Annotated in this window: 51 protein-coding genes, 4 tRNA genes and 1 other annotated feature (2 of these 56 running past the window's edge); of the genes, 27 read left to right on the top strand and 28 right to left on the bottom strand. The window is 51.9% G+C overall.

All coding sequences use genetic code 11. The features are described from left to right. Positions 1–569 carry the 5' portion of a DUF808 domain-containing protein gene (locus tag N1249_RS13925; RefSeq protein WP_259838121.1) on the bottom strand. It extends 346 nt beyond the left edge of the window, so the window shows 569 of its 915 coding nt (coding positions 1–569); the start codon lies at positions 567–569; its stop codon lies off the left edge, out of view. A gap of 175 nt (positions 570–744) precedes the next feature. On the opposite strand from N1249_RS13925, the gene yedA reads away from it, so the two are divergent. After that, positions 745–1659, top strand: coding sequence for a drug/metabolite exporter YedA (gene yedA, locus N1249_RS13930; protein ID WP_259830132.1), 915 nt, complete (start codon positions 745–747; stop codon positions 1657–1659). Here the strand turns inward: yedA and N1249_RS13935 are convergent. The 4 genes from N1249_RS13935 to drpB all read right to left on the bottom strand — a co-directional run bounded on the left by N1249_RS13935 (position 1631) and on the right by drpB (position 4602). After that, positions 1631–2122, bottom strand: coding sequence for a very short patch repair endonuclease (locus N1249_RS13935; RefSeq protein WP_259830134.1), 492 nt, complete (start codon positions 2120–2122; stop codon positions 1631–1633). The genes yedA and N1249_RS13935 overlap by 29 nt on opposite strands. After that, positions 2103–3518: a DNA cytosine methyltransferase gene (locus N1249_RS13940; RefSeq protein ID WP_311202492.1), complete on the bottom strand. Its 1416-nt coding sequence runs from the start codon at positions 3516–3518 to the stop codon at positions 2103–2105. Before N1249_RS13940 ends, N1249_RS13935 begins: the two co-directional genes overlap by 20 nt. A 61-nt stretch (positions 3519–3579) precedes the next feature. Continuing rightward, positions 3580–4281, bottom strand: a complete 702-nt coding sequence (locus N1249_RS13945; protein WP_259830138.1) for a phosphohydrolase — start codon at positions 4279–4281, stop codon at positions 3580–3582. Positions 4282–4332: 51 nt separating this feature from the next. Next, on the bottom strand, positions 4333–4602 hold the full coding sequence (gene drpB, locus N1249_RS13950) for a cell division protein DrpB (protein ID WP_217188546.1): 270 nt from the start codon (positions 4600–4602) through the stop codon (positions 4333–4335). Positions 4603–5226: 624 nt separating this feature from the next. Here drpB and ompC point away from each other — a divergent pair. Then, positions 5227–6333, top strand: coding sequence for a porin OmpC (gene ompC / locus N1249_RS13955; protein WP_259830151.1), 1107 nt, complete (start codon positions 5227–5229; stop codon positions 6331–6333). A gap of 57 nt (positions 6334–6390) precedes the next feature. On the opposite strand, the gene N1249_RS13960 is transcribed toward ompC, so the two are convergent. Next, the gene (locus N1249_RS13960) at positions 6391–7254 is read right to left on the bottom strand and encodes an N-acetylmuramic acid 6-phosphate etherase (RefSeq protein ID WP_259830158.1); all 864 of its coding nucleotides are present in this window, start codon (positions 7252–7254) and stop codon (positions 6391–6393) included. A 163-nt stretch (positions 7255–7417) separates the two neighbouring features. Here N1249_RS13960 and N1249_RS13965 point away from each other — a divergent pair, with 163 nt between their 5' ends. After that, complete coding sequence (locus tag N1249_RS13965; RefSeq protein ID WP_259830160.1) at positions 7418–9046, top strand: sensor histidine kinase; 1629 nt, start codon at positions 7418–7420, stop codon at positions 9044–9046. Then, the gene (dcuR, locus tag N1249_RS13970) at positions 9043–9762 is read left to right on the top strand and encodes a two-component system response regulator DcuR (RefSeq protein ID WP_166716039.1); all 720 of its coding nucleotides are present in this window, start codon (positions 9043–9045) and stop codon (positions 9760–9762) included. The genes N1249_RS13965 and dcuR overlap by 4 nt, the downstream gene beginning before the upstream one ends. On the opposite strand, the gene N1249_RS13975 is transcribed toward dcuR, so the two are convergent. Then, positions 9743–10705, bottom strand: coding sequence for an FAD:protein FMN transferase (locus N1249_RS13975; protein ID WP_259830164.1), 963 nt, complete (start codon positions 10703–10705; stop codon positions 9743–9745). The genes dcuR and N1249_RS13975 overlap by 20 nt on opposite strands. A 114-nt stretch (positions 10706–10819) precedes the next feature. After that, positions 10820–13597: a flavocytochrome c gene (locus N1249_RS13980; RefSeq protein ID WP_259830166.1), complete on the bottom strand. Its 2778-nt coding sequence runs from the start codon at positions 13595–13597 to the stop codon at positions 10820–10822. A gap of 611 nt (positions 13598–14208) precedes the next feature. Between N1249_RS13980 and N1249_RS13985 the strand changes: the two genes are divergently transcribed. From N1249_RS13985 to N1249_RS14010, 6 genes are all read left to right on the top strand, one after another. Further along, positions 14209–15717, top strand: a complete 1509-nt coding sequence (locus tag N1249_RS13985) for an anion permease (protein ID WP_014070880.1) — start codon at positions 14209–14211, stop codon at positions 15715–15717. 53 nt (positions 15718–15770) lie between these two features. Then, complete coding sequence (fumA, locus tag N1249_RS13990; protein ID WP_259830168.1) at positions 15771–17420, top strand: class I fumarate hydratase FumA; 1650 nt, start codon at positions 15771–15773, stop codon at positions 17418–17420. Between the two features lie 397 nt (positions 17421–17817). Continuing rightward, positions 17818–18615, top strand: a complete 798-nt coding sequence (mtfA, locus tag N1249_RS13995; RefSeq protein WP_259830170.1) for a DgsA anti-repressor MtfA — start codon at positions 17818–17820, stop codon at positions 18613–18615. A gap of 100 nt (positions 18616–18715) precedes the next feature. After that, positions 18716–18791 (top strand) — tRNA-Asn (locus N1249_RS14000). Between the two features lie 206 nt (positions 18792–18997). Further along, positions 18998–20554 carry an ATP-binding protein gene (locus N1249_RS14005; protein ID WP_259830172.1) on the top strand — a complete coding sequence of 519 codons (1557 nt, stop codon included), beginning with the start codon at positions 18998–19000 and terminating at the stop codon, positions 20552–20554. Next, positions 20547–21536: a hypothetical protein gene (locus tag N1249_RS14010; protein ID WP_259830174.1), complete on the top strand. Its 990-nt coding sequence runs from the start codon at positions 20547–20549 to the stop codon at positions 21534–21536. Before N1249_RS14005 ends, N1249_RS14010 begins: the two co-directional genes overlap by 8 nt. A 103-nt stretch (positions 21537–21639) precedes the next feature. On the opposite strand, the gene cbl is transcribed toward N1249_RS14010, so the two are convergent. Together cbl and nac are read right to left on the bottom strand one after the other, a co-directional pair. Beyond that, entirely contained in the window at positions 21640–22590 is a 951-nt protein-coding gene (gene cbl, locus N1249_RS14015; RefSeq protein WP_014070885.1) for an HTH-type transcriptional regulator Cbl, read from the bottom strand. 96 nt (positions 22591–22686) lie between these two features. After that, complete coding sequence (gene nac, locus N1249_RS14020) at positions 22687–23604, bottom strand: nitrogen assimilation transcriptional regulator NAC (protein ID WP_014070886.1); 918 nt, start codon at positions 23602–23604, stop codon at positions 22687–22689. A gap of 322 nt (positions 23605–23926) precedes the next feature. On the opposite strand from nac, the gene N1249_RS14025 reads away from it, so the two are divergent. After that, positions 23927–24002: transfer RNA gene (locus tag N1249_RS14025), tRNA-Asn, on the top strand. A 94-nt stretch (positions 24003–24096) separates the two neighbouring features. On the opposite strand, the gene ldtA is transcribed toward N1249_RS14025, so the two are convergent. Further along, entirely contained in the window at positions 24097–24996 is a 900-nt protein-coding gene (gene ldtA, locus N1249_RS14030; RefSeq protein ID WP_259830196.1) for a L,D-transpeptidase, read from the bottom strand. A gap of 229 nt (positions 24997–25225) precedes the next feature. Here ldtA and shiA point away from each other — a divergent pair, with 229 nt between their 5' ends. The 3 genes from shiA to N1249_RS14045 all read left to right on the top strand — a co-directional run bounded on the left by shiA (position 25226) and on the right by N1249_RS14045 (position 29917). Beyond that, positions 25226–26542, top strand: a complete 1317-nt coding sequence (shiA, locus tag N1249_RS14035; protein WP_259830198.1) for a shikimate transporter — start codon at positions 25226–25228, stop codon at positions 26540–26542. A 129-nt stretch (positions 26543–26671) separates the two neighbouring features. After that, positions 26672–28126 (top strand): AMP nucleosidase, encoded by a 1455-nt coding sequence (locus N1249_RS14040; RefSeq protein WP_217188532.1) that lies wholly within the window; start codon positions 26672–26674, stop codon positions 28124–28126. Between the two features lie 18 nt (positions 28127–28144). Further along, positions 28145–29917: an aminopeptidase P family protein gene (locus tag N1249_RS14045; RefSeq protein ID WP_259830200.1), complete on the top strand. Its 1773-nt coding sequence runs from the start codon at positions 28145–28147 to the stop codon at positions 29915–29917. A gap of 142 nt (positions 29918–30059) precedes the next feature. On the opposite strand, the gene N1249_RS14050 is transcribed toward N1249_RS14045, so the two are convergent. Beyond that, positions 30060–30135: transfer RNA gene (locus N1249_RS14050), tRNA-Asn, on the bottom strand. 80 nt (positions 30136–30215) lie between these two features. Beyond that, positions 30216–31691, bottom strand: coding sequence for a multidrug efflux MATE transporter EmmdR (emmdR, locus tag N1249_RS14055; RefSeq protein ID WP_409193144.1), 1476 nt, complete (start codon positions 31689–31691; stop codon positions 30216–30218). A 193-nt stretch (positions 31692–31884) separates the two neighbouring features. On the opposite strand from emmdR, the gene N1249_RS14060 reads away from it, so the two are divergent. Together N1249_RS14060 and N1249_RS14065 are read left to right on the top strand one after the other, a co-directional pair. Next, positions 31885–31960, top strand: a tRNA-Asn gene (locus tag N1249_RS14060). Between the two features lie 120 nt (positions 31961–32080). Beyond that, positions 32081–32416, top strand: a complete 336-nt coding sequence (locus N1249_RS14065) for a gamma-glutamylcyclotransferase family protein (RefSeq protein ID WP_259830204.1) — start codon at positions 32081–32083, stop codon at positions 32414–32416. Between the two features lie 51 nt (positions 32417–32467). Here the strand turns inward: N1249_RS14065 and N1249_RS14070 are convergent, their stop codons facing one another. The 4 genes from N1249_RS14070 to dacD form a co-directional block, all read right to left on the bottom strand. Then, entirely contained in the window at positions 32468–32803 is a 336-nt protein-coding gene (locus N1249_RS14070; RefSeq protein ID WP_008499467.1) for a DUF496 family protein, read from the bottom strand. Positions 32804–32971: 168 nt separating this feature from the next. Continuing rightward, entirely contained in the window at positions 32972–34030 is a 1059-nt protein-coding gene (locus tag N1249_RS14075; protein WP_259830206.1) for an FUSC family protein, read from the bottom strand. A gap of 92 nt (positions 34031–34122) precedes the next feature. Beyond that, positions 34123–34596 carry a DNA gyrase inhibitor SbmC gene (gene sbmC, locus N1249_RS14080; RefSeq protein WP_259830208.1) on the bottom strand — a complete coding sequence of 158 codons (474 nt, stop codon included), beginning with the start codon at positions 34594–34596 and terminating at the stop codon, positions 34123–34125. A 131-nt stretch (positions 34597–34727) separates the two neighbouring features. After that, positions 34728–35894 (bottom strand): serine-type D-Ala-D-Ala carboxypeptidase DacD, encoded by a 1167-nt coding sequence (dacD, locus tag N1249_RS14085; RefSeq protein WP_259830212.1) that lies wholly within the window; start codon positions 35892–35894, stop codon positions 34728–34730. Between the two features lie 197 nt (positions 35895–36091). Between dacD and sbcB the strand changes: the two genes are divergently transcribed. Next, complete coding sequence (gene sbcB, locus N1249_RS14090; protein WP_409193179.1) at positions 36092–37528, top strand: exodeoxyribonuclease I; 1437 nt, start codon at positions 36092–36094, stop codon at positions 37526–37528. Positions 37529–37612: 84 nt separating this feature from the next. On the opposite strand, the gene N1249_RS14095 is transcribed toward sbcB, so the two are convergent. The 4 genes from N1249_RS14095 to N1249_RS14110 form a co-directional block, all read right to left on the bottom strand. Further along, positions 37613–38971, bottom strand: coding sequence for an APC family permease (locus tag N1249_RS14095; protein ID WP_182061650.1), 1359 nt, complete (start codon positions 38969–38971; stop codon positions 37613–37615). Continuing rightward, positions 38961–39023 (bottom strand): membrane protein YoeI, encoded by a 63-nt coding sequence (yoeI, locus tag N1249_RS14100; protein ID WP_128738933.1) that lies wholly within the window; start codon positions 39021–39023, stop codon positions 38961–38963. The genes N1249_RS14095 and yoeI overlap by 11 nt, the downstream gene beginning before the upstream one ends. 220 nt (positions 39024–39243) lie before the next feature. Next, positions 39244–40173, bottom strand: a complete 930-nt coding sequence (locus tag N1249_RS14105) for a LysR substrate-binding domain-containing protein (RefSeq protein ID WP_259838126.1) — start codon at positions 40171–40173, stop codon at positions 39244–39246. A gap of 41 nt (positions 40174–40214) precedes the next feature. Continuing rightward, positions 40215–41039, bottom strand: coding sequence for an SDR family oxidoreductase (locus N1249_RS14110; protein ID WP_259830214.1), 825 nt, complete (start codon positions 41037–41039; stop codon positions 40215–40217). A gap of 175 nt (positions 41040–41214) precedes the next feature. Between N1249_RS14110 and hisL the strand changes: the two genes are divergently transcribed. From hisL to hisIE, 9 genes are all read left to right on the top strand, one after another. Then, positions 41215–41265, top strand: a complete 51-nt coding sequence (gene hisL / locus N1249_RS14115; protein ID WP_001364200.1) for a his operon leader peptide — start codon at positions 41215–41217, stop codon at positions 41263–41265. Beyond that, positions 41241–41364 (top strand) — a sequence feature (His leader region). (Overlaps the previous gene by 25 nt.) 45 nt (positions 41365–41409) lie before the next feature. Then, a complete protein-coding gene (gene hisG / locus N1249_RS14120; RefSeq protein WP_259830216.1) occupies positions 41410–42309 on the top strand; it encodes an ATP phosphoribosyltransferase in 900 nt (299 codons plus the stop codon). A 5-nt stretch (positions 42310–42314) separates the two neighbouring features. Then, on the top strand, positions 42315–43619 hold the full coding sequence (gene hisD, locus N1249_RS14125) for a histidinol dehydrogenase (protein ID WP_259830218.1): 1305 nt from the start codon (positions 42315–42317) through the stop codon (positions 43617–43619). Further along, positions 43616–44677, top strand: a complete 1062-nt coding sequence (hisC, locus tag N1249_RS14130; RefSeq protein ID WP_259830220.1) for a histidinol-phosphate transaminase — start codon at positions 43616–43618, stop codon at positions 44675–44677. The genes hisD and hisC overlap by 4 nt, the downstream gene beginning before the upstream one ends. Then, the gene (gene hisB, locus N1249_RS14135; protein ID WP_259830222.1) at positions 44674–45741 is read left to right on the top strand and encodes a bifunctional histidinol-phosphatase/imidazoleglycerol-phosphate dehydratase HisB; all 1068 of its coding nucleotides are present in this window, start codon (positions 44674–44676) and stop codon (positions 45739–45741) included. The genes hisC and hisB overlap by 4 nt, the downstream gene beginning before the upstream one ends. Further along, positions 45741–46331 carry an imidazole glycerol phosphate synthase subunit HisH gene (gene hisH, locus N1249_RS14140; RefSeq protein WP_259830224.1) on the top strand — a complete coding sequence of 197 codons (591 nt, stop codon included), beginning with the start codon at positions 45741–45743 and terminating at the stop codon, positions 46329–46331. The genes hisB and hisH overlap by 1 nt, the downstream gene beginning before the upstream one ends. Then, a complete protein-coding gene (hisA, locus tag N1249_RS14145) occupies positions 46331–47068 on the top strand; it encodes a 1-(5-phosphoribosyl)-5-[(5-phosphoribosylamino)methylideneamino]imidazole-4-carboxamide isomerase (RefSeq protein ID WP_257273464.1) in 738 nt (245 codons plus the stop codon). The genes hisH and hisA overlap by 1 nt, the downstream gene beginning before the upstream one ends. Then, entirely contained in the window at positions 47050–47826 is a 777-nt protein-coding gene (gene hisF / locus N1249_RS14150; protein WP_259830228.1) for an imidazole glycerol phosphate synthase subunit HisF, read from the top strand. The genes hisA and hisF overlap by 19 nt, the downstream gene beginning before the upstream one ends. Then, positions 47820–48431: a bifunctional phosphoribosyl-AMP cyclohydrolase/phosphoribosyl-ATP diphosphatase HisIE gene (gene hisIE, locus N1249_RS14155; protein WP_259830230.1), complete on the top strand. Its 612-nt coding sequence runs from the start codon at positions 47820–47822 to the stop codon at positions 48429–48431. The genes hisF and hisIE overlap by 7 nt, the downstream gene beginning before the upstream one ends. A gap of 40 nt (positions 48432–48471) precedes the next feature. On the opposite strand, the gene wzzB is transcribed toward hisIE, so the two are convergent. Then, a complete protein-coding gene (gene wzzB / locus N1249_RS14160) occupies positions 48472–49452 on the bottom strand; it encodes an LPS O-antigen chain length determinant protein WzzB (protein ID WP_259830236.1) in 981 nt (326 codons plus the stop codon). A gap of 193 nt (positions 49453–49645) precedes the next feature. Here wzzB and N1249_RS14165 point away from each other — a divergent pair, with 193 nt between their 5' ends. Beyond that, positions 49646–50650: an NAD-dependent epimerase gene (locus N1249_RS14165; RefSeq protein WP_259830238.1), complete on the top strand. Its 1005-nt coding sequence runs from the start codon at positions 49646–49648 to the stop codon at positions 50648–50650. Between the two features lie 56 nt (positions 50651–50706). On the opposite strand, the gene ugd is transcribed toward N1249_RS14165, so the two are convergent. The 6 genes from ugd to N1249_RS14195 form a co-directional block, all read right to left on the bottom strand. Beyond that, positions 50707–51873, bottom strand: coding sequence for a UDP-glucose 6-dehydrogenase (gene ugd / locus N1249_RS14170; protein ID WP_217188513.1), 1167 nt, complete (start codon positions 51871–51873; stop codon positions 50707–50709). Between the two features lie 251 nt (positions 51874–52124). Continuing rightward, complete coding sequence (gndA, locus tag N1249_RS14175) at positions 52125–53531, bottom strand: NADP-dependent phosphogluconate dehydrogenase (protein WP_259830241.1); 1407 nt, start codon at positions 53529–53531, stop codon at positions 52125–52127. A 151-nt stretch (positions 53532–53682) separates the two neighbouring features. Then, positions 53683–54549 (bottom strand): glucose-1-phosphate thymidylyltransferase RfbA, encoded by an 867-nt coding sequence (rfbA, locus tag N1249_RS14180; protein WP_259830243.1) that lies wholly within the window; start codon positions 54547–54549, stop codon positions 53683–53685. Positions 54550–54564: 15 nt separating this feature from the next. Beyond that, a complete protein-coding gene (rfbB, locus tag N1249_RS14185; protein ID WP_259830245.1) occupies positions 54565–55629 on the bottom strand; it encodes a dTDP-glucose 4,6-dehydratase in 1065 nt (354 codons plus the stop codon). Positions 55630–55785: 156 nt separating this feature from the next. Next, a complete protein-coding gene (gene wbaP / locus N1249_RS14190; RefSeq protein WP_259830247.1) occupies positions 55786–57222 on the bottom strand; it encodes an undecaprenyl-phosphate galactose phosphotransferase WbaP in 1437 nt (478 codons plus the stop codon). A gap of 44 nt (positions 57223–57266) precedes the next feature. Continuing rightward, positions 57267–57671: the 3' portion of a glycosyltransferase family 4 protein gene (locus N1249_RS14195; RefSeq protein WP_014070915.1), read on the bottom strand. Its footprint extends 777 nt past the window's final position; only the last 405 of its 1182 coding nucleotides appear in the window; its start codon lies off the right edge, out of view; its stop codon occupies positions 57267–57269.

A 57671-nucleotide genomic window follows, 5' to 3' on the forward strand; every position in this document is an offset into this window, starting at 1 on the left:
CCGTAAACCCCCACGGTTACCAGAATCGCGATACCGGAGAGGATCAGCACCTGGTTCAGCAGCGGTGATTCAGAGACAATCCCGAGCGTAATCGCCACGATTTCCGCCGAAAGAATAAAGTCGGTACGAATAGCGCCTTTGATCTTATCGCGCTCGAAAGCCATCGGATCCTGAGCGGCAAGCGCCTCCAGACGTTGCTGGCGCGCCTGCGGCGTCTCATTTTCTTTGCGTGACGCAAATGAATGCAGGACTTTTTCCACGCCCTCAAAACAGAGAAACGCCCCCCCCACCATCAGCAGCGGCGTGATGGCCCACGGGATAAATGCGCTGATCAGCAGTGCCAGCGGCACCAGGATCACTTTGTTAATAAAAGAACCCTTTGCCACGCCCCAGACAACCGGCAATTCGCGGTTCGCCCGCACCCCGGTCACCTGCTGGGCATTCAGCGATAAATCATCCCCCAGAACGCCAGCGGTCTTTTTCGCCGCCAGTTTTCCCATGACCGAAATGTCATCCAGCAAGGTGGCAATATCGTCCAGCAATGTTAACAAGCTACTTCCTGCCAAAATCTCTATCCTTCTTTTTTTGGTAATTAAGTGAATAGTATGGAGCAAAAGCGAAAACCCTGAAACAGGCACCTCAAGTCAACAAAAAATTCACATCAACTACACAATTAAAGGGCTCGCCAGCGAGATAGTTTTCACGTTTACTATCAGCGACCTTTTTATTCCGTCGTGAGGGACTATGCGTTTCCGGCACCTGTTACCGCTCATTGGAGCGCTTTTTTCGCTGTATATCATCTGGGGTTCCACCTATTTTGTCATTCGTATCGGTGTAGAAAGTTGGCCACCGCTGATGATGGCGGGTACGCGTTTCCTCTCGGCGGGCGTGCTACTGACAGCCTTTTTATTGCTGCGTGGCCATAAACTTCCGCCTCTGCGCCCGATGTTAAATGCCGCCCTGATTGGCGTGCTGCTGTTGGCCGTCGGTAATGGTTTCGTGACCGTGGCAGAACACCAGAATGTGCCATCCGGCATCGCTGCCGTGGTCGTGGCGACAGTGCCGCTGTTTACGCTGTGCTTTAGCCGACTTTTCGGTATCAGGACCCGCAAACTGGAGTGGATGGGCATTGGCATCGGGCTTGCGGGAATTATTTTGCTTAACAGCGGCGGCAACCTGAGCGGGAATCCGTGGGGAGCCATTCTTATCCTGATTGGCTCGATGAGCTGGGCGTTTGGTTCCGTTTATGGCTCCCGTATCGAATTGCCGTCCGGCATGATGGCAGGCGCGATCGAGATGCTCGCGGCAGGTGTTGTGCTGTTTATCGCCTCCATAATCTCGGGTGAAAAACTGACAACCATGCCGGATTTATCAGGCTTCCTGGCTGTGGGGTATCTGGCGTTGTTTGGCTCCATCATCGCCATCAATGCGTATATGTTCCTGATCCGCAATGTTTCACCGGCCGTGGCAACCAGTTATGCCTACGTCAACCCGGTAGTCGCCGTGTTGCTGGGGACGGGATTCGCTGGCGAGACGCTGTCGCCAGTTGAATGGCTGGCGTTAGGGGTGATTATTCTGGCGGTTGTGCTGGTGACGTTAGGCAAGTATTTGCTGCCTGCTAAACCGGTGGTCACGCCTTGTGAGGCGGATAAACTGTAAAAGGGTGAATGCCCTGAGTGTCAATCTGCGCGGCCTGACCGCCGCCGCAGATCCACTCTTCCAGCCGCTCGCTAAGCCCTGCGTCATCCAGCTTCAATTTGCCGCGTAGCGCGCATTCCCACACCACCAGTACCCGCCATCCTTGCGAGATAAGCATCCCGATATCGCGTGTGTCGCGCGCCACATTTTTGCCGATTTTATTCAGCCAGAAATCGGTGCGAGTGGCTGGCACTTTAAACAGATAGCAGTTGTGGTGATGCCAGAAACAGCCGTGGGTAAAGATGATGCACTGGTACTGTTCGATAACGAAATCAGGACGCCCGGGAAGTACTGCATCCTGCACCCGAAAATCAAACCCTGCCTGAGTCAGCAGCCCCGCCAGCCGTTTTTCGATTGCGGTATCACGCGTGCCGATAGCACGCATGTTTTTGCTGCGGGTGGCCTTATTGTGCACATCCGTCATTGACGGTCTCACTCTCGCGAAGCGCAACGGCCTGTCTGATGCGTGATGCCAGTAATTTCGCTACCGCCGCAAACGCCGGAACCACCACCGAGTTACCAAACTGACGATACGCCTGGGTGTCGGAGACCGGAATGCGGAAGCTATACCCTTGCGGTGTTTCAAACCCCATTAACCGGGCGCACTCGCGCGGGGTTAAACGGCGCGGGCGGTGACGCTGGTTCTGCGGGTCGTCAAAATCCTTCTCGCCCAGCGCTTTATCCCAGCCACGGTCGATCAGGATCTCTGCGCCATCTTTGTAATAGCGAGCCGATAACGTCCGGGTTACGCAGCCCGGATCTTTCGGGTTAACCATACCAAAACCGAAGCCATTGCCTTTGGCCTGGTGCTTTTTGGCATAGCGATAGAGGTACTTCCACAGCACTGGCGTCAGGATGAATTTCGCATCCACGGCAGGCTCCAGTAGCTCAGCAACCGTCGGACGACGCGCCGGATAGAGCGATGGGATATCCCGCAGGGTGAAGTCACCCTTCAGATTGAGGTCGCGGCGGAACCCCACCAGCACAATGCGCTCGCGATGCTGGGGCAGGAAATGTTTGCCATCGATAATTTTCGGATCGTCGGCACCCATATCCTGTGAATCCGCCACATCGTAGCCAAGCTCATCGAGCGTTTGCATGATGATACGGAAAGTTTTCCCGCCATCGTGGCTCTTTAAGTTCTTCACGTTTTCCAGCACAAAAATGGCCGGACGGCGGGCATCAATAATACGGGCCACATCGAAAAAGAGTGTGCCCTGGGTGTCGCAGGCAAAACCGTGAGCGCGACCTAACGCATTTTTCTTTGACACTCCGGCTAAAGAGAATGGCTGACACGGGAAGCCCGCCAGCAGCACATCATGTTCCGGGATGGTCTGGCGAATATGCTCAGCAGCGTCTTTATCGCTGACACCGTCTTTATGGCTCAGGGTCGCTTCGCGGATATCGGCATTAAACTGGTGGCTGGCAGGATCGCAGTACCAGTTCGCTTTGTAGGTGCGCACGGCATGTTTGTTCCATTCGCTGGTAAACACGCACTGGCCACCAATGGCTTCAAACCCGTGCCGAATACCGCCGATACCGGCAAAGAGATCGATAAAGCGGAAAGCATAGTTCGGGTGTGCCGCCGGAGGGCGCGGAAGCAAATTTTGCAGATAGCGATATTCGCCGTCGCTCAGACGATGCCCTGCCCGCTCGCTGGTCAGCAGTCTTTTCAGTATTGCCGGGCTCCAGTGGCTTTCACCATAAGCCTCCAGCTGGTTTGCCAGCGTTTTTGCATCATAGATATCCAGCAACTGACGCAGTAATGCCTGCACAGCTACCGTAGATTTTGCCGCCTGTGCAGGCGCGGGTTCAGTCACTGATCGATTTTCCTGCATTCTTTTAACCGGACAATAAAGACTGGAAACAGATTACCACAGTTCAGGACTGCAAACTGCGACGGAAGCGGCTCTGCACCTGGCTGTCGACGCCCAGGCAGTCGCCCTGTAATTCGGCACTCAGTTTCGCCATAAACTGAATCAGGTAATCGGCGTTGTGACGCGCCATTTCGCGCCCGATTTCCGTTTGCATGGTGTCTGGCAGACGCAGCAGTTTGGTCTGGAAATGATCCAGTGCAAAGGCTTTGTCGTTCAACGTACGTGAATCGGCAAAGGGATCGTTGGCATCAAACAATGGCACACCTAATGCCCCTGATACGGCAAAAACGCGCGCCAGACCAATGGCTCCCAGCGCTTCAAGCCTGTCCGCATCCTGGACAATTTTCGCCTCTGGTGTGAGGGGTGTGATCCCGGCGCTAAAGCTGTGCGCCTCTATCGCATGTTCCACGGCGCTGTAGCGCTCTGGCGGGAAATCGGGGAAGTCGTCACTCAGGATCTGGCGAGTTTTGCGTGCCGCAAGCACTGAAGACTGGCTGCGTTCAGGGTGATTTTTGGGCAGGCTGACAATGTCATGGAAATAGCATGAGGTGAGCACCACCAGTGGATCGGCCGCCTCGTTCACCATCATCTTCTGCGCCGTCATCCACACGCGGCGAAAGTGAGAGATATCGTGTGCGGTATCATCGGTAGAATGGTGTTGTTCCAGCCAGCTTTCAAAGCGGTGTTGCCACTGCGTAAGTTCCATAATCACGTCCTGTCGCCAAAAAGGTTACAATAGCAACTTTCCCAACGGCTATCACTGCCTGTCAGTACGGGGACGCGTGTACCAGGCAATCCCACCCAGAATCAGGCCAACGGCACCCAGAACCAAAAACCCCAGTAATGCACCAAGCCATTTACCGCTGGTTGACCCTAAATCGCCCTCAACAACGGAACCGGACACGGCGGGAATTTTACTGACCACCCACACATAACGAACCATGGCCCACATGAAATATCCGCAAAATGCATAAAACAGCCACAGGGCCAGTTTGCCTCCCAGGCTCCGATCGATATTTTGTTCCATTCTCACCCCCCTGTTGCACGGTCGCGACGTTACCACTTTCACATCACACGTTTATTTTTGTGACTTTTATCACATTTTGTCACTGAATGCTGTCTCAGGCGACGCTTTCTGCGCCTCAGTTTGCGTTAAGTTGATCTCAGGCAAATTTCCCCCGTCGCGCCTGCCGCTTAACGTGGTAAAGGCATAAATCCCAATGCTCTGTGTTTAAATCGATTACGTAACATGAAAGAAAATCAGAAACCTATTTTCCTTCTTGAGTTATTTTACCCTCCCATGATCATTCAATGACTTATTTAATAAACACGTATTAACCACTCATAAAATATATAACCAATGCAAATGTTAACGCCCAGACTTGGCTATAATTCATTTACAAATCCAATGTAAAAAACTCAAAAACACCCATAACACAATGAAAATAAAAACATAAATAATGCAAATATGTTTTCATCACTCATAGATTTGAAAAATAAAGAGATCATTAGAAATATATTGAAATAAAAACAATCATTTAATTACATTTATTTTTGAACAAATATCGCGCCACATAGAATAGTATCGGCGATGTAATTACGGAGGGTGATTACGTATATTCATAGAATCTATATTTATAGGGAATATATAATGAAAAGAAAAGTTCTGGCAATTCTTGTCCCCGCAATGTTAGTCGCAGGCGCAGCAAATGCAGCTGAGATTTATAACAAGAACGGGAATAAAGTGGATTTCTACGGCAAGGTTGACGCTCGCCATACCTTCTCCGATCACGTCGGTGATGACGGCGACGGTACCTACGTACAGATTGGTTTCAAAGGCGAAACCCAGATCAACAATGAGCTTACGGGTTATGGTCAGTGGGAATACAAATCTTACGCTAACAATACTGAAAGCTCTGGTGCTAATGCCTTTACCCGCCTGGCGTTTGCTGGCCTGAAGTATGCAGAATATGGTTCATTCGATTACGGCCGTAACTACGGTGTGGTATACGATATTGAATCCTGGACCGATATGCTGCCGGTGTTCGGTGGTGATACTTATACCTGGACTGACAACTTTATGGTTGGCCGCGCTAACGGTATTGCTACCTACCGTAATACCGACTTCTTCGGTGCCGTTGAAGGACTGGATTTTGCCATTCAATACCAGGGCAATAACGAAAGCTCATCTAACAACCAGGAAGGCACCAACAACGGCCGCAGCGTTCGTTTCCAGAACGGCGATGGCTGGGGTATCTCCTCTACCTATAATTTCGCCGAAGGTTTCAGCGCCGGTGCTGCATATGCCTCTTCTGACCGTACCAACGACCAGGTGCGTAGCACCAACGCCGGTGGTGACAAAGCGGACGTCTGGACCGTGGGCCTGAAGTACGATGCTCGCGATATCTACCTGGCCGCCATGTACGCAGAAACCCGTAACATGACCCCTTACGGTGACTTCGGTGTTGCAAACAAAACCCAGAACGTCGAAATCACGGCTCAATACCAGTTCGACTTTGGTCTGCGTCCATCCGTTGCTTTCCTGATGTCTAAAGGTAAAGACCTGAATTCCGCGTTCGGGAATGACAAAGATCTGGTGAAATACACCGATATCGCAGCAACTTACTACTTCAACAAAAACATGTCAGCTTACGTTGATTACAAAATCAACCTGCTGGATGGAGACGATGACTTCTACAGCGCCAACGGCATCAGTACCGATGACGTTGTGGGTATCGGTATGGTTTACCAGTTCTAATACCCCAAAAACACCAAAGCCCGCTTCTGCGGGCTTTTTTGTCTCACGTTTTAGTAACTAAGGCGCTTCCTGCAAGGCCACCCGAATAAACCCATTATTCTGTGAAAGCAGTTCATGGGCATTCCACGCATCCAGACCGGTCAGCACCATCAGCACGGCGGTTTTACAATTGTGATTGCAGCTTTCCAGCGCGGCTTTCGCTACCGCCCGGGTACAGCCCCCCGCTTCCATCACTATTGCAATTTGCCGCTCTGCCCATTTGGTACTGCTGGCTTCAAGATCCACCCGCAGATTGCTGTAAACCCGCCCGCTACGTACCGCCAGCCCGGTGGTGACCATATTAAGGATCATTTTCTGGGCGATCCCGGCTTTGGTATTGCTAAAACCAGCCACCACATCGGCGCCCAGCTCCGGTGCGATCACCATGCTCGCCAGCTGTGCCGCCTCACTTTGCGCATCGCTGGTGACAACCGCCAGCGGCGACCCCAGCGACCAGGCATGTCGCATCGCTCCCCACACCCACGGCGTTTTACCGCTGACGGTCAGGGCCAGCATCATATCGTGCTCGCCAAATTTGATCGCCTGGAGCTCGGCCACACCCCGCTCATAATTTCCGGCGCCGTCACCTGCCGTAAGGGCAATAACGGGATGCTTGCCTGGCGCATACTCTTGCGCTGCCTGCTCGGCCATCCGCCCGGAAGGCCCTGCGCCCACAATCACCAGGCGGCCGCCATGGCTCAGGGTTGCCGCAGCGTTATCCACCACGCGAGCGATGGTGCTTAAAAATGGGGTAATGGCAGAGGAGATGCGTGCGTCTTCCTGGTGAATGACTTGCAGCATGTCCAGCGTGGACAATCTATCAATGTTGATCGTGCTGGAATGCCGTCTTTCCTTGACTGAACCGGTAAGCATAATGCTCATAAACAGCCTCCTTATTATGAGTTCACACACACTATAAAGGGTTTTATATGGATGACATGCGAGGAGGTTCACGAAAAGAGGAGCAAAGGCAAGTTTTACATAGCTTTAAGAAACGCGCGTCATCGGCGATAATTAGCCCTTTCTTATTCATCGCGGAGTGTTGATGAGCGATTTGCAGCCTTTTCCCCTGACGCGCAAGCGCCCCATGAAGCTGAACACGCTGGTCACCCTGATGGTCTGCGCCATTATAGGCTCGGTCCTGCTGGTGGTGTTCGCGCTCTATTCTGTGCAAATCACCCGGGCGACGCGCGATGATGTTAAAGATACCGCTCTGGGGATTGCCAGAACGCTGGCCGACAGCCCGGAAGTCAAACGCGGACTGATGCAACCGCCGCAGGCCGATATTATTCAACCCATCGCGCAGGCCGTCACGCAGCGTAACGATCTGCTGTTCACGGTGGTGACCGATATGCGGGGGATCCGCTACTCTCACCCAAACGAAGCGCTTTTAGGGCTGCATTTTATCGGGGATGACCTGACGCCGGCGCTGGAAGGAAAAGAGAATGTCTCCGTCAATCGGGGCGTACTCGCAGAAGCGCTGCGCGTGTTTACCCCGATTTATGATGCACAGCACGAGCAGATCGGCGTCGTCGTGGTGGGGATTTCACTCAATAAAGTTGAAGAGCAAATCACCCGCGGGCGGCAAAATGCCCTCTGGACCATCCTGTTCAGTATCCTGATGAGCTCTATTGGGATCTGGGGCCTGGTCCGCGTCCTGAAACGCATCCTGTTTGGTCTTGAGCCTTATGAAATCTCCGCGCTGTTTGAGCAGCGTCAGGCGATGTTGCAGTCCTTGCGTGAAGGTGTGGTTGCCGTCGACATTCATGGCCGGGTCACGATGATAAACCATGCAGCCCGGCAGATTTTGCTGCTGCCATCGGGCCAGTCCGCTGATAATACCGGTGAACCGCCCCACTCTCCTCTGCTGGCAAGCCTCAGAGAAGTGTCGAAAACCGGGGTTGCCCGTCAGGATCAGGAGATCAGCTGCAACGGCCGTTTGCTGCTCTGCAACATGGTGCCCGTTAAGAGCCAGAATCAGGTGATTGGGGCCATCAGCACCTTCCGTGATAAGACCGAAATCAGCCAGTTGATGCAGCGCATTGACGGCATGGTCAACTATGTCGATGCCCTGCGTTCCCATACCCACGAGTTTATGAATAAGCTGCATGTTATCCTGGGTTTGTTGCACATAAAGCGTTACGACAAACTGGAAGAGTACATTATCCAGACCGCGCAAAATTACCAGACCGACATCGGCGCGATTCAGGGCAAGATTAAGTCACCGGTGATCGCGGGCTTTTTGCTGGGCAAAATTAATCGCGCCAAAGAGGCCGGTTTTACCCTGACCCTGGCCGATGAGTGCCAGCTACCGGATTGTACCAACGAAGAACAGGTCGCGGTGCTCATTACCGTGCTCGGTAATTTGATTGAAAATGCACTGGACGCGATGGCGGGCCAGCGTGAAGGCGAAATTAGCCTGCTCCTGCACTACCAGAATGGCTGGCTCAGCTGTGAAGTTAGCGATGACGGCCCCGGGATTGATCCTGTGCGGCTGGAAGATATTTTTAACAAAGGCTACTCAACGAAAGGTGAAAACCGTGGCGTTGGGCTGTTCCTTGCTCGCCAGCAGATCCACAACCTCGGCGGAGACATCACCGTCGAGTCGGAACCTGGCGTTTTTACCCAATTTTTTGTTCAGATCCCCTGGGATAGCGAGAGGAATATCGCGTGATAAATGTATTAATTGTCGATGATGATGCCATGGTGGCCGACCTCAACCGTCTGTATGTTAACCGCGTTGAGGGATTTAGCTGCTGCGGCGTCGCCTCCACGCTCAACCAGGCCGAGGCGTATATTAACAATCCGGCTCAGCCTATCGATCTGGTGCTGCTGGACGTCTACATGCAGCAGGATAACGGGCTCGATCTCCTGCCGGTCATCCGTGCATCTGGTCGCCAGATTGACGTCATCATGATCTCTTCAGCGTCTGATGCGGTAACGATCCAGACCTCCATGCATTACGGCGTGGTGGATTACCTGATTAAACCGTTCCAGTTCCCGCGTTTTGAAGAGGCGCTTAACGGCTGGAAGGCGAAACACAGCCTGATGGGATCGCACCAGTATTATGAACAGGCGGATGTCGACAGGCTTCTGCATGGCGGTGCGCCAGAGCTGGCAGACAGCAAGCGTCTGCCGAAAGGCTTAACCCCACAGACGCTGCGCACCATTTGCCAGTGGATTGACGCACACCCGGATGTGGAGTTTTCAACCGACGACCTGGCAAATGCGGTGAATATTTCACGCGTATCGTGCCGCAAATATCTTATCTGGCTGGCGCAAATCACCATTCTGTTTACCAGCATTCACTACGGTGCAACGGGGCGTCCAGTGTATCGCTACCGGCTCCAGCCGGAACAGATTGGCCTGCTCAGACAGTACTGCCAGTAATGCGATAACCGTTATCCAGTAACGTAAAGCGGAAGAGGTGTTTTGATGAGAAAACCACCTCTTTCGCTTTCGTGACGAAGATGGCTTCAATGTCTGGCCGCGCACGCAGCGCCGCACAGCCCTTCTCAACCCCCATGCCAAACATCAGCGTGGTCCAGATATCACCGTCGATAGAGTTCTTTGAAACAATCGTCACGCTATCCAGCTCATTATCCAGCGGATAACCGGTGCGCGGGTCAAGGATATGGTGATAGCGTTTACCATCTTGCTCAAAGTAACGCTCATAGGTACCGGAAGTCACAACGGACATATTCTCGACGTCCATCGTGCCGATCAGTTCATCCGCAGCGAACGGTTTTTTCAGCCCCACGCTCCAGCCGCCTTCCGGCGATCCCAGCGTCTGGATGTTACCGCCCAGGTTAATCAGCCCCAGTTCTGCCCCCTCTTTACGCAGGTAATCGCGCACCCTGTCGGCGATATAGCCTTTGGCAATGGCGCCCAGATCAATCTCCATTCCCGCTTTGGCCAGTAATACGTTGCTTTTTGCTTCATCAAGCAGGACATCTTCGGGCCGGGTTATCAAAAGCAGTGAAGCAATGTCCTCGGCGGGCGGCACAGTGTCGCCTTTAAAACCGATTTTCCAGCGTTTCACTAGCGGGCCGATCGCCAGATTAAAAGCACTTCCCGGATACAGGCTGGCGGCTTTTGCACAACGAATAAGTTCGAATACAGGCTGGCTGACGGTAACCGGGTGACGCCCGGCCGCATGGTTGATATCCATCACCTGAGATTGGGCGCGGTTTACGGTGAGTAAATCTTCATACTGTTTGATTAAACGGAAAACGCGGGAGGCAAGCGCCTCGTCGTGGGAAAAGAGTTTCAGAAGGATGGGCGACCCCATCAGCACGGCGGAATAACTGTAGACACGGTTGGCAGAAGGCATGGACAGGGCTCCTTGGTTGACATGCCGGATATGCTTCGCTTATCCGGCCTACGGGTCAGGTGCCATTTGTACGTTTCATGCCCGGTAAGCACAGTGCTACCGGGCATGGGGCCATTACAGTTTCGAACGCATCGCTGCCTGATGTCCGGCAAGCGTACCAAAAATAATGATATCTGCCACTGCGTTACCGCCAATGCGGTTACCCCCGTGGATACCGCCAACCACCTCACCTGCGGCAAACGCCCCCGGAATGACCTGATGGTCGTTATCCAGAACACAGGTCTCGGTGTTGATGGTTACGCCACCCATTGTATGGTGCACCCCCGGTGCAATCTGAATGGCATGGAATGGCCCTTCGTTGATTGGCGCACGCAGTGCGGTGGTACGGCCGAAGTCATCATCGTGCTGTTTTTCAACAAAGCCGTTGTAGCGTTCAAGCGTTGCCAGGAAAGTGTGATAATCCATTCCCAGGGTTTCAGCCAGGGCTTTCGGTGAGCTGGCACTGGTGACGAAACCTTTGGCGATATACTCGTCTGCGGCTTTGTTTTTCGCACGGACATGCTCGTCAAAGACGATATAAGCGTATTTTTCAGGCAGGGCAATAATCTGGGCAGAGACTTTGTCGCGCGTCTCCATTTCATTGAAGAAGCGGCTCCCCTGCTGGTTCACCAGAATCGCACCACCACCGCGGATGGATTCGGAAATCAGGTACGAGGTTTTCTGCTCAACGGTTGGGTGGATCTGAATTTCGCCCATATCAACAGTGCCTGCGCCGATACGCTCCAGCAGCGCGATACCGCCGCCTGTTGCACCTTTATGGTTGGTGGTCACGAAACCTTCCAGGTCAGGGCGGTATTTCACTACCATCTGGCTGTTGGCGCTGAAGCCGCCGGTGGCGACAATCACGCTTTTGGTTGCCACGGTGACGGTTTCGTTCTCTTCGGTTGTCAGGCGTACACCGGTCACTTCGCCGTTTTCGAAAATGATCTCGCTGACAGAGGTATCCAGCATCACGTCGATGTTGCGTTTGGTGACGTTACGTACCAGACCGCTGATCAGATACCCGCCCACCGCAGAACCATCTTTCGGACGGTGAGTACGGTCAATGCTCATCCCACCGGTGGTGGTTATGTCGTTGAGCATGATGCCGCGGGTTGCCAGCCATTCAATCGCCTCTGGCGCGTTTTCCACAAAGCGACGCAGCAGTTCCGGGTTGTTCTTGTTGCCGCCGCCTTTGAGGCTTTCCTGGTAGAACAGCTCTTTGCTGTCCTGAATGCCTTTCACACGCTGGAAGCGGGTTTCCGCTGCGTTCATCCCGGCCGACGCTTTAATAGTGTTACCGCCGATGGTTGGCATTTTTTCGACAATCAGTACGCTCGCGCCTTCGTCATGCGCCTGGATCGCCGCCGCAAGGCCAGCGCCACCACTGCCGATAACCACCACATCAACAGATTTGGTTTCGTTTGGATCGGCACCCTCTTCCGCTGCCAGTGCTTTGCTGGATTTCAGCATTGCTTTGGAAACGGCTTTTTTCACCGCTTCGCTCTGGCTGGTGGCACCAGTGATGGCATCCACATGCGGGGTGTTGGCATCCAGAATGCGGGTACGGATCTCTTCAAAACTGGTCACAAACTCCACGTCCTGGCTCGGCCCGGACGCCAGTTCGATGTCTGCGATGCGGTCAGTTTCAAGGCTGACGTTAATCACCAGCTCGTTGACATCGTCCTGCACTTTTTCAGCGAATGTGCCTGGTTTGAATTTCGATTCGCCCATGCTCATATCGCGGATCATCGCTTCCACCAGCGAGAAGCGCCACAGCGGCTCAGGGATGCTCAGCGCTTCGCGTTGAGTGCTGTCCATAAACAGCTCAAGGGTTTCGCCAGCAGCAATGCGGTCGGTCCAGTCAGGATACGCGATGGTTGCACGGCCAACGGCAATCAGATCGTAACCGCTGTCTATCGCCTTGTTGGCATCTGCGGCATTCACCACACCGCCCACGCCCATAACCGGGATTTGTGCCAGGGTATCGGAACGCATCGCGCAGTATTTTTCGATAAGCGGGGTCGGGTCTTGCGTGTCGACAATTGACGGGCGCAGCGTTGCCCCTACGGAGAAGTGCAGATAATCCACGCCACGTGCCGCCAGTTTTTCCAGCAGGTACATGGTGTCATCAAAACGGATGCCAGGGACTTCCATCTCTTCCGGCGAGAAACGGTAGCCAATGATGAACGCGTCATCCGCGTACTGGCGTACCATTTTATGAGTGATGTCCAGTACCGCCAGCGGGAACTTCGCGCGGTTATCGCGGCTGCCGCCCCACTCGTCGGTGCGCTGGTTAGAGTTCGGGGAGTAGAACTGCTGGATCAGATAAGTATTTGCACCGTGGATTTCGACACCATCGAAACCCGCCTGAATAGCACGACGTACGCCTTCACCAAACTTGCCGATCATGCCTTCCACTTCTTCAGTGGTCAGGGCAACAGGGGTGGCGGCGCCTTCGCGCGGTGCGGCAACGGCGCTCGGCCCAACCGGTGTACGTCCGCCGATCAGTTTCGGGTCAACCATACGGCCGCCGTGGTAAATCTGAAGAAGGGCTTTCGAGCCTTTGGATTTGATCGCCTCGGCGATTTTTGCCAGACCGGTGATTTTTTCGTCGTTATCGATACCAATAGCGCCCGGGAAGGCAAGGCCAAGATCGTCGATAAAGCAGCATTCAACAATGATGGTACCGATGCTGCCGGAGCGGGCCCGATAGTACTCCACCAGCTCGCTGGTCACTGTACCATCGTAATAGCCGGTACAGGTTGTCATCGGCGCCATTAATAAGCGGTTTTTAAGTTCAGTACCGTTTGGCAGAGTGAAAGGGCTTAGGATGCGTTCGTTAGTACTCATAATAGAAACTCCAAACTTTAAAATTTAAGAATTCGTTATCGGGATCAGTTTTATTTCGATTTTTTATGCCGATGTCATGATATTAATATAATGATTTTTTTAGTTTCTAAAGTTATTACGTTAGTTAAATAACTATTTAATCCCTTCGGTAACATTAATAACACATTGGTGTTAGTAATATAAATTACTTCATTCACAATAATTTAAACACCGTTAACCTTTCACTTACCAATAGCCACTCCAGCAAAGCTCATTAAATACAATAAAATCAATCATATAACAAAAACACCCCATACCAAATGTTATCAAAAAGAAACAATTTAAATAATAAAACCAATAATATCCACATAGCTCCATAGGGTTATTTATTAAAGATTAAAAATACTCCTTCGATTCTATTTTATTGATCGCGATCAACAGATCTGGCATCCAAAGGCGCAATATATAAACATCATCATTTTTTAATTTAACGCATACAGAAATGCGTTGAGTTCTTATTAACGAAATTACAAAAACGCACCTTTAATAACTAAAAAAAGCAAAGAAACTAAAGAAAGCGAATTTGTCATTTCAGCATAAACCGAATTTTTGACAACTTAAGACGTGAAACTATGAATACAAAAACTGCTGTAACGCCCCCGGTGGCGAGTAAGGCATCTGACGGAAACGCAAAACGTCTGTTGATGATGGCTCTGCCCATTATCGTTGCCGTATTGCTTCTGTTTGTTCCTGTCCCGGAAGGGTTGCCTCCTTATGCATGGCACTACTTCGCTATCTTTGTGGGCGTGATCGTTGGGTTAATCTTTGAACCCCTGCCAGGCGCTGTTATCGGCCTGACGGGTGTTGTGGCCATCGCCCTGTGCAGCCAGTGGGTGCTTTTCAGTCCTGAACAGCTGGCCGACCCTAAATTCAAACTGGCGGGTGCCTCCTTTAAATGGGCGGTGAGCGGTTTCGGTAACTCAACCGTCTGGCTGATTTTCGGCGCGTTCATGTTCGCGGCAGGCTACGACAAAACCCGCTTCGGCCGCCGTCTGGCGCTGATTCTGGTGAAGTACCTGGGCCGTCGCAGCCTGACGCTCGGTTACGCAATCACCTTCGCGGATCTGCTGCTGGCACCGTTTACGCCATCCAACACCGCACGTAGCGGTGGGACAATCTACCCTATCATCGCTAACCTGCCGCCGCTGTATGGCTCAAAACCTAACGACCCAAGCGCGCGTAAAATCGGTTCGTATCTGATGTGGGTGGCAATTACTGCGGCCTGTATCACCAGCTCTATGTTCCTTTCTGCTCTGGCACCTAACCTGCTGGCGCTGGCGCTGGTGAAAAGCATCGTCGGGATTAATATCTCCTGGGGCACCTGGTTTATCGCCTTCCTGCCGCTGGGCGTACTGTTGATACTGGTGATGCCGCTGCTGGCCTACTGGTTCTACCCACCAGAAGTTAAAGTGAACGACGAAGTGCCGCTGTGGGCAAGCCGTGAACTGGAAAAACTGGGTAAACTGTCCCGCAATGAAATCCTGCTGCTGGTGTTCGTGTGCTGTGCGCTGCTGATGTGGATCTTCGCCGCCGCGTGGATCGAACCGGCAATGGCCGCTCTGTTAATCGTGGGTCTGATGCTGTGGACTGGCGTACTGGAATGGAACGACATCACCGGTAACAAAGCCGCATGGAACACCTTCGTCTGGTTTGCCACCCTGGTTGCGCTCGCTGATGGTCTTTCCTCTACCGGCTTTATCAGCTGGCTGGGTAAAGAAGGTGGCCTGCTGATGAGCGGCATCTCTCCGGGTGTTGCGACTATCGTGCTGCTGTTGGCGTTCTACCTGCTGCACTACCTGTTTGCCAGCACCACCGCCCACACCACGGCGCTGCTGCCAGCGATGCTGACCATCGCCGCCACCATTCCGGGCATGAACATGGAAGTGTTTGTCCTGCTGATGGTGACTTCGCTGGGTATCATGGGGATCATCACCCCATACGGTACTGGCCCAAGCCCGATTTATTACGGTAGCGGCTACCTGCCAACCAAAGACTACTGGCGCCTGGGCACTATCTTCGGTGCCATCTTCCTGGCGGCCCTGCTGCTGATTGGTTATCCGTGGATGTCCATGATGTTCTGATTTCTGACCGCCGGACTCATCCTCCGGCGGTTTTATTTTTTGTGGAGCAAGTTATGTCAAACAAACCGTTTTACTACCAGAACCCCTTCCCTCTCGCACATGACGACACCGAATACTATCTGCTGACCAAAGAGCATGTTTCTGTTAGTGAGTTCGACGGCCAGGAAGTCCTGAAAGTGGAGCCGGAAGCGCTGACCCTTCTGGCCCAGCAGGCCTTCCACGATGCCGCCTTTATGTTGCGCCCTTCTCACCAGAAACAGGTTGCTGCCATCCTGAACGATCCGCAAGCCAGTGAAAACGACAAGTACGTTGCGCTGCAATTCCTGCGTAACTCTGAGATCGCCGCCAAAGGCGTATTGCCAACCTGCCAGGACACCGGCACGGCAATCATTATGGGTAAAAAAGGCCAGCGCGTCTGGACCGGCGGCGGTGATGAAGCTGCATTAAGCCAGGGCGTGTATAACACCTATATCGAAGACAACCTGCGTTACTCACAGAATGCCGCGCTGGATATGTATAAAGAGGTGAATACCGGCACCAACCTGCCTGCGCAGATCGATCTTTATAGCGTCGACGGTGACGAGTACAAATTCCTGTGCATGGCAAAAGGTGGCGGTTCAGCCAACAAAACCTATCTGTACCAGGAAACCAAAGCGCTGATCACCCCGGCTAAGCTGAAAAACTACCTGGTTGAGAAGATGCGTACCCTGGGTACCGCGGCCTGCCCGCCTTACCATATTGCCTTTGTTATCGGCGGGACCTCTGCTGAAAGCACCCTGAAAACCGTGAAGCTGGCGTCGACCCGTTACTACGATGGTTTGCCAACGGAAGGTAACGAACACGGTCAGGCGTTCCGCGATGTTCAGCTCGAACAGGAACTGTTGCAGGAAGCGCAAAATCTGGGGCTTGGCGCGCAGTTTGGCGGCAAGTACTTCGCGCACGATATCCGCGTGATCCGTCTGCCGCGTCACGGCGCGTCTTGCCCAATTGGCATGGGCGTCTCTTGCTCCGCTGACCGCAACATCAAAGCGAAAATCAACCGCGACGGTATCTGGATTGAAAAACTGGAACATAACCCAGGCCAGTACATTCCGGATGCACTACGCCAGCAGGGTGAAGGTGAGGTGGTCAGCATTAACCTGGACAAGCCAATGAACGAGATCCTGGCGCAGCTTTCTGCTCATCCGGTATCTACCCGCTTGTCACTGAACGGTACCATTATCGTGGCGCGCGATATCGCTCACGCCAAACTGAAAGAGTTGCTCGACAACGGCGAAGAACTGCCGCAGTACGTAAAAGATCATCCGATCTATTACGCAGGCCCGGCCAAAACGCCAGAAGGTTATGCCTCTGGTTCGTTAGGCCCAACCACCGCTGGCCGTATGGACTCGTACGTGGATTTACTGCAATCGCATGGTGCGAGCATGATCATGCTGGCAAAAGGTAACCGCAGCCAGCAGGTGACCGATGCCTGCCATAAACACGGCGGCTTCTACCTCGGCAGCATTGGCGGCCCGGCAGCGGTACTGGCGCAAAACAGCATTAAGAGCCTGGAGTGCGTGGCATACCCTGAACTGGGCATGGAAGCTATCTGGAAAATCGAAGTGGAAAACTTCCCGGCGTTCATTCTGGTGGATGACAAAGGTAATGACTTCTTCCAGCAGATCCAGAACAAACAGTGTGCGGGTTGTGCCCAGCGTTAAGCACCATCGCGTAACCTGATAAAACAGACTGCATTTTCTCAAAGCCTGCTCCCGCAGGCTTTTTTTATTCCCATCGCTTTCATATAAAAGTCCCCCTTCGCTTGTTGCTAATTGTGTGAACTCAAAGGGATAAAATTGGGTGCCAACCAGCAGATGACATGATAAAAAAGGCATCGTAAAGTGAGACAGGATCAGGCTGACAGGTTTGAAGCAACGCTGGCAAAGAGAGGGGAATTTATCCTTCCTGTAGAGTAATCTCTACTCTGGTTATCAACACAAGTCCGTTCAGATGCTCCGGCAACCCTGTTTTGATGGTTGCCTTCATGCCGGATTGTTTGGCATGTTAACAGACCTGACCTTTCAATTTTGTTCACGTAACGAGTTTGCGAGCAAAGCGATGATTAAGTGGCCCTGGAAATCGAATGACGCAGGTCGAAATACGGCGCTGCCCTGGGATGAAGCGCTGGCTATCCCTGTACTGGCTAATCTCCCGCCGGACGACCAGGCAAGACTGGTTCAGCTTGCCGATCGTTTTTTGCAGCAAAAACGCCTGGTTGCACTACAGGGATTTGAACTGGATGCGCTGAAAAGTTCGCGTATCGCCCTGCTCTTCTGCTTACCGGTTCTGGAACTCGGTATCGAGTGGCTCGATGGGTTCCACGAGGTGCTGATTTACCCAGCGCCGTTTGTTGTTGATGACGAATGGCAGGATGATATCGGGCTGGTACACAATCAGCGCGTCGTCCAGTCGGGACAAAGCTGGCAGCAAGGGCCGATTATCCTCAACTGGCTGGATATCCAGGACTCTTTCGATGCGTCCGGGTTTAACCTTATTGTTCATGAAGTGGCGCATAAGCTTGATACCCGCAACGGCGACCGGGCCAGTGGAGTACCTCTGATCCCCTTGCGCGAAGTGGCGGGATGGGAACACGACCTGCACGCGGCAATGGATAATATCCAGGATGAAATTGATCTGGTTGGTGAGAGCGCAGCCAGCATCGACGCCTATGCAGCGACCGATCCTGCGGAGTGTTTCGCCGTGCTGTCGGAATATTTCTTCAGCGCCCCCGAACTTTTCGCACCGCGTTTCCCGGCTTTGTGGCAACGCTTCTGCCATTTTTACCAGCAAGACCCGCTACAGCGTTTACGTAAAAATGGCGAGCATGGTGGTAATTTATCCACCCAAGTACACTAAAACGACAGTTTGAAGCTTAATTAATCATTTGAATCAGCATGTTAATTTTAGTGTTGACACAAATTAGCGAGGCCATTAACATGCGCCTCGTTCACACGATTCCTCTGTAGTTCAGTCGGTAGAACGGCGGACTGTTAATCCGTATGTCACTGGTTCGAGTCCAGTCAGAGGAGCCAAATTTGAAAAGCCTGCTTAAGGAAACTTAAGCAGGTTTTTTGCTTTTCTGTAATCTACAACACTTGCTCATCTGTATCTGGCGAAAGTCCCTCGTAGTTCAAGACGTAACCATGCGCATCCTGAAAAAAGGCTAATTGCCACAAAACAGTCCGGCCTGTAATCTGCAATCTGCATCAACAATAATCAACATGCCAAGGACTCTATTGTGGATAAAATTGAAGGTTTTATATTAGAAAAAGATGGCGAACTTTCATGGTTAAATTTAACACTCACTTATGATATTGAATTCAATTACGAAAATAAACATATCAACATAATTCAACATAAGCCTGTTTACACACTCGATAACATCGCATCATTTACTGCCCTTTTTGGCATTAATGCTTCAGGAAAAACTGAACTTCTTCTCCAGCTAGCAAGATCATGCTCTGGTAATAATGGGCGGTTCTTTGGTGTTCTGTACAGTCGTGACGGGAAGCCACATTTGCATAAGGGTCGAGTACTTAATCAGTGGACCTGTGATATTATCATATCACCGTTAAAAAACCCAGTTCATACGATATGCTATTCATCGTCTCCCTTTGATGCAGTTAGATGGAATAACATTTCAAATGTTTCTCATATTCACAACGTATCTCCACGATTTGAAAAAAATATCCCATTCAGTATTCCATTAATGATGCAAACATTAGCTGAAATAAAAGGGAAGATGGATCTTTTTAAAAACATAGAGTTCTCACTTGGCTCCGCCGTACCTTCTGAAAATATATGCACAAGAAACATCCTTGATATTATATCCCCTTCTCTTGACACCAGGCTAAGGAAAATTCGCTCTGCTAATAATAAATTAATTGCTGGCTGGATTAAGAACTGGAGAACACAGGTAACAACAGAAGAACGTTTGCAAAACAGAATTAATATAACATCATTAATTACCGATGCATCCATAAGTCCAAAACGTTCCTCGTTCATCAGGGAACTTACACAATTACTTCAGGTTGCAAACGAGAATGACTACTCAGCCTTTATTAATTTAGTAACACACCACGCATCTAATGAACGTATTTCACTAACCCTAAATGAAATTGAAGACACCTTAAAAGGTATTATATCGTTAAGAGATTCAAAAAGGGAAAGAATCGATGCTGATACCTTGAATAATTATATTTCACAAACAACTGACAAAGAAAAGAGGCTTCTGCAAAAGTTGTTCGAACTTGGTATACTTCGATACGAGTTTTCAAAGATAAGTTCGGGTGAAAGCGCCTTACTAAATATTTTTCTTGCCATTGGGAATGCTTTAGCTAATGTTGTCCCAGATGATAGCTCACCAATTCTTTTGTTAATTGATGAAGGAGAAACTTTTTTACACCCTTCATGGCAAAAAAAATATCTATCACAATTACTTGACTATATTGGTAAAAATGAAAAAATTGCTACCCGTGTACACCTCATAATCACCACCCACTCGTTGATTATCGCAGGAGACTGTCCACCAGGAACATTATATGACATGGAGAAACAAAAGAATGTAAATGGATTTGGCCTTGGCCCGAAGTCCATTCTGGAAGATGTTTATAACGCAGGAGATTTTTCCGGTGAATTGAGCATTAAGCTATTCGAAAAAATAATTTCGAATGTAAAGATAAAGGATAGAAAAACATTCAAGAGTGCTTTCTTACTCATTGAATCTCTTGCTGATGAAAAATTAAAGAATGTGCTAAAAGAAAAAATCAAAAACGCAGGAGATTTTCATGATTAAACTAAATATTCTTTCATCAGAATTTGAAAATAAATACTATACAGTCATGAAAGACAAATATGACACAGTAAAAAAAAGTAAAAAATTCATTAAATTATTGCCATTGTGTCATAAGAACACAGACAATATAATTTATTTCTTAGACCATAATATCAAAAACATTTTAATAGGGAAGCCTGATATCCTTATTAACTTTATTCATCAGTATCGGGAAAAATTCCCTACAACCAGAAAATATCTTGAAAACAAAAATAGAAAAAAAAGAAAGCAAACAAAAATTGATAACACAGTCAAACTAATTAACATGCTTTTTGACTACAAAGATTTCAGCGATAAGAAAAAAGCAAGAAAAACTTCTTGTAAAATCAATGCATATAGTCTCATAGGAAAGCACAATTACAGAATTTGTCCTTATTGTCATTTGAATCATATTAACTATCACTTTACTCATAAAAGTACAAACGGCTTTATGATGCGCCCTCCTCTTGATCATTTTTTCCCGGAGTCTTTATATCCGTGGCTGGCTACTTCATTATATAATTTGATTCCATGTTGTGAACAATGTAACAGCAGAATTAAACTAGCTGAAGATCCAGTCCTTCATGAATTAACGAACCCTTTTGACAACAAGGATATTAAAATTAATGTCGAATGGGAGTACGATTACCCTCTATCTTACATTAAACAACCTGATGATTTTTCGTTCACGTTAAAGGGTGAAGATTCTCACTCCACAAAACACGAGCAATTTTTCAAACTAAATATTCGTTATCATTGGTATGAGGCGGAAGTCATGGATCTGTTAGATTCATTTGAAAAATACAATTCACTACCAAACTCTCTCCTCGAAAAAAGTGTTTCAATTAAAGAATATGTTTATCCTTTCAAACCGGAGAAAAAAGCACAAAGATCACTTGGTTTGTTCACAGCATTGATGATAGAAAAATTAATCGAACATAACAACAAGTACCCCCGCCGATAATAATAAACGCAAGTCGCTTGTTCCTGACATCTTGCTTTAACTACCCCTGAGTTTGATCCGGTGGAAATAGTAAAAACCCCCGCATAGCGGGGGTTAGTGTGTGTTAAATCTGATAATCAATCGCCACTTCTTCTGGCTCCATCACCTGACGTTTGATCTCATCCACCGACAGCCCTGCATTGCAAAGCTCGATAAACCGCCACACATAGTTTCGCTGTAGCTGCCCGCGTTTCAGACCCAGCCAGACGGTGTTGGCATCGAACAAATGACGGGTATCGAGGCGAACAAGATTTCCCACCTCACGCTCGCCGCCGGACTGCTCCGCGACAAGGCCTATCCCCAGCCCCAGCTCAACATAGGTTTTAATCACGTCGGAGTCCTGCGCGCTCAGCACCACATCCGGCGTCAGCCCTTTGCGGTTGAACGCCTCATCAATACGTGAACGCCCGGTAATTCCCTGTCGATAGGTGATAAGCGGCCATTTGCCAATCTCTTCGAGGGTCAGCGGCGACACCTGGTTAAGCGGATGGTCGACCGGCAGCAGCAGGCTGTGATGCCAGCGGAACCACGGGAAGGCCACCAGCAGCGGATCGTTGCTCAGACGCTCGCTGGCAATCCCGATATCTGCCCCGCCGTTTTGCAGCAATACTTCGATTTCCTGAGGTGTACCCTGGATAAGCTCCAGACGCACATCAGGGAAAAGTTCGCGAAACGCTTTAATCACCGGCGGCAAACTGTAACGTGCCTGGGTATGGGTGGTGGCAATGGTCAGCACACCGGAAGCATCGTTGGTGAAGAGATCCGCCAGGCGGCGCACGTTACTGGCCTCGTTGAGAATACGCTCAGCGATGGTCAGTAACGCTTTACCGGGCTCCGTCATGCCAAGCAGGCGCTTACCACGACGAATGAAGATCTCAATCCCAAGCTCCTCTTCCAGCTCGCGGATATGGCGGCTGACGCCGGACTGAGAGGTATAAAGCATGTTGGCGACTTCGGTGAGATTGTAATCCCGCCGCGCTGCCTCACGGATAATTTTAAGTTGCTGGAAATTCACGATTCACTCCGGCGCATCTGACATAGCTCTATTGTTAGAGTTAGCTGACCCGCAGAACAAATAATAAAAACCAGCATCTTATGCTTTTATGGAATATCAGCTCACGAGCTGGAGCTCGCGGTTTTCCAGCGACGGTTTGCTCACCAGAGACATCAGGATCTCTTTAACTGCCTGCGCCTGCGGCGACAGAGAGCCCCGTGCGGACATATTCAGCGACAGCGGTAAGCTCATGGATGGCGTCGTGATCCGCGCCATCCAGCCATTCGCCGCGCTGCACAGTGAGCGAGCCGCTGATTCTGGCAGCACGGTGACACCCATTCCGCTGGCAATAGCGGCCGTCAACGTGGAGATAGAGTCGATTTCACCGATGATTTTTGCCGTCAGACGGCGCAATGAAAACGCTTCATCCACACGCACACGCACGGCGCTGTAATCACGCGGCAGGAAGAGATTCATCTCCGCGACGGCGGTCAGGTCAATGCTCTGCCCCGGGCAATCACGGGTTCCTACCAGGTACAGATCTTCTTTCAGCAGCGGCTGGCTGGTGATACCGGCAACCGGAGAGCGGTCATACAGCACGGCCATATCCAGCTGGCCGCCCAGCAGTTTTTCATTCAGCACTGAACCGCTGTTTTCGTGCAGATAAACCAGCACGTCTGGCAATTCCGAGCGGACTGCCTGCAACAGCGGCATGGTAATAGAAGAAGCGGCAGTGCCTGGCGCCAGCCCGATAGAGACATGTCCGCTTAGCGTCTGGCCCACGTTATTCACTGCCAGCTGTGCTTGTTCACACTGGCGCAGAATGGTACGTGCGTGGGTATAGAGGATCTTGCCTGCTTCGGTTGGCGTCACGCCACGCTTTGTACGGATCAACAACTGCTGATCCATCTCACCTTCCAGAGTGGCCACCTGCTGACTCAGCGCAGGCTGCGCGATATGCAACACTTCCGCGGCCTGGGTCAGGCTGCCGATATCGACGATTTTTACGAAGTATTTCAGTCGTCTTAAGTTCATTTTGCCCCCTGTTCGAAAATGCAGTGCCGGTACCGGCTCTAATTGTTGAAGAGGTTTTTGCAATATGAATGCCAGTTTTTATAAGAGGTCTGATATGTCTGCTAAACGCCTGAAAATAAGGAAATCTAATCGTCAGTGCCCGTTTTATTACCGAAACAGCGGTTTAGGATCTGCCCCATAAGGGGTATACCCGCACCAGAACGGTGCAATCCGTTGTCAAAAACACCACTTTGCTGATTTTGTCAGCAAACGATCAAAAGGTGGTGATCCACCCTTTGACAAGGGTAACTGACATCGATAATATGCGCCCCGTTCACACGATTCCTCTGTAGTTCAGTCGGTAGAACGGCGGACTGTTAATCCGTATGTCACTGGTTCGAGTCCAGTCAGAGGAGCCAAATTTAAAAAGCCTGCTTTTAAAGCAGGCTTTTTGCTTTTCTGCGTTCTTTAAAACTGTCGGGTGGCGGCTACGCCTTACCCGACCTACAGGAACTATCTGCCAATTTTCACTGGCATCCCGGAGCGGCGTTCCAGCACGCTGGCAGCCCCCTCATTGTTAAGCTCTGCACGCATTGCAGCGGAGATAGGCAGCGGCACTTTATTCGTTGATTCAAACTCCGCACGATTACGCGACAACGGCTCATGCACTTCCAGCCAGCGACTGCCATCCGGTTCGGTGGTCATTTTGACCGGCTGATCGATTATCTGAACACGCGTCCCGACCGGAACCTGGTCGAACAGGTATTTGATATCGTTATTACGCAGACGAATGCAGCCCTGACTTACGCGCAGCCCGATCCCAAAATTGGCGTTTGTGCCGTGTATGGCATACATCCGGCCAATATAAATGGCATACAGCCCCATCGGGTTATCAGGGCCGGCAGGTACAAAGGCAGGCAGGGTTTTCCCTTCCTGAGCATAGGCCCGGCGCGTATTCGGTGTCGGCGACCAGGTCGGCCCCACCTGTTTGCGTTGCACGGATGTCACCCAGTTACGTGGTGTTTCACGCCCGGCCTGGCCAATACCAATGGGCAGCACCTCAACGGTGTTACCGCCTGGCGGGTAGTAGTAGAGGCGCATCTCCGCCACATTCACCACAATCCCTTGTCGTACCGTATCAGGCAGGATCAGCTGCTGGGGAATAATAAGTTGTGAGCCGCCTCTGGGTAAAAACGGATCGGCATCCGGGTTGGCCTCCAGCATATTGCTGAGCCCCTGATCGTATTGCGCAGCAAATGCTTCAAGCGGCAAGGTACTGCCATGTGGAACGGTAATAACCTGCGTGCTCCCCACCAGCCGGCTTCCTTCTGGGGGCAACGGGTAACTAATCGCCAGCACGCTCTGGCTGACCATTAAGGCGGCAATACAACCAAACAAACTTACACGACGCATAATCCCTTCCTCAGTCGTTCCACGTATCGGATAAGTATAGTCTTTTTTGTCGTTCTTACCGTCCCGTACAGCTTCATTATGGGTACTTTTTGTGAATCATCAGGAAATAAAATCAGTTTCCTCATGCCCCCTGTCGCGGTAGTCTCATACGTTCCGCCAATATGACGGATGCAATGTGAGTAACCTTTTCTTATACCAATAATTAAAAATCAGTACAGACAGGACAACTATGGACTCCACCCTCACCTCCGCACGCCCTAATGAGGAGACACCTTCGCTCAACCGTGCCCGCCGCGCCGCTCTCGGTAGCTTCGCAGGGGCCGTCGTCGACTGGTATGATTTTCTGCTCTACGGCATTACTGCCGCCCTGGTATTTAACCGTGAATTCTTCCCCCAGATTAGTCCAGCGATGGGCACGCTCGCCGCGTTTGCCACCTTCGGCGTAGGATTTCTGTTCCGCCCTCTCGGTGGCGTGATCTTCGGTCACTTTGGCGACCGCCTCGGGCGCAAGCGGATGCTGATGCTCACCGTGTGGATGATGGGCGGTGCCACCGCGCTTATCGGTATTTTGCCGTCCTTTGCCTCTATCGGCTGGTGGGCCCCCGTTCTGCTGGTCACCCTGCGCGCGATTCAGGGCTTTGCCGTTGGCGGTGAGTGGGGTGGTGCTGCGCTGTTATCCGTGGAAAGTGCGCCTAAGAATAAGAAAGCGTTTTACAGCAGCGGTGTGCAGGTGGGGTATGGCGTTGGCCTGCTGCTCTCCACCGGGCTGGTATCGCTGATTAGTCAGCTGACGACCGACGAGCAGTTCCTGAGCTGGGGATGGCGCATTCCCTTTATCTTCAGCATCGTTCTGGTTATCGCCGCGCTGTGGGTGCGTAACGGTATGGAGGAATCTGCGGAGTTTGAGAAGCAGCAGCAAGAAAAACCGGTAGTCAATAAACGACTGCCCGTTATGGAAGCGCTTATCCAGCACCCTGGCGCTTTTCTGAAAATTATTGCCCTGCGTCTGTGCGAACTGCTGACCATGTATATCGTCACCGCTTTCGCCCTTAATTACTCGACGCAGAATCTGGGGTTACCGCGCGAGCTGTTCCTCAATATCGGGCTGCTGGTGGGTGGCATAAGCTGCCTGACTATCCCCTGCTTTGCCTGGCTGGCTGACCGGTTTGGCCGCCGCCGTGTCTATATTACTGGCGCGCTGATTGGCACGCTTAGTGCCTGGCCATTCTTTATGGCACTGGAAGCGCAGTCGGTCTTCTGGATCGTCTTTTTTGCCATCATGCTGGCAAATATTGCGCATGACATGGTGGTGTGCGTGCAGCAACCGATGTTTACCGAACTGTTCGGTGCACGCTATCGCTACAGCGGTGCTGGAGTCGGTTATCAGGTTGCGAGTGTGGTGGGCGGCGGGTTTACCCCGTTTATTGCCGCCGCGCTGGTCACTTTCTCCGGTGGCAACTGGCACAGCGTGGCAATTTATCTGCTGGGTGGCTGCCTGCTCTCAGCGGCAACAGCCCTGTTGATGAAAGAAACTTCCCACCCTTGATCCCCCAGTTTTACGTATCAGGGCTGCTACGGCAGCCTCTTGTCATATCCCTGAATACCGGCTTTTGTTTCACACTCCTGTGACATACTATCGGGTGTAGCCGTACACCTGTGGAACAAGGAGACAGAGATGAATAATAAGGGCTCCAGCCTGACCCCGGCTCAGGCACTGGAAAAACTCGATGCGCTGTACGAACAGTCCGTGAATGCGTTGCGCAGCGCCATTAGTGAGTACATCGAAAACGGAAAACTTCCCGACGATAAGGCCAGAAGCAATGGCCTTTTTGTTTATCCATCACTCTCCGTCACCTGGGACGGAAGCGCCACCAACACGCCAAAAACCCGTGCCTACGCGCGCTTTACGCACTCAGGCTGCTATACGACCACCGTCACCCGCCCTGCCCTGTTCCGCCCCTACCTTGAAGAACAGCTCACGCTGCTTTTCCAGGATTACGGTGCACATATCAGTGTTGAACCCTCCCGTCATGAAATCCCGTATCCCTACGTGATTGACGGCTCGGCGCTGACACTTGACCGTTCAATGAGTGCAGGGCTGACGCGCCACTTCCCGACCACAGAGCTGTCGCAGATTGGCGATGAAACCGCAGATGGTATTTATCATCCGGCTGAGTATTCCCCGCTTTCGCATTTTGATGCCCGTCGCGTGGACTTCTCTCTGGCCCGCCTGCGCCACTACACCGGTACGCCCGCAGAGCATTTCCAGCCTTTCGTGCTGTTTACCAACTACACCCGCTACGTGGATGAGTTTGTCCGCTGGGGTTGCAGCCAAATTCTTGATCCGGAGAGCCCGTATATCGCGCTCTCCTGTGCAGGGGGAATTTGGATCACGGCCGAAACCGAAGCTCCCGAGCAGGCAATTTCCGACCTGGCATGGAAAAAACACCAGATGCCGGCCTGGCACCTGATCACCGCTGACGGCCAGGGGATCACCCTGATCAACATCGGCGTTGGCCCCTCAAACGCCAAAACCATCTGCGACCATCTGGCGGTGCTGCGACCGGACGTGTGGCTGATGATTGGTCACTGCGGCGGCCTGCGTGAAAGCCAGTTGATTGGCGATTACGTCCTGGCCCACGCCTATCTGCGTGACGATCACGTGCTGGATGCGGTACTGCCGCCCGATATCCCAATTCCAAGCATTGCCGAAGTCCAGCGTGCTCTGTACGACGCCACCAAAGAGGTCAGCGGGATGCCGGGCGAAGAGGTTAAACAGCGCCTTCGTACCGGCACGGTTGTCACCACCGATGACCGCAACTGGGAGCTGCGCTACTCTGCCTCTGCACTGCGCTTCAACTTAAGCCGCGCGGTGGCTATCGATATGGAAAGCGCCACCATCGCTGCACAGGGTTACCGGTTCCGCGTCCCTTATGGCACGCTGCTGTGTGTGTCTGATAAACCACTGCACGGGGAAATCAAACTTCCCGGCCAGGCAAACCGTTTCTATGAAGGCGCGATTTCCGAACACCTGCAAATCGGCATTCGTGCCATCGATTTACTGCGTGCGGAAGGCGATAAACTGCACTCCCGTAAATTGCGTACCTTCAACGAGCCGCCGTTCCGCTAATAACTAAAAGGAAAAACAATGCACACCACATCATCGCTCGCTGCACTGCGTCAGTGGCTGGAAGCAAACCATCTCGACGGGATGATCGTCCCGCGTGCCGATGCCTGGCAAAGCGAGTACTGTGCGCCGTACGACGAAAAACTGGCCTGGCTGACGGGTTTTGACGGCTCAGCCGGGCTGGCGCTGGTACTGAAAGACAAAGCGCTGCTGTTCGTCGATGGCCGCTATCAGGTCCAGGCACGCGTTCAGGTCAATCTTGACGACGTCGAGATCCACCATCTGCACAATGAACCGCTGGCGCAATGGCTTTCGCAAAACGTTAAGGAAGGGACGCGCATCGGTTTTGAGGCGCTACTGATGACGAATTCGGACTATCAACAGCTGTCAGCCACGCCGTGCGAACTGGTGCCGTTGAACACTTCCCCGTTCGATACGCTGTGGGCAGATCGCCCTGCGGCTCCGGCTGGGCTTATCCGCGAAATGCCGGTTGAGGTCAGCGGCGAGAGCAGCGCCGATAAACGCCAGCGTATCGCGAAGGTCCTCGCTGAGAATAATGCGGATTATCTGGCCATTACGCTTCCGGACAACATTGCCTGGCTGCTGAACGTGCGCGGTTCAGATATCCCGACCAGCCCGGTTCCCCTCTCATTCGCCTTGCTCAGCCGTGACGGCGCCGTTGAGTGGTTTGTTAACGACAACAAGCTAAGCGAACTCACCGACACGGTGAAAGAGGCATTCACGCTTTCGCCGCAGGATGCTTTTATCGGGCGTTGTCAGCAGATCTCACAGGGCAAACGCGTGCTGGTCGACGCCGATTCTGCGCCTGTGGCCTTGCGTTTTGCCATTGAGCCGCAGGGGGAAATCGTCTGGCAGACCGACCCCATCACCCTGATGAAGGCCGGTAAAAACCCGACTGAGCTTGCCGGATACCGTGAATGTCATCACCAGGACGGCGCGGCGTGGGTGAATTTCCTGGCCTGGCTGTCGCGCGAAGTGCCGCAGCGCGTTGCCGCAGGTAAGCCGCTGACGGAACTGGAGGTTCAGGCACAGCAGCTGGCATTCCGAGAGCGGCAGCCTGGTTTTATCGAACAGAGTTTTGCCACTATTTCCGCCTCGTCCAGCAATGCGGCGATGTGCCATTACCACTCAACTGAAGCCAGCAACAAGCCAATTGGTCATGACCATTTTTACCTGAATGATTCCGGCGGTCAGTACCACAACGGCACCACCGACGCCACGCGCACACTGGCGTGGGGCAAGGTTGAGCCGCAGCAGCGTTTGCACTATACCGCCGTGCTGAAGGGCTTTTTATCGCTGATTACGCTGCAATTCCCGTCCGGTACTCAGGGGCACCAGCTGGATGCGTTTGCGCGCCGCCCGCTGTGGGAACTGGGTCTGGATTACGATCACGGTACCGGACATGGGGTGGGCCATCAACTGCTTATCCACGAAAACCCACACCGTTTAGCGAAGAAGGTTAATCCGTGGCCGCTGGTGGCAGGCAATATCATGACCATTGAACCCGGTTATTATCTGGCTGACAGCCACGGTATACGTATTGAAAACCAGGTGGAAATTGTCGAGAGCCGCCCGGGCTTCTGTAAGTTTGCCTCTCTGACCCTGATCCCGATTGACCTGAGCCAGGTTGAGCTGCATTTGTTGAACGAGCAGGAAAAACAGTGGCTGGACGAGTACCACCAGCAGGTCCGCGATGTGTTATCGCCGCTGGTAGACAGCGATGCACGGCCGTGGCTGTTTGAGGCGACAGCGCCAATTCGCGTGAACAGATAGCGTGCTGTTGTTTTGATGCCGGGTGGCGGCTTCGCCTTACCCGGCCTACTTTCCCGTAGGCCCGGTAAGCGCAGCGTCACCGGGCAGTTTTACAGAACGCAGAAAAGCAAAAAGCCTGCTTTAAAAGCAGGCTTTTCAAATTTGGCTCCTCTGACTGGACTCGAACCAGTGACATACGGATTAACAGTCCGCCGTTCTACCGACTGAACTACAGAGGAATCGTGTGAACGGGGCGCATATTATCGATGCTCCCCGATGATGTCAAAGGCAGAATGCAGATTTCCGATCGTTTGCCGAATTATTCTCCACTTCGTGCATTTGGCAGGCATTCTTTGGATTCTGTCTCGACACTTTCGGCTTTTTGGCGGGGATATTTCCATAGCCAGCGCCCACTCACCATTCTCCAGTAGAACAGAACTCCGCGCACTGCCCAGTCGAGGAACATCCCCAGCCAGACACCGACCACGCCCATTCCCAGCATAATCCCGAGCGTATACCCCGCCACAACGCGACAACCCCACATGCCCAGCATCGATACCCACATAGCAAAGCGGGCATCACGCGCGCCTTTCAGCCCGGCAGGAAGTACCCAGGAAGCGGCCCAGATCGGCATAAATGCAGCGTTAAGCCAAATCAGGATCTTAACGACCTCTTTAACATCTTCTTCATGGGTGTAGAACGATGCCATCAGCCCGGCAAAAGGCGCGCTGCCCCACGCGATTGCGGTCAGCCCGATGGTCGAGAGCCAGAAAACGTGGCGCAACTGGCGTTCAGCCTGCCCTATCTGCCCTTTCCCAAGCCGTTTGCCGGTAATAATTGTCGAAGCAGAACCAAGGGCGTTCCCCGGCAGGTTGATGAGCGAGGCGATAGAGAAGGCAATAAAATTCCCCGCGATAACATCGGTCCCCATTCCTGCCACGAACATCTGCGTGAGCAGTTTACCGCCGTTAAACAGCACCGATTCGATACTGGCCGGGATACCGATCCCCATGACTTCCCAGATAATGGCGAAATTGAGCGGCCGGAAGTAGCTTTTCAGCGTGAGGCGCAGCGACGGCGTCATACCGGTCATCAATACCCCAATAATGGCCGCCGCGCCGATATAACGCGAAATAGTCAGTCCAAGCCCTGCCCCGGCAAAACCCAGCCCGTTCCACGAGAACACACCGTAAATCAAAATGCTGCTGATGATGATGTTCAGGATGTTCATGCCGCCGTTAATCAGCAGCGGAATTTTGGTATTCCCGGCCCCGCGCAACGCCCCGCTACCAATAAGCGCAATTGCCGCCGCCGGATAACTCAATACCGTCATTTCCAGATAGGTCAGCGCCAGTGCTTTGACTTCTTCCGTTGCCTCTCCCGCCACAACATCGATGATCTCCTTACCGAAATAGTGGATCACCGCCGCCAGAATGATGGAGAAAAGGGTCATGATCATCAGCGACTGTCTGGCTGCCTCGCGAGCGCGTTTGGGATCCAGTTTCCCCAGACTGAACGCAACGACAACCGTTGTCCCCAGATCAATCGCGGCAAAGAAAGACATCACCACCATGTTAAAACTGTCTGCCAGCCCTACGCCGGCCATCGCCTCTTTACCAAGCCAGCTCACCAGGAAGGTGCTTAACACCCCCATCAGCAGGACACAGGTATTCTCCAGAAAAATGGGGACAGCAAGAGGGGTGATTTCACGCCAGAAAAGAACACGATAACTTTTACGTTTTGCGTACCAGGGCGTGCGCATAATCGCCTGGCGTATGGGGGCGGTGACGTTCAAAATGGACCTTAGCGAGAAAGTTGAAACTCCATTTCAAATGATGATGGAGAAATGCTCATCCTGCAAAGTATTTTCCATAAAAATATGTTTGGAATTACAACAAACTGACGACAGATTCAGCAATTGAACATTTTTACCTAAGATCAGGTTTGACAAAACTTTTTTCGCCGCTAAGATAAGCCTCCACAACGATTCCTCTGTAGTTCAGTCGGTAGAACGGCGGACTGTTAATCCGTATGTCACTGGTTCGAGTCCAGTCAGAGGAGCCACATTCTGAAAAGCCTGCTTTCGAGCAGGCTTTTTGCTTTTCTGCGCCAGGCACGAAGCGATTGCACCCCCTGCTGTTCCCCCTTATGTTAAGCAATTCTCTTGTTCAATGGTGATGAAGCATGAACCCTTTGTTTGTCTACGGCACGTTGCAACCTGGCCACTCAAATGCGCATATTCTGGAAAACATCGGTGGCGAATGGCTGTCGGGTTACGTGAAAGGCACCTTTTACGCGCGCGGATGGGGTGCAGCAGCCGATTTCCCGGGGATTGTTCTGGATGAACACGGCACGCGCGTTGACGGTTATCTGTTTGTCTCCGACAACCTTGAAACGCACTGGGCGATGCTGGACGAGTTTGAAGAGGGTTACGACCGGGTAGAAGTCAGTGTCACTACGGTGGAAGGCCAGCAGGTTACGGCGTGGATTTATCAACTACAGCCGCGCGCGGCGAGTTAAAACAAAAAAGGCTCTCTGTCACCAGAGAGCCCTTTTCACGTTCAGCAGCGATTACTCGCTTTTTGCTTCACCGTTTTTGATTTCGCCCATCACTTTCAGCTTTTTGGAGATGTCGCGACGTTCTTTGGACAGCTCAGCATTTTTGATGATGTAGTCATCAACGCGGTCTTCATAGTCGCTCTTCATGCTGGCGATAATGCCCTGAATAGCTTCAACGCTCATACCCGGCTTGATGTAGTCGCTCAGGTTGTCCAGCAGCAGAACACGTTTCTGGTTGTCACGGATCTTCTTCTCAACGTCCTGGATTTCGCGCTGCAATTTGTTTTTGCGGCGGAACAGGCGGACGAATTCCAGAACATCCTGGAACGAAGGCTTGGTAGTTTCCATTTTTACACCCCTGATAATGTGAGATTCGGATTCGTTAAAGCAACCGTTGTAACCGTAACCTTACTGACAGCGGTCGCGAATGACAATGAGTATATCGTTTAAAGCTATCATAACCCCAATTGCTGCTGAATCGAAGCAGCAGGCGTCACATAAGGCGATAGCTGCTTTTTATTTGCGCAGCGCCCGGCAGATCAGATGCGACAAAAGTTCCAGCTGGCGCGCCAGCTCCATGCTCAGCCAGACGTAGCCGTGGATCGGTGTTTCAGGCACATTGTCGCTCTGGCGTTCGTTGATAAGCTGCTTCAGCTCGGCAACGATTTCGGTCAGGCGCTCGCTGTTCGCCATAATAGGCTGCGGGTTCCCTTCATAGAGCGCGTGAGCAATGGTTAACAGCGTCTGTTGCGTCATCTGCTGCGTCTCTTTCAGCGTGTGTGCGTTAAGCATCAGCAGATGGCTGGGGCGAGAAGCCCAGTGCGCGTTGATTTGCAATTCGAGCATACAGACAAGATTACGACTGACCGTCTGAATCGCTTCGAAAACGGATTTCTGGATGTGCGTTTCCTTGCTGGCCGGGGTAATCAGCCCCCTCATCTTAACCACGTCATTGAGGATTTTTTGCAGATGCTTTTCAAGGCGCGGTCGCTCAACCAGGTTAGGGGAAAAACCAGTCTGATAAACCCGGTTAAAGGCCATGACGTAGTTTGCCATCTGGATACGCCAGTGCAGGAAAGCGCGCTGCGGCCAAATACCGGTGAACAGCATCGCCAGCAGCGAGCCAAGGATAACGTCTCCGCTTCGCCAGAGCGCGGTGGTCATATCCCCTGCGGGAGCACCCACCACCACCGAAAGCGTGATGCCAATCAGCAGTGCCTGATACGGTTTTTTCCCCAGCGCCAGCCAGCCGCAGAGGAACATAGCGCCGGCGCACCACGCCAGCATGACCGGAAACGAGATGAGTTCCAGTTTCAGGGCAATGAGACCCAGTGCAGAGCCTAAAACAGTGCCACCGATACGCTCAAAAGCCCGCGGGACGACATTACCCCAGAACGAGATTGGCCCCATGATGACCACCAGCGTGATCAGCGGCCACGTCCCTTCCGGGACATTCAGCAAGCGCACCAGTACAAAAGTCAGTACAAAAGCCAGCGCGATACGGCAGCCATGCACAACGCGGTAGTGTTGATACAACCGAATTTCAAACGGCGTTAATGATTTGTCGGGACGCACACCCGCTCTCCAGCAGCTCGGCAAACCACAATTGTACTGTGTTTTCAGCCGGGCGGATCACACCCGGCTGAAAAACCCTGCGTTTACCAGGATTAACCCGCTTTGTGCTCAACGGCAACGTACATTTCAATATCCCAGTAACCGTCTGCATTGCCATCGTTCAGATAGCGTTCAAAGCAGGGCTTCGGGGCACACTGATAGCGGTGGTCCTGCAATAGAGAGTTGAAGAATTGATACCATGGCGTCGCGAAATCAAAATTCTCGACCCTGGCAGTGGCAACGGCGTAGTCGCCGGCGGCGATTTCAGTCAGCATCACCCCTTCGCTGTTCTCGGGAATGACAAAATCTTCCGGCACCGTTACCGCCGTGTCACAACGCAATTTCTCTGCCGGGACGACATCCGGATTATCATAATAAACAGCAACCCATTCCAGCGGCTGGATCTGACGCCCGTCAACCCACATGACCAGTTGTTCAAAGCCTTGTTTTACCGTTTTTTCCCACGGCCCGACCAGGTGAAAGCCCGCGATTTTACGTTTCTGTTGCTGCCTGATGCTGTAGTCCATGCTGCCTCCGTTTATTACTGTATATATATACACTATAAATCAGATTTTCTATGAACAACAAACGAGGAGTGTTTATTATGTGAGCAGACTCGCATCCCTGCCAGTCTGCTGAAAGCGGTTAACGCACGCGATTAGATTTTGTGGTGCAGATAGTCGCCAAGACGTGAGAATAAGCCACCTTTATCAACGCTTTCCAGCGTTACCAGCGGCCAGTGCGCCACAACCTTATCCCGGTCGTAGAGCTGAATTTCCCCTACACGCTGATGCGCTGCAATCGGCGCTTCCAGCTCTTTTTTATCCAGCACATATTTCGCTTTGATGTTTGGTACTTCTGCTTTAGGCAACGCCAGCCAGAAATCCTGATCCGTGCCGAGCGTTACCTGCTCTTTATCGCCGTACCAGATACGCTCTGTACCCACTTTTTTACCATTATGCAGGATCTGCACCGTATCGAAGTTTTGTTGTCCCCAGTGCAGCAGCTTACGAGCCTGATCTTCACGACCTTTCGGGCTATCGGCCCCCATCACCACCGCAATTAAGCGGCGCTGACCGTCTACAGCAGAGGCAATCAGGTTAAAGCCTGCCCCGGATGTGTGCCCTGTTTTCAGCCCGTCCACGTTCATGGTTTTATCCCACAGCAGACCGTTACGGTTCTGCTGGGTGATCCCATTCCAGGTCAGGCTCTTTTCGCTATACATATGGTAAAAATCAGGCTCGCCGTGAATGATTGCCCGGGACAGAACCGCCAGGTCATAAGCGGAGCTGTGCTGCCCCGGTGCATCCAGGCCATGAACCGTTTCGAAGTGTGTGTCGCGCAGATTCAGCTTTTGTACGTAGTCATTCATCATGTTGACGAACTGCGGCTGGCCGCCCGCCACATGGTCTGCCAGCGCCACACAGGCGTCGTTACCGGAATCGACAATCAGGCCCCGGCTCAGATCGCGTACGGACACACGATCGCCTGGTTTCAGGAACATCAGGGATGAACCATCAAACACCGGGTTCCCTTTCGCCCATGCATCGCGACCCACGGTGACGATATCGTCCGGGGTAATACGGTGGCTATCAATAGCGCGGTCGACAACATATCCCGTCATCAGCTTTGTCAGGCTCGCCGGATTGCGTTGCTGATGTTCGTTGCCCGCCGTTAAAATTTGACCAGTGGTGTAATCCATCAGTACCCAGGATCCTGCCTGGATAGCGGGTGGCTGCGGTGAAAAATCCAGCGGATCGGCAGCCAGCGCAGATGAGATACTCGAAGCGAGTAAAGAAACAGCAATAAACAGACGGCGTTTCAACGGTATATCCTCAGGTCATTAAAAATCGTTGACCTTTTTACGGGACTTCTGATGTCGTTACCTGCCTTAATTGCAAAAAAATGTGACAAACAACATGTTTTACCTGAAGCCATCTCGCAAATTTCGCGCCTCAGGGCGCTTTTTATTCGGCCTGTACACCACGATCGTTTACCATAGTGGCGTCAATTTTTAACAGGATGGTATTACTGGTGTCTGACTCTGCCGCGCGCCCAACATTTTTATTTCACGATTACGAAACCTTTGGCACCCATCCGGCGCTGGACAGGCCATCCCAGTTTGCCGCCATCCGTACCGATGAAGATTTCAATATCATTGGCGAGCCGGAAGTCTTTTACTGCAAGCCCGCTGATGACTACCTGCCGCAGCCCGGTGCTGTGATGGTGACCGGCATTACGCCGCAGGAAGCACGGGATAAAGGGGTTAGCGAGGCCGAATTCGCCCGCCGCATCCACGATCTGTTCACCGTTCCGAATACCTGTGTGGTGGGTTACAACAACATCCGCTTTGATGATGAAGTGACGCGCAACATCTTCTACCGTAATTTTTACGATCCGTACGCCTGGAGCTGGCAGAACCGCAATTCACGCTGGGATTTGCTGGATATCATGCGCGCCTGCTATGCGCTGCGCCCGGAGGGTATCAACTGGCCGGAAAACGACGATGGCTTGCCGAGCTTCAGACTGGAACACCTCACCCGCGCCAATGGCATTGAACACAGCAATGCTCACGATGCGATGGCGGATGTTTACGCCACTATCGCCATGGCAAAACTGGTGAAGGCCGCGCAGCCGCGCCTGTTTGAATATCTGCTGAGCCATCGCAGCAAACACAAGCTCACTACGCTGATTGATGTCCCGCAGATGAAACCGCTAGTGCATATTTCCGGGATGTTTGGCGCCTGGCGCGGGAACACCAGCTGGGTTGCCCCGCTGGCCTGGCACCCTGATAACCGCAATGCGGTGATTATGGTCGATCTGGCGGGCGACATTTCCCCCCTGCTGGAGCTCGACAGCGATACGCTGCGCGAGCGGTTGTATACGCCAAAAAACGAACTGGGCGATCTGCCCGCGGTTCCGGTCAAACTGGTGCACATCAACAAATGTCCGGTACTGGCGCAGGCCAACACGCTGCGCCCGGAAGATGCTGATCGGCTTGGGATAAATCGTCAGCACTGCCTGGATAACCTCAAAGTGCTGCGTGAAAACCCAGAAGTGCGTGAAAAAGTGGTCGCCATTTTTGCCGAAGCTGAGCCATTTGTGGCATCTAAAAACGTCGATGCACAGCTGTATAACGGCTTTTTCAGCGATGCCGACCGCACCGCCATGAATATCGTCCTGAACACCGAACCGCGTAACTTACCGGCGCTGGATATCACCTTCGCTGACAAACGCATCGAGAAGTTGATGTTTAATTACCGGGCGCGTAACTATCCCGGTACGCTGGATGAGGTAGAGCAAGAACGCTGGCTCCAGCATCGCCGTAACGTCTTTACGCCAGAGTACCTTCAGCACTACGCCCAGGAACTTGAGTCGTTATATAACCAGTACGAAGGCGATGCTGAAAAACAGGCGCTGTTGAAAGCCCTGTTCCAGTACGCACAAGAGATAGTCTGAATTACAGATATAAAAAAGCCGGAGGCGATGTCTCCGGCTTTTTTTTGCCCGCTAACGCGGGCCTAAGGATTTGCTGGCAAGTCGTTATGCAACGTCTTCGTACTGAGGAACCGGATTGCGGAAGCTCTTGGTTACGCAAGCCAGATAAATCAGACCAATACCGCCCCAGATCAGACCCAGAACCATTGAGCTTTCTTCCAGGTTAATCCACAGTGCACCCACGGTCAGCGCACCACATACCGGCAGGAACAGGTAGTTGAAGTGGTCTTTCAGCGTTTTGTTGCGCTTCTCACGGATCCAGAACTGAGAGATCACGGAGAGGTTAACGAAGGTAAATGCCACCAGCGCACCGAAGTTAATCAGCGCAGTTGCGGTTACCAGGTCAAAATTAATGGCCAACAGAGCGATGGCACCCACCAGCAGCACGTTCCACGCCGGAGTACGCCATTTCGGATGAACGTAGCCGAAGAAACGGGTAGGGAACACACCGTCACGGCCCATCACGTACATCAGGCGAGAAACACCTGCATGTGCCGCCATACCGGAAGCCAGAACGGTGACGCTTGAGAAGATCAGCACGCCCCACTGGAAGGTCTTGCCAGCAACGTACAGCATGATTTCAGGCTGTGACGCATCCGGATCTTTAAAGCGAGAGATATCCGGGAAGTACAGTTGCAGGAAGTAAGAAGCACCAATGAAGATGATGCCGCCAATCAGCGCGGTCAGGAAGATGGCACGAGGGATCACACGCTCTGCATCTTTTGTCTCTTCAGACAGAGAAGAGATACCGTCGAAGCCCAGGAACGAGAAGCACAGGATAGTCGCACCGGTAATCATCGGCACAACGTGCGCACCTTCAGACCAGAACGGACGCGTGCTGGCCAGCGTACCTGCGCCTTCACCGTGGGACACACCGTAGATGATCAGGCCAACAATGACGGAAACAATACCCATTTGCAGGATAACAATCAGGGTGTTGAAGTTCGCAACGGTCTTGATGCTGCGCAGGTTAGATATGGTCATAAAGGCCACCAGCGCAACAACGAAGATCCACGATGGTACGGAAGGCACCAGCGCTTCAAAGTAAATTTTTGCCAGCAGAATGTTGATCATCGGCATGAACAGGTAGTCCAGCAGAGATGACCAGCCCACCATAAAGCCAACCGCCGGGCTAATGGATTTCTGAGCATAGGTGTAGGCAGAGCCAGCAGACGGGAAACGGCGAACCAGTTTACCGTAGCTCAGCGCTGTAAACAGAATGGCGACCAGCGCAAAGGCGTACGCCGTTGCAACGTGACCGTCAGTAAGGCCTGATACGATACCGAATGTATCGAACAGCGTCATTGGTTGCATATAGGCAAGGCCCATCATAACAACCGGAATCAACGTAAGTGTTTTACGTAATTCCACGCGAGAGGTTTTTGGAGTTGCGTTAAGCGACATGGTTAATCTCCTTTACGGTGATAACCGCCACGTAAGCGAAAAATTGCCCCATTTTCTGTATTCCTCAGCGACAACAACTGTCGGATTTTAGTAAATATCTATCCGGTACGAAGCCCGGCCTCTTGGTTTTTAGTTTCGTTTCATACATGCAAAAAAAAATAACCGACGCCTTTTATATCATCGATTATTCATTTGTTTGCAGCGGCCGCATTTTGCCCTATTCCAGACACAAAAGGCAATACATTGAGAAGCACAACAATAATTTCTTTTCACTAACCGGTTGATTTCTCAACATCAGGTGGAGTGTAAACCATAGCGATAGCACTATTTGCTAAAATTTCGGCTCGCCACCAGGCGCTTGCAAGCCCGGCGGTTTGTTCATTCCAGCCTACCCACACAGATTCATTATTACTTTGCGCGACGACCTGTTTCTCGACCAGCGCGCCGCTTTCAATATATCGTTGCGCCAAATAACGCGGTAGATAACCGCATCCGAGCCCGCTTATTTGCAGCTCAAGCTTGGTTTTAAAATCGAATACCGTAATCGCTTCCTGGCAATCAAGCTGCTGCGAAGGCGTCGTGTATTCAGGGTGTGAGCTGTCCCCCACCACAATTGCCCTAAAACCTCTGATGGTACGCCGATTAATCGGTTCAGGCTCGTGCGCTAACGGATGATGAGGCGCAACGGCAAATACCTGCTCCAGGATGCCCAGCCGCGCAAAGCCGAAATCGCTCAGCTGAGGCGGTTCATGCAACGCGCCAACAATGATATCCGCCCTCCCCTGCGTTAACGCATCCCAGGAGCCGCCCAGCACGCCATTAATAAAGATTAACCGGGTCACGCTGTGGCGCTGATAAAATGCTTCGATAAGCGGCGTCAGAAGGGAAAAAGGAAAGGTGTCATCAACGCCTATCACCAGCTCATTTTCCCAGCCCTGATGAAGCTTGATGGCTTGTTTTTCCAGTTCACGCACTGTGTGCAGGACTTCACGCCCTTTTTCCAGCAGCATCTGGCCAGTACGGGTGAAACGCGCACGGTGCCCGGAGCGATCGAGAAGCTGGATATTCAGATCGCTTTCCAGTTTATGTACGGTGTAACTCAGCGCGGAAGGCGTTTTGTAGAGCTTCGCCGATGCAGCCGCGAAGCTCCCCTCTTTTTCCAGCGCATCCAGGATAATAAGAACATCCAGCAACGGTTTCATGTTCGCCCCCACGCGGCGTGCGACCACCCCCGCTGATGGCATTATTCCATGGGCATCACCAGCGGATCGGGATACTGATACTCAAATCCCAGTTCATGGCAAATACGATTGCCATCAATGACTTTGCCTTTACTTTCACCCTGTGCATCACCAAAAACAGGTGGTGCAAGACCCAGCTGGCGCGCCATCAGCGGATAAAATGTGCGTCGCGAAGGATGAGAGGGTGCACATATATTATAGATGTGCCCACCCTTTGGAGCCTGTAACAACAGCTCAATTGCGCCGATGACATCCTCAAGATGCACAAGATTGACGCCATGTTGCCCGTCAGGCGCCGATTTCCCGGCAAAGAAACGCCCTGGGTGACGCCCCGGCCCCACCAGCCCCGCCAGACGCAGAATATCCACCTGAGTACCGGGCAGATTATGCAACCAGTCTTCCAGCTCTTTCAGTACCCGGCCACTGGCGGTAACCGGCTGGCGCGCAGTACCCTCTTTCACGGTGCCATCGATATCACCGTATACCGATGTCGAACTGGTAAAAATAATGCGCGGAACATGGTGTGCAAGCGCGCTATCGACAATCTCTTGTACCGCCTGTAAGTAGAAGGACTCTCCGGGACCACTGCGTCTTGCCGGGAGCGTGATGACCAGCGCATCAACGCCCATTAACGCATCCAGATCGTCAGCGTCACACACCAGCTCAGGTTCCAGGCGCAGTTCGATACCATCGATACCGCACATCCGCGCCGCTTCGACCCCGTCCGCAGTGGTTTTACTCCCGGTCACTTGCCAGCCTTTCGCTGCTAATGACATTGCCAGTGGCATTCCTAGCCACCCTAAACCGACAATCGCGACCTTTTTCATGTGAATTCTCCTGACTCTCATACGTCTGTATTAAGGCTACGCCAGCCCCGCAGAACACACAATTCATAGCATCAATATGAAATGAATTAATGATCAAAAAAAGCCCTTGCATTCTGCGGTGCAAGTGGTTTAGGTTAAAAGGCATCAAGTGAATAAGCATTCATCGAGAAAATTTATGACACGCGTTCAATTTAAACACCACCATCATCACCATCATCCTGACTAGTCTTTCAGGCGATGTGTGCTGGAAGACGTTTGGATCTTCCAGTGGTGCATGAACGCAAGAAAAAGCCCCCGGAAGATCTTCTTCCGGGGGCTTTTTTTTGGACTGAATTCAGACAGGTTAAAACAGGTTAACGAGGAATAAAGAATGTTAGATAACTCACGTTTACGCATAGCTATGCAAAAATCCGGCCGTCTTAGTGATGATTCACGCGAATTGCTGGCTCGCTGCGGGATTAAAATCAACCTGCACACTCAGCGCCTGATTGCCCTGGCTGAGAATATGCCAATCGATATTCTGCGCGTACGTGATGACGATATCCCGGGCCTGGTGATGGATGGTGTGGTTGATCTTGGGATCATCGGCGAAAACGTGCTGGAAGAAGAGTTACTGACCCGCCGCGCACAGGGTGAAGACCCGCGCTACTTCACCCTGCGCCGTCTGGACTTCGGCGGTTGCCGTCTGTCTCTTGCCACCCCTGCGGATGAAGCATGGGATGGCCCGGCGGCACTGAATGGCAAACGTATTGCAACCTCTTACCCTCACCTGCTGAAGCGTTACCTGGATCAAAAAGGCGTGCAGTTCAAATCCTGTCTGCTGAACGGCTCTGTTGAAGTTGCCCCGCGCGCTGGCCTCGCTGATGCCATTTGCGACCTGGTGTCTACCGGCGCAACTCTGGAAGCAAACGGCCTGCGTGAAGTAGAAGTGATTTACCGCTCCAAAGCCTGCCTTATCCAGCGAGATGGCGAAATGGACAGCGCCAAGCAGCGGCTTATCGACAAACTGCTGACCCGTATTCAGGGTGTGATTCAGGCTCGCGAATCAAAATACATCATGATGCACGCGCCAACCGAACGCCTGGATGAAGTGATTGCCCTGCTGCCGGGTGCTGAGCGCCCAACCATTCTGCCGCTGGCGGGCGATCAGCAGCGTGTGGCAATGCACATGGTAAGCAGCGAAACCCTGTTCTGGGAAACTATGGAAAAGCTGAAGGCACTGGGCGCAAGCTCTATTCTGGTGCTGCCAATTGAGAAGATGATGGAGTAATTGCCATGAGCTTTAACACAATCATCGACTGGAATACCTGTACCGAAGAGCAACAGCGTGACCTGCTGATGCGCCCGGCGGTTTCCGCCTCCGAGAGCATCACCCGCACCGTGGCGGAGATCCTGAACAACGTAAAATCCCGCGGCGATGATGCGCTGCGCGAATACAGTGCAAAGTTCGATAAAACCGAAGTTGGCGCGCTGAAAGTCACCGAACAAGAAATTGCCGATGCCAGCAGCCGTCTGGGTGATGAAATCAAGCAGGCAATGGCCGTGGCGGTGAAAAACATCGATACCTTCCACGCCGCGCAAAAACTGCAAATCGTTGATGTGGAAACCCTGCCAGGCGTGCGCTGCCAGCAGGTAACGCGCCCGGTCGCTTCTGTCGGGCTCTATATTCCTGGCGGTTCGGCGCCGCTGTTTTCAACCGTATTAATGCTGGCCACTCCGGCGCGTATCGCCGGATGCCAGAAAGTGGTCCTCTGTTCGCCACCGCCGATTGCCGATGAAATTCTGTATGCCGCGAAGCTCTGTGGCGTGCAGGAGATCTTTAAAGTGGGCGGCGCACAGGCCATCTCTGCTCTGGCTTTCGGCACCGAATCTGTCCCGAAAGTCGACAAGATTTTTGGGCCTGGCAATGCGTATGTGACTGAAGCCAAACGCCAGGTCAGCCAGCGTCTGGACGGCGCTGCAATCGATATGCCTGCCGGTCCGTCTGAAGTGTTGGTGATTGCCGACAGCGGTGCAACCCCTGATTTTGTGGCGTCCGACCTGTTATCTCAGGCTGAGCACGGCCCTGATTCGCAGGTGATTTTGCTGACGCCGGACGCCGACATGGCCAGACGCACAGGCGAAGCCGTGGAACGTCAGCTCGCTGATTTGCCCCGTGCCGATACCGCCCGCCAGGCGCTGTCCGCCAGCCGTCTGATTGTAGCGAGCAGTATTGAGCAGTGTATTGCCATCTCTAACCAGTACGGCCCGGAGCACCTGATTATTCAGACCCGCAACGCACGTGAGCTGGTTGATGGCATCACCAGCGCGGGCTCTGTCTTCCTGGGCGACTGGTCGCCTGAATCGGCTGGTGATTACGCCTCCGGGACCAACCACGTGCTGCCCACTTATGGCTACACATCCACCTGTTCCAGCCTGGGGCTGGCGGATTTCCAGAAGCGCATGACCGTGCAGGAACTCTCCCGCGAAGGTTTTGCATCACTGGCATCCACCATTGAAACCCTGGCCGCCGCAGAACGTCTGACCGCCCACAAAAATGCCGTTACGCTGCGCGTTGCAGCCCTGAAGGAGCAAGCATGAACATCGAAGAATTAGCTCGCGAAAATGTCCGTCGACTGACTCCGTATCAGTCTGCGCGCCGCCTGGGCGGTAACGGTGATGTGTGGCTGAATGCCAACGAATTCCCGACGGCGGTGAAGTTTGAGCTGTCTCAGCAAACGCTGAACCGCTACCCGGAGTGTCAGCCAAAAGCCGTAATTGAGAACTATGCCGCCTATGCTGGCGTAAAGCCTGAGCAGGTTCTGGTCAGCCGTGGCGCCGATGAAGGCATTGAGCTACTGATCCGCGCCTTCTGCGAGCCAGGAAAAGATGCCGTCATGTACTGCCAGCCAACCTACGGCATGTACAGCGTGAGCGCGGAAACCTTCGGTGTGGCGTGTCGTAACGTGCAGGCGCTGGACGACTGGCAGTTGGATCTTGAGAATATTGCTAAAAACCTCGATGGCGTGAAAGTGGTGTTTGTGTGCAGCCCAAACAACCCGACCGGGCAGATTATCAACCCACAGGACATCCGCACGCTGCTGGAAATGACCCGTGGCAAAGCCCTGGTTGTCGCGGATGAGGCCTACATTGAGTTCTGCCCGCAGGCGTCTCTTGCTGGCTGGCTCGAAGAGTACCCGCACCTGGTTGTGCTGCGTACACTGTCGAAAGCCTTTGCTCTTGCTGGCCTGCGCTGCGGTTTTACGCTGGCCAATAAAGAAGTTATCGATCTGCTGTTGAAAGTGATTGCCCCGTATCCGTTGTCCACCCCTGTTGCGGATATCGCCGCTCAGGCACTGACACCGCAAGGGCTTGAGGCAATGCGCGGCCGCGTCGCACAAATCCTGAATGAGCGTCAGTATCTGGTCAATGCGCTAAGAGAGATAGCCTGTGTTGAACAGGTTTTCGACTCTGAAACAAATTACATCCTGGTGCGCTTTATCGCCTCCAGTGCGGTATTTAAATCCTTGTGGGATCAGGGCATTATCTTACGAGATCAAAATAAACAACCTTCACTGAGCGGCTGCCTGCGTATTACCGTGGGAACCCGTGAAGAGAGCCAGCGCGTTATTGACGCCCTGAATGCGGAGAAAGTATGAGCCAGAAGTACCTTTTCATCGATCGTGACGGCACCATTATTGCCGAGCCGCCAACCGATTTTCAGGTCGATCGTCTCGACAAACTGGCTTTTGAAGCTGAGGTCATCCCGGTATTGCTCAAACTGCAAAAAGCCGGGTTTAAGCTGGTGATGATCACCAATCAGGATGGTCTGGGCACCAGCAGCTTCCCGCAGGCGGATTTTGACGGCCCGCATAATCTGATGATGCAGATTTTGACCTCTCAGGGTGTGGAATTTGAAGAGGTGCTGATCTGCCCGCACCTTCCGGCGGATAACTGTGATTGCCGTAAGCCGAAGATAAAACTGGTAGAGCGTTACCTGACTGAAGCCGTGCTGGATAAAGCCAACAGCTATGTCATCGGCGATCGCGCCACGGACATCACTCTGGCTGAGAACATGGGTATTTCAGGCCTGCGCTACAACCGTGCCGATCTCAACTGGGCGCAGATTGGCGAACAGCTGACCAAACGCGATCGATACTCTCACGTTGAGCGTAATACCAAAGAGACGCAGATCGATGTGAAGGTGTGGCTGGATCGTGAAGGCGGCAGCAAGATCCACACCGGGGTTGGTTTCTTCGATCACATGCTGGATCAGATTGCCACCCACGGTGGGTTCCGCATGGAAATTGCGGTAAAAGGCGATCTGTACATCGACGATCACCACACCGTTGAAGACACCGGTCTGGCGCTGGGCGAAGCGCTCAAGCTGGCGCTGGGTGACAAGCGCGGTATCAACCGGTTTGGCTTTGTTCTGCCGATGGACGAGTGCCTTGCGCGCTGTGCGCTGGATATTTCCGGCCGCCCGCACCTGGAATACAAAGCCGATTTCACTTACCAGCGCGTAGGCGATCTCAGCACTGAAATGGTTGAACACTTCTTCCGTTCACTTTCCTACACCATGGGTCTGACGCTGCACCTGAAAACCAAAGGCAAGAACGACCACCACCGCGTAGAGAGCCTGTTCAAAGCCTTTGGTAGAACCCTGCGCCAGGCGATTCGTGTGGAAGGTGATGCCCTGCCCTCGTCTAAAGGAGTGTTGTAATGAACGTGGTCATTCTGGATACCGGATGCGCCAACCTGAACTCCGTGAAATCGGCGATTTCGCGCCACGGCTATGAGCCGGTGGTCAGCCGTGATCCGGACGTGGTGTTACGCGCCGACAAACTCTTTTTACCCGGCGTGGGCACGGCGCAGGCAGCGATGGATCAGATCCACGAGCGTGAGCTGGTTGACCTGATTAAAGCCTGTACCCAGCCCGTGCTGGGGATCTGCCTGGGGATGCAGCTTTTGGGTCGTCATAGCGCAGAGAACAACGGCGTCGACCTGCTGGGCATTATCGATCAGGATGTGCCGAAAATGACCGACCACGGTCTGCCACTGCCGCATATGGGCTGGAACCGTGTGTACCCGAAAGCAGGAGACAGACTGTTTCGCGGCATTGAAGACGGGGCTTATTTCTACTTTGTGCACAGCTACGCGATGCCGGTGAATCCGTACACCATTGCCCAGTGCAACTACGGCGAGCCATTTACCGCTGCGGTTCAGAAAGACAATTTCTACGGCGTGCAGTTTCACCCGGAACGCTCTGGTGCCGCAGGCGCACAGTTGCTGAAAAACTTCCTGGAGATGTGATGATTATTCCCGCATTAGATTTAATTGACGGCACGGTCGTCCGGCTCCACCAGGGTGATTACGCTCAGCAACGAGACTACGGCAATGATCCGCTGCCACGTTTGCAGGATTACGCCGCGCAGGGCGCTGAAGTGCTGCACCTGGTGGATCTCACCGGCGCGAAAGACCCGGCTAAGCGCCAGATCCCTCTGCTCAAAAAACTGGTGGCGGGCGTGAATGTGCCCGTTCAGGTGGGTGGTGGCGTGCGGACTGAAGAGGACGTAGCAGCCCTGCTTGAAGCGGGTGTGGCACGCGTTGTCGTTGGCTCTACCGCCGTAAAAGATCCCGAAATGGTCAAAGGCTGGTTCCGCCGTTTCGGTGCGGATGCGCTGGTGCTGGCGCTGGACGTGCGTATCGATGAACAGGGTAACAAACAGGTTGCCGTCAGCGGCTGGCAGGAAAACTCCGGCGTGACGCTCGAGGAGCTGGTTGATATTTATCTTCCGGTGGGCCTGAAACATGTCCTTTGCACAGATATTTCTCGTGACGGGACGCTGGCAGGCTCGAATGTTTCTTTGTACGACGAAGTCTGCGCACGTTATCCGCAGGTTGCGTTCCAGTCCTCTGGCGGCATCGGTGATTTGGCCGATATCGCCGCTCTGCGCGGTACGGGTGTTCGCGGCGTGATTGTTGGACGCGCCTTACTGGAAGGAAAATTTAGTGTGACGGAGGCGATTCAATGCTGGCAAAACGGATAATCCCTTGCCTGGACGTACGTGACGGCCAGGTGGTGAAAGGCGTGCAGTTCCGCAACCACGAAATCATTGGTGACATCGTCCCGCTGGCAAAACGTTATGCCGATGAAGGTGCAGACGAGCTGGTATTTTACGATATCACCGCCTCCAGCGATGGACGCGTTGTGGACAAAAGCTGGGTCGCGCGCGTGGCGGAAGTGATTGATATCCCCTTCTGCGTGGCGGGCGGGATCAAGTCTGCGGAAGATGCCGCCAAAATTCTCTCCTTCGGCGCGGATAAGATCTCCATCAACTCACCGGCCCTGGCCGACCCTGAGTTAATCACCCGTCTGGCTGACCGTTTTGGTGTGCAGTGTATTGTGGTAGGCATTGATACCTGGTTTGACGACGCAACGAGCAAGTATCACGTTAACCAGTATACTGGCGACGAAAGCCGTACCCGCGTAACCCAGTGGGAGACGCTGGACTGGGTGCAGGAAGTCCAGAAACGCGGCGCGGGTGAAATCGTACTCAACATGATGAACCAGGACGGCGTGCGTAACGGATACGACCTGGAGCAGTTGAAAAAAGTGCGCTCGGTGTGCCATGTGCCGCTGATTGCCTCCGGTGGCGCGGGAACCATGGAGCATTTCCTGGAAGCCTTCCGCGATGCTTCCGTAGACGGTGCGCTTGCCGCTTCCGTGTTCCATAAGCAAATTATCAATATTGGTGAGTTAAAAACGTACCTGGCAAATCAGGGCGTGGAGATAAGGGTATGTTAACAGAGCAACAACAGGCGCAACTGAACTGGGAAAAAACTGACGGATTATTGCCAGTCGTTGTACAACATGCCGTATCAGGCGAAGTCCTGATGCTGGGATATGTGAACCAGGAAGCTCTGGCTAAAACCGTCGACAGCGGTAAAGTCACGTTCTTCTCGCGCACCAAACAGCGCCTGTGGACCAAGGGTGAAACCTCGGGGCATTTCCTGAACGTGGTCAGCATTACGCCAGATTGCGATAACGACACCCTGCTTATCCTGGCAAACCCGATTGGCCCAACCTGTCATAAAGGCACCAGCAGTTGCTTTGGTGACGCGAGCCACCAGTGGTTGTTCCTGTATCAGCTTGAACAGCTGTTAGCGGAGCGCAAAACGGCGGACCCGCAAAGCTCTTATACCGCAAAACTGTATGCCAGCGGCACGAAGCGCATCGCGCAGAAAGTCGGTGAAGAAGGGGTAGAAACGGCTCTGGCGGCGACCGTAAATGACCGCGAAGAGTTGACCAACGAAGCCTCTGATTTGATGTATCACCTGCTGGTGCTACTGCAAGACCAGGATCTCGATTTAACCGCGGTGATAGAGAATCTGCGTAAACGCCACAAATAAAAAAAAGACCGGGGAAACCCGGTCTTTTTTTGTCAACTCATCAGGCTTTTGGTGTGTAGCCGCGTAACGCGTTGCGTACCAACACCACACAGGAACCGATAATCCCACCCAGCAGCACTGCCAGAATCAGCAGAATGGCTTTTTTCGGGCTGTCACGCGTCACCGGCAGATCTGGCTGCATGACATAGCGGTAAGCATGAATAGTGGACGGATCAACGTGAAGTTTCTCGATATCCAGTAAGTTCTGTTTGGTCTGGTAATACGCAGGCGAGAATACCAGTGGGCGCGTCGATTCGTGGTCAATCATCGATTGCAGCGCTTCGCTTCCCAGCAGGAACATCGTTTCCTGGGTAACATCCTGAGTTTGCTGGATCTGCGGGGTCACAACCTTCGCAGCTTGGGCGAATTTTAACGCTTCGGAAATCTGCTGAATACGCAGCTCTTTTTGCTCCTGCGCAACTTTCTGCTGGTTTCCAAGTGAGTCGTTTAGCGCTGAAATCTGCTGTGTAATGTTATCTTTCAGGTCAACGCCCAGCTCTTTTGCTGTCTGTTCATCTACCTGGCGAATATATTGATTCAGCTGCTTCTGCGCGCCCTCTGCCGTACTGCTGACATAAGTGATGACCAATGGCAGCGCTTGCCCTTTTACCGCAGGTTCGATGGATAATTTTTCAGGAACCAGCTGGTTATCAAGCGCCTGAGAAAGCGCTGAAATTGACGCGTTAAAACGACCGATAACACGTGACTGAACATCCGATAACGATGGCGCAGCATTACCATACAGAATGTTAAGCGCACCGTTGTATGTCGCGACTTGTGCAGCATCTGGCTGGGTGATAATCGCCGTGGAGGTCCATTTCTCTTTTGCGACAAAGATGTAAATAACCGCCAGAATGATGGCAACAACGACATAGGTGAATATTGTCTTTTTGCCGCGCCAAAGTTGCATTACTAAATCAAGTAAATCAAATTGCTCCGGGTCATTGCTTCTGCTGACCGCGTTATTGTTGTTATGCGTCATACAATCCTTAACAGGTAAAAAGCTCAAAAAAATATTATTTGTATAGTTTATCCTGTACTGACGATTTTTCTATAAGAATCCTATGAGTTATCTGTTCACAGGTGAAGTTTTGCTAACCTGGCACTTAGCGGTATGATGCACACCATCTTTTGCGCATAGCGCATCGCGATATTTGTTACTGAAGAGGATTGGTATGAAATTTTTGGTCACCGGAGCCGCTGGTTTTATTGGCTTTCACGTCAGCGAACGACTTCTGAAGGCGGGTCATCAGGTTGTAGGTATTGATAACCTGAACAGCTACTACGATGTGAGCCTGAAGCAAGCCCGACTGGATCTTTTGGCGTCTGAGAATTTTTCATTCCGCAAACTCGACCTCGCCGACCGTGAAGGGATGGCTGCACTCTTCGCTGAAGAGAAGTTTGACCGGGTGATTCACCTGGCCGCTCAGGCTGGCGTGCGTTATTCGCTGGAAAACCCTCATGTTTATGCAGAATCAAACCTGATTGGTCATCTGAACGTTCTGGAAGGCTGTCGCCATAACCAGGTTCAGCATTTAGTCTATGCGTCTTCGAGCTCCGTGTATGGTCTGAACAGCAAGATGCCATTCTCCACCGATGATTCAGTGGATCACCCTGTGTCTCTGTACGCAGCCACCAAGAAAGCAAATGAGCTGATGGCGCACACCTATTCGCATCTTTACGGTCTGCCAACCACCGGGCTGCGCTTCTTTACCGTTTACGGCCCATGGGGTCGCCCGGACATGGCGCTGTTTAAGTTCACTAAAGCGATGCTCGAAGGTAACAGTATCGATGTGTACAACTACGGCAAGATGAAGCGCGACTTTACCTACATCGACGATATCGTCGAAGGTATCATCCGCCTTCAGGACGTTATCCCGCAGCCAAACCCGGAATGGACAGTTGAAACGGGTTCCCCTGCGTCAAGTTCCGCGCCTTACCATATCTACAATATCGGCAACAGTGCGCCTGTTGAGCTGATGGATTACATCACCGCTCTCGAAGAAGCCCTGGGCACCGAAGCGAAGAAGAATATGATGCCTGTACAGCCTGGTGATGTGCTGGAAACCAGCGCAGACACCAAACCACTTCAGGATGTGGTTGGTTTTAAACCACAAACCTCGGTGAAAGAAGGGGTTAAGAACTTTGTGGACTGGTATCGCAATTTCTACAACGTCTAAAAACAACAATGCCCGGCAGTGCCGGGCATTTTTTTACGCGTTATCTGCAACTATTATCAGTCACTGCCGAATAGATCGCGGGTGTACACTTTATCCGCCACATCGGCCAACTCATCCGCCATACGGTTAGAGATAATCACATCCGCTTCTTTCTTAAAGGCATCCAGATCGCGAACCACACGGGAGTGGAAGAACTCATCTTCTTTCATTGCTGGCTCGTAAATCACAACCTGCACACCCTTCGCCTTGATACGTTTCATGATCCCCTGAATAGAAGAGGCGCGGAAGTTATCAGAGCCGCTCTTCATGATCAGACGGTATACGCCCACCACTTTCGGGTGACGTGCAAGGATGGAATCAGAGATGAAGTCTTTACGCGTGCGGTTGGCATCAACAATCGCTGAAATCAGGTTGTTTGGCACAGCCTGATAATTCGCCAGCAACTGTTTGGTGTCTTTCGGCAGGCAATAACCACCGTAACCAAACGACGGGTTGTTGTAGTGGTTGCCAATGCGCGGATCCAGGCAGACACCCTCGATAATCTGACGCGTATTCAGACCCAGGCTTTCTGCATAGCTGTCCAGCTCGTTGAAGTACGCAACACGCATTGCCAGATAGGTGTTCGCGAAGAGTTTAATCGCTTCGGCTTCGGTGGAATCGGTAAACAGTACCGCGATATCTTTCTTAATCGCCCCTTCCTGAAGCAGTGCAGCAAAACGCTCAGCACGCTCAGAACGCTCGCCAATCACAATACGGGACGGATGCAGGTTATCGTATAACGCCCTTCCCTCACGCAGGAACTCTGGCGAGAAGAAGACATTATCAATACCCAGCTTTTCCTTAATGGATTTGGTGAAGCCCACAGGAATGGTCGATTTAATGATCATCACCGCGTTCGGGTTGATCGCCGTAACATCTTTAATCACTGCTTCGACGCTGGAAGTGTTGAAGTAGTTGGTTTTCGGATCGTAATCGGTTGGCGTAGCGATGATGACGTAGTCCGCGTTGCGGTATGCATCTTCTTTATCCGTCGTTGCGCGGAAATTCAGAGGTTTATTGGAAAGATAATCCTGGATCTCCTTATCAACAATCGGGGAGACTTTCTGATTAAGCATATCCACTTTGGCCTGCACGATATCCAGCGCGACCACTTCGTGATTCTGCGCAATCAGAATACCGTTTGAAAGACCAACATAGCCTGTTCCGGAGATTGTTATTTTCATCGTTCAACTTCTTCAAGTATGAGTGTCAGGAAGCGCGTTCGCACCACCGCAATAAACAACTGTTGAGGTTTTTACCTCTTATGTTGATCGGCTGTCAAGGCGAATGCCTTGCTACAGGAGTGAGATAATACAGAGGTTTATTCTGCGTTGAGAGAGCCTTGTTGCACGAAGCAAGTCAACAAGGGGGCGGCGCGATAAAAAAAGCCCGGTGAATTTCACCGGGCCTGACTATCAGACTGGTTTAAATCAGATTAATCCAGCCATTCGGTGTGGAACACACCTTCTTTATCAGTGCGTTTGTAAGTATGCGCACCGAAGTAGTCACGCTGAGCCTGAATCAGGTTGGCAGGCAGAACGGCAGCACGGTAGCTGTCGTAGTACGCCACAGCGGCAGAGAAGGTTGGAACCGGGATACCGTTTTGTACCGCATAAGCCACTACGTCACGCAGTGCCTGCTGGTATTCGTCAGCAATTTTCTTGAAGTACGGTGCCAGCAGCAGGTTCGCGATACCGGCATTTTCAGCGTAGGCATCAGTGATTTTTTGCAGGAACTGCGCACGAATGATGCAGCCAGCACGGAAGATCTTCGCGATTTCGCCGTAGTTCAGATCCCAGTTGTTTTCGTCAGACGCTGCGCGCAGCTGAGAGAAACCTTGCGCGTAGGAGACGATTTTACCCAGGTACAGCGCACGACGAACTTTCTCGATGAACTCGGCTTTTTCGCCTGCTGGTTTAGCCTGCGGACCAGACAGTACTTTAGAAGCCGCAACGCGCTGCTCTTTCAGAGAAGAGATGTAGCGTGCAAATACGGATTCGGTAATCAGAGACAGTGGTTCACCCAGGTCCAGAGAGCTCTGGCTGGTCCATTTACCGGTGCCTTTGTTCGCTGCTTCATCCAGAATCACATCAACCAGGTATTTACCTTCTTCATCTTTCTTGGTGAAGATATCTTTGGTAATGTCGATCAGGTAGCTGTTCAGCTCACCTTTGTTCCAGTCGGTGAAGGTCTCAGCCAGCTCTTCGTTAGACAGGTTCAGGCCGCCTTTCAGCAGGGAATATGCTTCTGCAATCAGCTGCATATCGCCGTATTCGATACCGTTGTGCACCATCTTCACATAGTGACCCGCACCGTCCGGACCGATATAGGTCACGCACGGCTCACCATCTTCAGCGATAGCCGCGATTTTGGTCAGAATTGGGGCAACCAGTTCGTAAGCTTCTTTCTGGCCGCCAGGCATGATAGATGGGCCTTTCAGCGCGCCTTCTTCACCACCGGAAACACCGGTACCGATGAAGTTAAAGCCTTCAGCAGACAGTTCACGATTACGACGAATGGTGTCCTGGAAGAAGGTGTTACCGCCATCAATAATGATGTCGCCCTTTTCCAGATATGGCTTCAGGGAATCGATGGCTGCGTCTGTGCCAGCGCCCGCTTTAACCATTAACAGGATACGACGAGGCGTTTCCAGCGATTCAACGAACTCCTGAACCGTGTAGAACGGAACCAGTTTCTTGCCTGGGTTTTCGGCAATCACTTCTTCGGTCTTTTCACGGGAGCGGTTGAAAACGGACACGGTATAACCACGGCTTTCGATGTTGAGCGCCAGGTTGCGCCCCATCACTGCCATACCGACAACGCCGATCTGTTGCTTGGACATTACATACTCCTGTCTTGGGGATAATCACTGCGGTGCGATGCAGTTTGAATGTGTCTATGATGTTAACTCAAGCCTGTTACTTATGGATAGCCTTTGGTGCGCTAACGCTATCAACAGAAGAAAATGGGGCAAATAAGTGAGCAGGTAGGTATTACTCTTTAATCAACATTGCCAGATATTGACCATATGACGTCTTCTTGAGTTTTTCCGCCTGAACAGCGATGTCATCTGCCGTCAGCCATTTCTTACGAAATGCAATTTCTTCAAGACAAGCCACCTTCATTCCCTGGCGCTTTTCAATGGTGTGAATGTACTGGGAGGCTTCAATAAGGCTATCGTGATTCCCGGTGTCAAGCCATGCGAATCCGCGCCCAAGAAGCCCCACTTCCAGCTCTCCGCGTTCGAGGTACATCTGATTAAGAGTCGTGATTTCCAGCTCACCCCGGGCAGAAGGTTTCACCTCTTTCGCCATATCTAGCACGTTATTATCGTAGAAATAGAGACCCGTTACAGCCCAGTTCGACTTAGGCTTCAGTGGTTTTTCTTCAATGGAGATTGCTTTGTAGTGCTCATCAAACTCCACCACGCCAAAACGTTCTGGATCCTGTACCTGATACCCAAATACCGTAGCCCCTTTGGTTTTGCTGGCTGCATCTTCCAGCTTCTTACTGAACCCGTGGCCAAAGAAAATATTGTCACCCAGCACCAGGGCGCACGTGTCGTTGCCGACAAACTTCTCACCGATGATAAACGCCTGAGCAAGGCCGTCCGGGGAGGGTTGCACTGCATAGGTGAAATTCACGCCAAACTGGGAGCCGTCTTTCATCAAACGTTGAAAAGCGGGCATATCTTCTGGCGTGGTGATGATTAAAATATCGCGGATCCCGGCCAACATCAGGACCGACACGGGATAGAAAATCATCGGTTTGTCGTAAATCGGGAGCAACTGTTTCGACACACCTTGTGTGATTGGATACAGACGGGTTCCTGACCCACCCGCTAATACAATTCCTTTCATCGCGCTATACCTCGATTATTTGCTCAGACCAAGACGCTCGCCAGCATAGGAGCCATCAAGCACCCGCTGCCACCAACCTTCGTGGGTGAGATACCAGTTGATCGTTTTCTCTATGCCACTTTCGAACGTTTCCAGCGGCACCCATCCGAGTTCGCGCTTAATTTTGCTGGCATCAATGGCGTAGCGAAGATCGTGTCCTGGACGGTCGGCCACAAAGGTAATCAGCTCTGCGAAACTGAGAATATTCGCGGGCTTTTTATCAATAATTTTATCGAGAATGGCGCAAATGGTTTTCACCACGTCGATGTTTTTGCGCTCGTTGTGACCACCAATACAGTATGTCTCCCCCTCTTTGCCTTCGGTTGCGACTTTGTAAAGTGCACGGGCATGATCCTCGACATACAACCAATCGCGGACCTGTTCACCATTGCCATACACCGGCAGAGGCTTACCCGCCAGCGCATTAAGGATGATCAAGGGGATCAGTTTTTCAGGGAAATGATACGGGCCATAGTTATTGGAACAGTTGGTGATCACCACTGGCAAACCATAGGTACGATTCCATGCACGCACTAAATGGTCGCTTCCTGCTTTCGATGCGGAATATGGACTGCTCGGTGCATAAGCCGTTTGCTCAGTGAACAGGCCTTCAGCATCATGCAGATCGCCAAATACTTCATCAGTTGAAATATGGTGGAAACGGAAAGAGTCTTTCTGTTTACCGTCCAGTGATGCGTAATGGTTACGCGCCGCTTCAAGCAGCGTAAAAGTGCCAATCACGTTGGTCTGGATAAAAGCTGCCGGGCCATCAATAGAGCGATCGACATGACTTTCTGCGGCCAGATGCATGATGATATCAGGCTGGAACTCACTGAAAAGTGTGCCAATACCTTTAGCATCGGTGATGTCCGTACGCGAAAATGAATAACGAGGATTATTTTCTACGGATGCCAGGGACTCAAGGTTGCCAGCGTAGGTTAAGCAATCTACGACACGTACCGAATCCTGAGTATTGTTAATAATATGACGAACAACGGCGGACCCAATAAATCCTGCGCCACCTGTTACGAGTATTTTCATATTTCATTCACTTTCAGTCATTTAATCAAAGGAGACTCAGGCGCAAACGCAAGCAACCCTGGGTTGCTCGCCCTACCCGCAACGTCCCCTTCAAAAAGGGCGCGGTGACTGGCTGATATCAAAATCAGCCCTGTTAACGGTGGATTGCGCTGTAAATTAATAAGCCCCTTTTCTGAACAGAACCACGTTTACGGTTTTGAATAAGATGACGATATCATTCCACAATGACCAGTTTTTCACGTACCAGGAGTCGAAGTACACGCGAGTGGTGTAATCAACATCGTTACGCCCACTTACCTGCCATAGCCCGGTCATCCCCGGCTTCACCATCAGGTAGTAGTCAACATCATCAGCATAGCGTTCAAGCTCTTCGTGAATAACCGGACGCGGGCCAACCAGGCTCATCTCACCTTTGAGCACATTAAATAGCTGTGGTAATTCATCGAGGCTTGTTTTACGAATAAAGCGGCCGATAGCCGTTATGCGTGGGTCATCCTTGAGTTTGAAATCTTTTTCCCACTCGGCCCTGGCTTCAGCATCGCTTTCAAGCAGCTTCTCGAGTATCTCTTTAGAGTTGATATCCATTGAGCGGAATTTGTAGCAATCAAATTTCTTACCACGACGGCCAATCCTGGTATGGGCGTAGATTGCCGGGCCGCCATCACGAGAAACTTTGTACCAGAGGTAGACAAACAGTGGCGATGAAACAAGAAGAATACCTAACGTACAGACGATATCGAAGGTTCGTTTGATAAAACGCGAGGTCGCTTTAGAGAGGTTATTATGAACCTGCAACAGTAATACTTCATGGCTAAAGATGAAGGACATACTGGTACCGTAAAGCGGGAATCCTCGCAGCGAAGGAATGATAATAACGTTACGGCATTTATGTTTGGCTAAGAAGCGTAACCAGTTTTCAAATTTATCTTTTTCATCAAAATCGCAAGCGACAACGAACTGGGTCGAAAAAGCATTGTACTGGGTGAGAAGAGTGGCTTCATCTTTAATAACTGGGCACTCTTCCATCATATCTGCCGTTGCATCAAAATCGCAAAACGCATCGATTTTAAAGCCAGAGACTTCATGGCTTTGCAAGGCATAATAGGCTTCCCGGGCGTTACGCCCTGCACCTAATATCACGGTACGTTTTTTCCAGTAGCCCAGTTTATCCAACAGAACTTTGGTTATTTCCCGTGATACTGGCACCATAATGATGGCATACATCCAGCAATAGGCCCAGATATAGCGTGAGAAGTGCCACTTGGAGAACGCAACCAGCGCCAGGTCAAAAACTGAAAAAATGACAATGGTACGCAGTGTTTCTTTCAACTCAGACCAGAAAGGTTTTTTCTGCGCATAATGACGCAGACGAACACCAAACCAAAAGACGCATAACGCAGTCAGGATCAGATGCGACAGCAGTCGGACATCAATCTGACGAATTGGCATAAAAGTATTTAAATCGCCAATAAAAAACATGATAGTTAAAAAAGACAGGCCTAACGAAATATTAAGCCAGAAAAAATCGGACACAATTAATGCTGCCCGACATATAAACTCTCTCTTTTGATCTTTAAATACGCTACTTTTCATTATTCATTCCCTGGCATAAATCATCTGATTTATGCCCGTGGTCATTATTTCTCGGGGTGAGTATAGCCGTTCTGCACTCTGGCAGCCTGGGTGTTAATCAATGACTCAGAGTATTGAGCCCAGGCATTATCAACATAACTGCTAATCTCATCACGAAAACGTTGCTCAGAGAAGCTCAACGCATGTTCGCGGCAATCTTCCGGCTTAATTTCACTCGCGTATTTCTCAAAAGTATTCACAGCGTCGCAAATGGACTCCGCCGTTTGTTCGAAGAAGAACAGACCCGTTGGTTTTTCGCTACCAAGTGGCTTAACGGTTTCAAGGCATCCGCCTTTGCCATAGGTGATAACAGGTGTGCCACTTGCCTGCGCCTCGACAGGAGAGATACCAAAGTCTTCTTCCGCAGCAAAGACATACGCCTTTGCACGCTTCATGTAGTCCACCAGCGC

Source organism: Enterobacter sp. CP102 (assembly GCF_025152625.1).
In the GTDB taxonomy this organism is placed as follows: domain Bacteria; phylum Pseudomonadota; class Gammaproteobacteria; order Enterobacterales; family Enterobacteriaceae; genus Enterobacter; species Enterobacter soli.

Excerpts from the sequence above, each read along its gene's own strand:
- N1249_RS13965 (WP_259830160.1), top strand. The coding sequence starts at position 7,418 with ATGAGCGATTTGCAGCCTTTTCCCCTGACGCGCAAGCGCCCCATGAAG.
- rfbA (WP_259830243.1), bottom strand. The coding sequence starts at position 54,549 with ATGAAAGGAATTGTATTAGCGGGTGGGTCAGGAACCCGTCTGTATCCA.
- hisIE (WP_259830230.1), top strand. The coding sequence starts at position 47,820 with ATGTTAACAGAGCAACAACAGGCGCAACTGAACTGGGAAAAAACTGAC.
- N1249_RS14105 (WP_259838126.1), bottom strand. The coding sequence starts at position 40,173 with ATGAAACCGTTGCTGGATGTTCTTATTATCCTGGATGCGCTGGAAAAA.
- sbcB (WP_409193179.1), top strand. The coding sequence starts at position 36,092 with ATGGTATTACTGGTGTCTGACTCTGCCGCGCGCCCAACATTTTTATTT.
- N1249_RS13985 (WP_014070880.1), top strand. The coding sequence starts at position 14,209 with ATGAATACAAAAACTGCTGTAACGCCCCCGGTGGCGAGTAAGGCATCT.
- hisD (WP_259830218.1), top strand. The coding sequence starts at position 42,315 with ATGAGCTTTAACACAATCATCGACTGGAATACCTGTACCGAAGAGCAA.
- ugd (WP_217188513.1), bottom strand. The coding sequence starts at position 51,873 with ATGAAAATAACAATCTCCGGAACAGGCTATGTTGGTCTTTCAAACGGT.
- N1249_RS14165 (WP_259830238.1), top strand. The coding sequence starts at position 49,646 with ATGAAATTTTTGGTCACCGGAGCCGCTGGTTTTATTGGCTTTCACGTC.
- ompC (WP_259830151.1), top strand. The coding sequence starts at position 5,227 with ATGAAAAGAAAAGTTCTGGCAATTCTTGTCCCCGCAATGTTAGTCGCA.
- N1249_RS13960 (WP_259830158.1), bottom strand. The coding sequence starts at position 7,254 with ATGAGCATTATGCTTACCGGTTCAGTCAAGGAAAGACGGCATTCCAGC.
- N1249_RS13975 (WP_259830164.1), bottom strand. The coding sequence starts at position 10,705 with ATGCCTTCTGCCAACCGTGTCTACAGTTATTCCGCCGTGCTGATGGGG.
- N1249_RS14010 (WP_259830174.1), top strand. The coding sequence starts at position 20,547 with ATGATTAAACTAAATATTCTTTCATCAGAATTTGAAAATAAATACTAT.
- hisG (WP_259830216.1), top strand. The coding sequence starts at position 41,410 with ATGTTAGATAACTCACGTTTACGCATAGCTATGCAAAAATCCGGCCGT.
- N1249_RS14095 (WP_182061650.1), bottom strand. The coding sequence starts at position 38,971 with ATGTCGCTTAACGCAACTCCAAAAACCTCTCGCGTGGAATTACGTAAA.
- hisA (WP_257273464.1), top strand. The coding sequence starts at position 46,331 with ATGATTATTCCCGCATTAGATTTAATTGACGGCACGGTCGTCCGGCTC.
- mtfA (WP_259830170.1), top strand. The coding sequence starts at position 17,818 with ATGATTAAGTGGCCCTGGAAATCGAATGACGCAGGTCGAAATACGGCG.
- rfbB (WP_259830245.1), bottom strand. The coding sequence starts at position 55,629 with ATGAAAATACTCGTAACAGGTGGCGCAGGATTTATTGGGTCCGCCGTT.
- nac (WP_014070886.1), bottom strand. The coding sequence starts at position 23,604 with ATGAACTTAAGACGACTGAAATACTTCGTAAAAATCGTCGATATCGGC.
- wzzB (WP_259830236.1), bottom strand. The coding sequence starts at position 49,452 with ATGACGCATAACAACAATAACGCGGTCAGCAGAAGCAATGACCCGGAG.
- shiA (WP_259830198.1), top strand. The coding sequence starts at position 25,226 with ATGGACTCCACCCTCACCTCCGCACGCCCTAATGAGGAGACACCTTCG.
- N1249_RS14070 (WP_008499467.1), bottom strand. The coding sequence starts at position 32,803 with ATGGAAACTACCAAGCCTTCGTTCCAGGATGTTCTGGAATTCGTCCGC.
- drpB (WP_217188546.1), bottom strand. The coding sequence starts at position 4,602 with ATGGAACAAAATATCGATCGGAGCCTGGGAGGCAAACTGGCCCTGTGG.
- N1249_RS14110 (WP_259830214.1), bottom strand. The coding sequence starts at position 41,039 with ATGAAAAAGGTCGCGATTGTCGGTTTAGGGTGGCTAGGAATGCCACTG.
- N1249_RS13980 (WP_259830166.1), bottom strand. The coding sequence starts at position 13,597 with ATGAGTACTAACGAACGCATCCTAAGCCCTTTCACTCTGCCAAACGGT.
- wbaP (WP_259830247.1), bottom strand. The coding sequence starts at position 57,222 with ATGAAAAGTAGCGTATTTAAAGATCAAAAGAGAGAGTTTATATGTCGG.
- ldtA (WP_259830196.1), bottom strand. The coding sequence starts at position 24,996 with ATGCGTCGTGTAAGTTTGTTTGGTTGTATTGCCGCCTTAATGGTCAGC.
- yedA (WP_259830132.1), top strand. The coding sequence starts at position 745 with ATGCGTTTCCGGCACCTGTTACCGCTCATTGGAGCGCTTTTTTCGCTG.
- N1249_RS14040 (WP_217188532.1), top strand. The coding sequence starts at position 26,672 with ATGAATAATAAGGGCTCCAGCCTGACCCCGGCTCAGGCACTGGAAAAA.
- fumA (WP_259830168.1), top strand. The coding sequence starts at position 15,771 with ATGTCAAACAAACCGTTTTACTACCAGAACCCCTTCCCTCTCGCACAT.
- hisF (WP_259830228.1), top strand. The coding sequence starts at position 47,050 with ATGCTGGCAAAACGGATAATCCCTTGCCTGGACGTACGTGACGGCCAG.
- hisB (WP_259830222.1), top strand. The coding sequence starts at position 44,674 with ATGAGCCAGAAGTACCTTTTCATCGATCGTGACGGCACCATTATTGCC.
- sbmC (WP_259830208.1), bottom strand. The coding sequence starts at position 34,596 with ATGGACTACAGCATCAGGCAGCAACAGAAACGTAAAATCGCGGGCTTT.
- N1249_RS14045 (WP_259830200.1), top strand. The coding sequence starts at position 28,145 with ATGCACACCACATCATCGCTCGCTGCACTGCGTCAGTGGCTGGAAGCA.
- hisH (WP_259830224.1), top strand. The coding sequence starts at position 45,741 with ATGAACGTGGTCATTCTGGATACCGGATGCGCCAACCTGAACTCCGTG.
- N1249_RS13945 (WP_259830138.1), bottom strand. The coding sequence starts at position 4,281 with ATGGAACTTACGCAGTGGCAACACCGCTTTGAAAGCTGGCTGGAACAA.
- hisC (WP_259830220.1), top strand. The coding sequence starts at position 43,616 with ATGAACATCGAAGAATTAGCTCGCGAAAATGTCCGTCGACTGACTCCG.
- N1249_RS13935 (WP_259830134.1), bottom strand. The coding sequence starts at position 2,122 with ATGACGGATGTGCACAATAAGGCCACCCGCAGCAAAAACATGCGTGCT.
- N1249_RS14065 (WP_259830204.1), top strand. The coding sequence starts at position 32,081 with ATGAACCCTTTGTTTGTCTACGGCACGTTGCAACCTGGCCACTCAAAT.
- gndA (WP_259830241.1), bottom strand. The coding sequence starts at position 53,531 with ATGTCCAAGCAACAGATCGGCGTTGTCGGTATGGCAGTGATGGGGCGC.